Consider the following 57,671-nt stretch of genomic DNA (forward strand, 5'->3'; position numbering starts at 1 on the left):
TGGAACATGTCATGAGCTTGTTTAAAGATGAACAGAGGATTATCGAAGGATTTGAGTAATAATTCTATTTCGAATGATTAACTTCTGCTTTTGAATAAAAATTACTTTAGAAAATTTGAAGTTGAATTCTGAAGAGAGAGCATGTTTTCGAAAATCAACAAAGTTTTTGAAAAAGCCCTGTCAACTTTTTTTATTAATTATAAATACTATTAAAGATATAAATAATCCTTGATATTTCATTTTTATTTAAAATTATTACGGTGATTATATGACTGATAAAGTAGTTTTAGCATTCAGTGGTGGACTTGATACCTCTGTATGTGTTAAATTATTAGAAGAAAAATACGATGTCGAAGTTATTACTGCATGTGTAGATGTAGGCCAAGGCGAAGAAGAAATGGAAAAAGCAAAAACCATGGCTTCCAAAATCGGTGGTTTAAAACATTACAACATTGACGCTAAAGAAGAGTTCGCAAATGAATACATTGCACGTGGAATCAAAGCAAATGCAGAATATGAAGGATACCCATTAAGTACTGCTCTTGCAAGACCATTAATTGCTCAAAAAATTATTGAAGTTGCTGAAAAAGAAGGAGCAACAGCTATTGCACATGGTTGTACCGGAAAAGGAAATGACCAATTCAGATTCGAAGCAGTTATTCTTGCAATGTCTGATTTAGACATTATCGCACCGATCAGAGAAATGAATTTAACAAGAACAGAAGAAAAAGCTTATGCTGAATCTAAAGGAATTGAATTAAGCTATGATAAAATTTACAGTATTGATGAAAATCTCTGGGGAAGAGCAATAGAAGGAGATGTCTTAGAAGATCCTGCAAACGAACCTCCAGAAGATATTTATGAATGGACATCCTCATGGGAAGATGCTAAAGATGAACCTGAAAAAGTGTCCATAGAATTTGAAGAAGGTATTCCAGTAGCCATTAATGGTGAAATGATGCCATTAATAGACCTCATTAAAAAAGCTAATGAAATTGCAGGAGCACATGGAATTGGTAGAGTAGATACAATCGAAAACAGAATGATTGGTATTAAAAGTAGGGAAATCTACGAAACTCCTGGTGCAAAATTATTAATTCCAGCTCACCAAGCATTGGAAGAATTAGTTTTAACTACTGATGAACTAAGATTTGCTGAATATATGTCAACATTATACTCCGATTTAGTATACAGAGCACTCTGGCAAGAACCATTAAGAAACGATCTTGACCAAGCAATTGACAGCATGCAAGAAAGAGTAAGCGGAGAAGTCGTTATGAAAATATTCAAAGGTTCAATCCAACCTATTGTTAGAAAATCTCCATTCAGCTTACACAGCATCGAACAAATTACCTTTGAAGACAAAGAAACTGACCAAAGGGAAGTTGAAGGTATGATTAAATACCACGGTCTTCAAGCAGCAAATTATCAAAAATTAAACAGATAGCTTTAATGCTATCACAACTATTTTTTTATCGCTTCAATGAAATATTCATTGAAGAACCTTTTATTGAAATCGAATAGATTTATAAAGTCAGAATCGATTATATACATATCACAATAATCATCATTATCCCTAATTCCACGACCATATGCCTGCATTAATGCCATGACTGCCTGATAATAATACCAAGAGGTATCCAATTCTTTTCTGTATATGACCTGTTCATTAAGTTGAGGATATGGAACCTTAAAAACAATTTGGAAACGACACAAATCGCCTTTAAAATCAACACCATCTTTAATGGAAGCTCCGATGAGAATTACTTTATCCTCATTTTGACTGAAATCCTTCAATATATAATTCCTATCTTCGCCACCGACAAACACTAATGGATAATCTTTTAGATGTTCACAAATCCAAAATGCCTGTTCATTACTTGAAGTATGAATAACACCTTTTTCATTTTTATATCTATCCAAAATATCCCTTATTTTATCAATTGCTTTTTCATTTTTCCAGTTTGGAATTCCTCTTGTCTTACCACTCATACTTCCGACAAAGTCCATGAAAATTGGTCTTTTTTCGACATCAAAAGGGGACTTTTCATAGATATAAAAAGTTTCGTCGGGATTTATATTATTCCATTTGCAGAATTTATTTTTATCACCCAATGTCCCTGTTAAAAAAATACGAATATTGCCTAATTTCAATAAGTTTTCAGTATCTTCCGAAACAGAAAAAGGTTTGAATTCCGCTGAAATATCCATTTTATTACTCAAAATTAAATCAATTTCGGGAAGGTCAATAATTAATTCGTTGCTTTTTAAACCCATTTCTATTAAAACAAAATTTTTCATGTCTGTTTCCAATCTTTGCTTTTCAATATAATCACTGCTTGAAAATTTATTTGGGTCACTTTCAAATTCATCTAATGTAACCTGAACATCTCTTTTATGCACCGCTTCAATTTCCTTAATCTGATTTTTACAAAGATTTGCCAATTCATCACATAATTCTATCCAATAGTTGGAATTTCTTTTTAAATTATGATATGAATTAGTATTTTCCATAACAGGCTCAAAAATATCTACACCAAATTTTGTTGAAATATATTCCCTATTCAAATTATGAGAAGATAACATTAACATTTTACGTTCCAAATTATGTGCCTCATCCAAGATTAATAATTCACGCGGATCAAGCATTTTGTTTGCAACACCCATATAATATATAAAATCATAATTAGTGATTACATTGTCAGATTCTTTGGCTTTTTTAAAAGCAGTACTAAAATCACAATCATTACATTTCTGTAGATTATATTCCTCTTTGATACAAAAATCACAGTTTCCATTATAATTACAAAGATAATTTGCCCTTCCCTTGATTTCTACAAGCATGTCATCAAAATCATCCAAATACTGCTCTTGAAGTTGTTTAGTCATTGTTAAAATATATGAGTCCTCATACATGTTAGCAAGAGTTGTTGCAATGGCAGATTTTCCAGTTCCTGTTCCCGCCTCCAAAATAATATTTTTATATCCTTCACCTATAGCCCAATTAATTTTATTAATAAGTTTAATTTGACTATTTCTAGGAGTATGACCCTTAAATGACCAAAAAACCATCCAATCAAGATTAGACTTATTATTTTGCAAAAAACCCCACCATTTAATAACAAGTTGATAATAATAAATATGTCAAATAATTATATTTAAAAGTTTATAACATATAGTAAATCATGTCCAAAATTAATCAACTACAGGAAATAATCGACTCATCAGACAACATAGTATTTTTTGGAGGTGCAGGAGTTTCAACAGAAAGTGGAATTCCCGATTTTAGATCTGAAAGCGGAATCTTCAAAAGTTTAGAAAAATATGGAGATACACCAGAAAATTTAGTTTCCCACTCATATTATATGGACCATACCGAAGAATTTTACAGATACTATAAAGAAAATCTTGTTTTCACAGATGCTCACCCAAATCCAGCCCACCTAAAGCTGGCAGAATTAGAAAAGACTGGAAAACTCAAAGCCATCATTACACAAAATGTAGATGGACTTCATCAAAAGGCAGGAAGTAAAAATGTTTTAGAACTTCATGGAAGTATCCATAGAAACTATTGTCAGATTTGTGGAAAGAAATACGATTTAGATTATATTCTAAATAGCAAATCAATTCCTAAATGTGAATGTGGAGGAATTATAAAACCAGATGTGGTACTTTATCAAGAACCTTTAAATGATGGAATTTTAAGTTTTTCCATTGATTACATTCAAAATGCCGAAACATTACTTATTGGCGGAACATCACTTGTCGTGTATCCCGCTGCAGGTCTAATAAATTATTTCAATGGAAAAAATCTTGTCTTAATCAATAAAAGTGAAACTCCATACGACAATCTTGCAACATTAGTCATCAACAACGCCATCGGCGAAACATTGTCCCAAATCAAAGTCTAAAGATTCAGGAATTACCTCTATCCCATCCAACTGATTATCACATTTATAGACAAGTATTTCAACACCATTAGCATATGCTTCATTTAAAGTTTCACTGAAAACCGGGTCATTTTCCCAGTTTGGCCTGAAGAAATTGCCTGCAGGATGCTGGATCAGGAAAAATACAACGCATCGATTGCCTTCTTTTTTAAGCTTAATTAATTCTTTTAAGTGTTTGACACCTCTTTCAGTTGGTGCATCAGGAAATCTTGCTTCACCATCAATTATCAATGTCACCCCTTTTACCTCAACAAAGCAAGAGTCATCATTTGAGTTTTCCAAGTATATATCGATTCTGGAATTATCCACAGTTTTTTCCCTTTGATGACGAGAATAACCTGAAAGTTCTATTATTTTACCATCAACTATTGCATCATAAACAATACCGTTAGCTTGCTGAGAGTAAAGTGATACCAAAACACCATTATTTTCAACAAAGTGAAGTGAAAATTTAGTTTTACGATTTGGATTATCTGACGGTTTTAACCAGACAACAGCATCCTCAACCAAAAGTTCCCTGCATCTTCCGGTATTCGGCACATGTGCAATTTCAAGTTGACCCCCAACTTCCACTTCAGCAATGAATCTGTTGGGTCTTGCCTTAAAAATTCCCCTAACATAATCCATTTTTAATCACACTGCCAATATAGGAAACCAACTCTGTTGCTGAAAATCCATTTCCTTTATCATTATAAACTTCATCTCCCGCAAGACCATTAATAAATGCAGCAAGACTAGCTGAATCAAAACTTGACAGACCTTGTGAAAGTAAACTAGTAGCGATTCCGGCAAGTGCATCACCAGTACCTCCAACAGTCATCCCCGCATTACCAGATTTATTGATTTTGAATCTTGAACCAGATAAAATTAAATCGTATTGGCCTTTAATAATTACAGATCCCCTGATTTGACGAGTAATTTGTTGAAATTGAGTAATGTTTTCATCAACTTTAGCAAAATCATATGAATCAATATCCAGTTTCAAATCATCTGTGACTTTGAATACTGATTTGAACTCAAATATATGGGGAGTCAATATAATATCTTCACGATTTTTGATTAAAGATATTTCAACCTGTTTCAAACTATCTGCATCCAAAACAATTGGCTTTTTAATCTTAGTCACTAATACATTAAACAATTTAGATGTCTCCTCATCAATACCTGCACCCGGACCAATCAATACTGCATCAACCTTTTCCGACAAGGATAACAGTTCATCCAAATGATTTAAAGATAAATTATTTCCTTCAAGAGATTTGACAATCAAATCAGGAGAAGTAGCTTTAATGGCTTCAGCAGCCATTTTAGGAGCAGCAACATAAACCAAATCTGCACCAGCACCAATAGCCGCCATCCCTGCAATAGCTGGAGCGCCCGAATAATCCTTACTTCCACCAACTACAAGCAAACGTCCATTATTTCCCTTATGAGATGATGCATCACGAGTATTGAACCTTAAAAAGTCACCATAATTAACAAAATATTCTGCTTCAAATGGAATACCAATGTCTGCAGTCACAAGACCCCCAACATCTTCTTCTTCAGCATTTCTTACACCAGTTTTTATTTTATGAAAACTTATTGTATAATCCGGAACAACAGCCAAATCACTTACTTCCCCAGTTAGAGGGTCCATTCCTGATGGCACATCTACACTGATTTTAACACCACTGGATTCATTAATAACTTCAATAGCTCGTTTAATATTAATTTGTAATTTTCCTTTAATTCCAGTTCCCAAAAGTCCATCCACTATAACAAATTCTGAGTCCTTGCTTCTGGCAACTTCACATGAATTAATGTCTTCAAGTGTTTTTAAATTAAAAATGTTCAAACGTGACAAACGAGGTTTCATGTTTTTTAAGATTTCAAAATTAGTTTTTGCATCATTTGAGCGAATATTGTCTTTTAACATGTAAATATCCACATCATAACCTCTGTTTAATAAATATCTTGCAGCGACAAATCCATCTCCACCATTTCCACCAGAACCTGTAAAAATTACCACTTTTACAGGTTTAGCAAAAGTGTACACTGCAATTTTACCTACTTCCTCCGCTAGAGATTTCCCTGCGGATTCCATTAAACATAGCCTTGATAAACCTAAATATTCACAATTATAATCTGTAACCATCATATCTATCGGATGCAAATAATCACCTAAATTAAATATAAGTATCTAATATAAATATAATTATCTTAATACAAGGAAAAAAACTCATGAGAAAAATTACCCTAAAATTATTATCAAAACTATCAACTAAATACCTTACAAATGGATTAATACTAATTTTAATTTTATTTGCTTATGGAATAATCGGTTCACATTTCATAATGGGACTGAATTTTACAGATTCACTTTATTATGCAGTTATTACTATGGCAACTGTGGGTTATGGAGATTACATACCCGTTACAAACCTCCAAAAAATATTTGCAACAACATTAGCATTGGGAGGAGTTGCATTACTGGCATACGTATTTAATATAATGCTAACAAGTTTCCATGAAAAAATGAAAACATATTCCAAAGGGGCTAAAAAAATGAATGCAATTGAAAAAATGGATGAATATTACATTCTTTGCGGATACGGAAGAGTGGGAAAAGTGGTTTTGAATGAACTTATCCACAGAAATCAGAATGTAGTGATTATTGAAAAAAATGAAGAGAATAGTGAAGATATTGAAGAGAACGAATCGGTAGTAGTCATTAATAAAGATGCCACTGAAAATGATTTAATAGCAAAATTAGCTGGAGACAAATGTCAAAGTGTAATAATAAGTACCGGAAGTGACGTTACAAATTTATTTATCGTGTTAACAATCAGGGAAACCAATCCTAATGCATGGATTGTATCAAGATGCAGCAAACTAGAAAATGAACCTAGACTTATAAAAGCCGGTGCAAACAAAGTCGTATCCCCAGAAATAATTGGGGGCAAAGATCTTTATTATCAATCAGCAAAACCTCATCTCTTAAGATTAACAGTAAGACATACCTCCGATGAAATCTTTGATGAGTTCAAAATAATCAGCAAACACAAATGCAACCTTGAAAATATTGACTACCATATTCCTGGAATTGAAACACCCCTACGGCGTAAAATCAATACCATGGAATTATCTGACGGTAAGAAATTTAATGAATACTTGAAGTCAAATCCTGATGCTAAAAAATCCTTAGATAACTTATACCACAGTGTTAATAATATTCATTCACATGTAATTTCGGGACCGGACAATGCTACTTTCAATGCATTAATAAAAGATTTGGAAAAACAGGAAGAGATTATAGGTAAAAATTTAAACGATAAACAAATAGCTCAAATAACAAAAAAAGAATTAGAGATGTAGCATCTCTATTTAACTATCAAAATTCTACTAACCCTTGAAATATAAAAGGTATCATATCCTGAGAATATAACAACTTTATGGCTTCCAAGACCTAGTTTTGAAGTATTAAAACTTATGACCCCATTTACTGCTTTAATTGAGTAAATATAATATTTTGTACCTGTAAAAACTTTTAATTTAACAGTAACTCCATTGAGAGGGACATTATTAGCTTTATTTTTAACAGTTACTTTAAATATTTTTGAAGTACCCAAAGATGCATTAATTTGAGGTGCATCGACAATTGTTTGAATCTTGTATTTATTAATATATCCAAAGTTATAATAACCCAGATATTTGTTATTTGGAGCCATTGGAAGTATATTTTTACTGAAGAGTCTGTCTTTAAAATAGACATTATCTTTCAGATATCCAGTACTTAGACCAACAGTTTTACCATTATCATTAGCGGCATACGCCCTTACCAATGAGGTTGTAGAACCTTCTTTTGTTGTTGCTTTCCAATGAAATACTGTAATATCACGTCTATTAACTCCATAACTGTCACTAGCACCAATCTTAACGGCAGCAGTTACAGGATTGCTATTGAAACTAGTCCATTTACCATGACGGAAACAGGATATTGAATTTGGGACAGAAATGTATTCACCAGCTTTCAATGTTCCAAACTTCATTCCACCAGTCCATACTAAAGCATATCTCCCATTAGGTGCTTTAATAGCAAAATGTCCAATACTAAAACCTAAAGACCTAATATAACTTCTAATAGATTGCAGTTTAGATGTTTGGATAACACCAGATTTAACCATTTGTCCAGCAAGGTTTTCAATCGCCTTATTTACACTAGCACCATCTGCTCCACCAGTTCCAATCATCCAACCATCAGCAGTAGTAATTGAATGGAAAGAATACCCTCCATTAGTTTTATATTGCTTTAAAGCCAATCTTCCATTCCATACCACAGGTTTAATGTTAATGTTCACAGAATAAGTTGAATCCCTTCTAAATCCTGTTAAACTTTCAGAATAACTTATCTGAAGATAAAATGAACAGCACCCTACCTCCGCTGTTGGTTTGATATTCATTGTGGCTTTAGAATCTTTATAAATAAAATATTTCTTTTGTTCATTATCACTTAATGAAACATAAACCCGGTATGATCCAACATTCAAATTTTTATTTAAAGAGGCTATACCCGCATTATTTGTAGTTGAATAAAATTTAAATATTTTTTTTCCATAACAAACTTTAAATAAAACTTTAACCCCACTTACCGGTTTTTTAGTAACCTTATTAGTTATTTTTGTTTTAAAAAATAAATCTGATTTCCAATAAGTATTAAAATTATTAGTTTTTATTTCTAATGGAGCCTTAATAACTTTAATTATCGCATTATATTCACTTGCAGAATAATTTGCATCGCCATTGAATTTAATATTAACGTTGTAAGTATTTGGCTTAAGATTTAAACTTAAAATTATCTTTCCATTTTCATTTGTGACTTTTGTGTAAATTTTGCCATTTAAAAAAATTGATAAAGTTTTATTCTGAATCGGTTGATTATTATCATCCCTCAAATAACTTACAAGTTCACCTTTTTCCTTATAATATATAGTCGGATTATTAGACTTAATTGAAGTGTTTTTAACCTCAACCGTTTCATCGACATGAGTTTCATTAACAGTGCCAGTTAAATCAACACCAACATCACTTTGAGAAAAACCAACCGTATCCTGAACATCAATAATATCAGTAATATTATCAGAAGCGGAAACAATGCCGATACTTAAAAAAAGAACTAATAACATAGAGACAGTGATAAAGTTGAATTTTATTTTTAATTTCATTGCCCCCAATCCCTTAAAAATAAATAAAATAAAAAAAAGAAAAGAGAGTTATCCTCTCTAGAATAATTCGTGTAAGTGCATGATTGCAGAACCTAATTTACCGTCGAAGTTACCTGCACTAATTTCAAGTACACCATCTACAGCACAAGCAGCTTCAATACCTGCTTTCATAGCTGCTTTTACAGATTCTTCATCTACACCATCAATAACTATTTCAAATACACCATCAGCATCATCTCTAATATCAGAGTCAACTTTGTCTTTTAAAGTTACACACATTTTTTCATTAGTGGATGCATTTAAGAATTTGGAGTATTTGTTGGATCCTACTTTAGAACCAGATGCAACCATACCTCCAGGGAATGGAGTTATTACACCTTCAACTTCACTAATAGCAGCAACAGCTGCTTGAGCTGCTTCTACACCAGTCATTTGATCTTTTGCTAAAATGAAGAAGTTTCCACCAGCTACACCATCTTTGTAACCGAATGCAGATTCTACTAAGAAGTCACCAGACATAATTGGGATAGAGTGTATTTTTCTTCCATCAATTTCTAATTCAGTTTCGTAACCGTCACCGAAGAATTTTAATTTATTACCAGTTTTTAAAACATCTTCAGATTCGAGACAGTTAAATGCTGCTGCAGTTGGTGCAGTTAAAATACACATTCCAATTCTTTCCATTAATTCATGATCAAGTGCTTTTTTACCACCTTGACAAATCATGATAACATAACCAGGTCTTCCATCAGGAGTGTTTTCAGCTGGTACAAAACAATCAATACCTGCTTCTGCAGGACATCCAATAACAGAAGTTCCGTAACCGGTTGCTTCAGTTGCTGCAATTTTTGCTAATTCTTCGGTTGCTGCAGTAACTAAAATTCTAGTTACTTTGATTCCGAAACCTTCTGCATAAGTATCTTTAATTTCTACACCGTTAATTTCCATAGTTTCACCATAATTTTTACAAAAAATTAATTTTTTGTGATAATTAATTTTATGAATATGAATAAAAATAAAGTTTTCTATTTATCATTTAGGTCATCTTCCAAAGCCTCTTCAAGTTCCTCTGAAGATGATGAAAATGAAATTTTATCCAGAACGGATGAACCATAATACGGTAAAATTACCAAACCAATGATAGTTACCATCCAAAATGAAATTAATCTTTCAACAACAGTTGCTGCAGCACTTATTGAAGAAGAAATACCCGCAGCTGAGTAAAATATAATCATTACCCCGTCAATAGCACCTAAACCCCCCGGAAGAAGAGGAATCATACCAACTAAAGATGCTACAATGAATACTTCACCAATTGTAATTAAACCAACATTGGCTCCAAAAGATAGAAATACTAAATAAACCCTTATAATCTCAAAAATCCAAATAACAAAAGACAATGGAATTGTATAATACATGACTTTCTTATTTGAAATTAATATTTTCATAGTGTCCTGGAATCCGAAGATTACCTCATGTACTTTCTGCTCGAATTCATCAGTATTTTTCTTGTAGAATCTTCTAACAATACCAATAATCCAACCATCAACCCTTTGACCAAATCCAGGATTAATGCACATGTAAATCAAGACCATTAAAACAATTATTATAGCAATTACGGCCAAAACCATAACAATAAGCAACCATAAATCAAAATTAAAATATAAAGCCATCGCCGCAATAGTAATAGCTGCAAGAACTACAAATGGAAATGTATCCAATGCCCTATCGGCCACAACAGTTGCAAATGTTTCTTCCATCAGATAATTTTTCCTTTTTGCTAATATATACGCCCTGACAGGCTCTCCCCCTCCACGTCCGGAAGGAGTAATATTATTTACTGCAAGACCTACCAATACCATTGGAAGCAAATCTCTGATAGAAACTTCCTTATCTGTGAGTTTATTGAGGATTTGCCATCTTAAAGTATACAAAAAATAAGTAAAAACTTGAGTAAGAATAGCAAGAACTATTATAACCGGATTAGCTATTGTTAAAGCACTAATAACTTGATCAATACCTACAAACCACAGCATTATAATTAAAATACACACACTAAACAACAATAACAAAACAGTTTTCCGGTCCATAATACTACCAACTATTATTTTAATTTAACATTTTATTACTTATAAATTTATATAGAAATTTATTCAAATTATAACAATGTATGAGGTATATAACGAAAAGTGATTTATTGATTGTTGCAAGAGATTCCGGTTATTTAATGATAGGAATCGGATTAATGTGCATTGTTCCATTAATTTTCGATTTAATATATTTTGAGTTTGATGTGATTAGTTTTGTTATACCTGCAGCAATTTCAATCGCCTTAGGGATAGCATGCATGAAATATTTCGAAAACTCCACAACCAAAAAGATGCGGCTTAAACATGGGATGATGATATCATCATTCGCATGGTTATGGGCAAGTCTTATTGGAGGACTTGTTTTTATGCTAGCAACACATATACCCTTTATTGATGCAGTTTTTGAAAGTATGTCCGCTTTGACCGGAACCGGAATTACAATGTTTAAAAATGTTGAAATATTGCCTCATAGTATCTTATTTTTCAGATCCCTTGAGCAATGGATTGGCGGTTTGGGAGTTGTTGTTATGGTTATTGGAGTCTTAACAAAACCAGGATCCGTTTCATCAAAATTATACCAATCTGAAGCTCGAGAAGAAAGAATTAAACCAAGTATCAAAACCACATTAGAAAAAACCTTAGAAATTTATTTAATATATACAATTTTTGGATTAATTTTATACCTTTTAGCAGGAATGCCAGCATTTGATTCTTTATGCAATACATTCAGTATTATTTCAACCGGAGGAATGAGCATAAAGAATGCAAATATGGGATACTACCACAATGATGTAATTTACCTGATTTCAATAGTTTTAATGATATTGGGTGCTACAAGCTTTTTAGTTCACTATAAAGTAATTAAAACTAGAGGAAAATCCTTAATTGAGGATTTACAATTCCAAATTATTATTGGAGTAATAGCAATTGTGACTGTCATAATCTACTTTATTTCAAACATTGTTCCAATAGAAATATTATTTACAGTAGTATCAGCAATAACAACAACAGGAGCAAGTGTTGCGATGCCACAAGTTATGGCAGGCTGGCCTTCATTTGTAATCATATGTTTGATGTGTTTAATGTTAACTGGAGGTTCAAACGGATCTACAGTAGGTGCAATAAAACTTGTGAGAATGATTACATTCTTCAAAGGAATCTACAGACATATCAGAGAAATTTTATCCCCAGAAGGAAGAGTAGTACCAATAAAATTAAATGGACATAAAATTCCTGAAAAGTCAATTTCCCAAGCGGGAAACTATATTACCTTATACATGATGTTCATTATGTTTACTTGGGCATTATTCTGTTTATTCGGATATGACCCCTTCAAAAGTTTATTTGCAGCAATGTCTCTCCAAGGTAACAACGGTTTGGAACTTGGAATAATAAACCATACATTAAATCCAATATTAAAAGTTGTAAGTATGTTCGACATGTGGACTGGAAGACTGGAAATTTATCCAGTATTAATCACCGTAAGAGCATTTTTTGAGATTTTCAAAAGATAATATTTATAATGTCTTAAAATAAATATTGATTATCAAAAATATATTGAGGCGATTTTAATGTATGTAATCATTATGGGCGGAGGTCGTGTAGGACTTGCACTTGCAAACTTATTAATTGAAGATGGATATGACATTACATTAATTGAAAGTGATGAATCATTATGCACAGAAGTTGCAGCTGAACTCGATGCGTTAGTTATTTGTGGAAACGGTACTAGTTCTAAGCTACTTGAAGAAACTAACATTGAAGATGCGGATTTCTTTATCGCTACAACAGGAAATGACGAAGCTAATCTATTATCATGTATTTTAGTTAGAAAATATGATGTCCCAAATATTATTGCTCGTGTAAGTAACCCTGATCACGAAGAAGCATTTAAAGAAGTGGGAATTGATCAGGTAATCAGCCCTGAGATTACCGCAGCAGGTTACTTACAAAAAATTGTTACAAGACCAAATGTGGCGGAATTAATTACTCTTGGAGAAGGAGATGCCGAAATTTTGGATATGACCATAACCAATGATAAAGTTGTAGGGAAACGCTTTAAAGACGTATCTCCAACAAAAGAATACATCATTATTGCCACTTATCAAAATGGAAACTTAGTAATTCCACAACCTGACAATATTATTAGCCGTGGAGAAAAGGTTTCTGTCCTTGTAAAAAGAGGAAACTTTAAAAAAGTTTCTAAAAAATTAGAGAAGTAATGAATAGGACATTCTAATATGTTCTTTCCCATTATTTTCTACAGTTGGACCGTGTCCAGGATATATATTTTTAACGTCCAATTTTGTTAATTTCTCAACACTATTTTTCATGTCGTCAAAATTTCCACCGATATCCATTCTACCAACACCACCCCCAGCAAAGATAGTGTCCCCAGTAATTAAGTTTTCACCATCCCATAAACAGATTCCACCAGCAGTATGGCCAGGAGTATGAATTACTTTAAAATTAGCTATTTCATCACCATCTTCAAGCTGAATATCTACTTTTGAATTAGCATCATTTGAAAAAGCAGACATTGAAGTGCCTAAAGAATCTTTATTTTTCATAGAAAACGCATCATCCTTATGAACAGCAATTTTAGCATTAGGAAACAAGTAGTTACCACCAATATGGTCAAAATGACAGTGCGTATTAATAATCAATTCAATATCATCAGGTTCGACACCATTTTGACGAAGTTTAGAAAATAAATAATCTTTATTGTCCCCTGCACCAGTATCGACCAAAGTATTTCCATTGACCAAATAACAGTTTGAATCGTAATTATAACCTATAATAAAAATAATATCATTAGAACTCATGAAAGATAATATTGTCAATAAAGTAATTAAAATTTTTGAAAAATAGATTTGTATAAAAATGGGGTCACAGGGATTTGAACCCCGATCCTGGGATATCTCTTGCCTCAGTACTCCAATTGTTCATCACAACGGATACTGTTCAGTTACGCGTATATTTTCTTCAAAGACAACTGGAGTCCCAGATGATGCCAGGTTACACCATAACCCCACACATAACATACAATAATAAATATATTTTAATAATATATAAAGATTACCCTATATCTAAAATTTCATTTGTTTATCAATTCCAGCAATTTCATCTATTTCAAGGCCTTTTTCTAGAGCATAATCTTTTTCAACCTTATAATTTCCATTACGAGTACGTGGAGTATTTTTTGGCTCTAAAAATAACCATTTAGTATATTTAAATCTAACTCCAATATATGGTGTTGCCCCAAATATTTTTGAAAATTCACAAAGTGCATCAATTTGAGGAGCATCAATATAAACTTTGTCTTTAGTTGTTGTTTTAACTTCAATAGCCAAATATAACTTTCCATTTCCAGCCACAACATCAGGTAATGGATTTTTAGTTGCTCCACCAGAAGCCGGAGCCCTCATAGCTGCAAAATTCCTTTCCCAAAGTTTATGCACCAAATCTCTTTCTTCAGCCGAACCCTTTTTAGCCATGATTACACCTTATGTTAACTAATTTGTTAAAAGACATTATATAAAATAATCGTGAGAGCATTTGAAAAGTAATATGAAAATCTTAAAAAAAATAGTTTTATAAAATGGGGCCGGAGCCGAGATTCGAACCCGAGTCCCGGGATCCACAGTCCCGGAGGATGACCGCCTACCCTACCCCGGCATTTATAAAATATTAAATAAAAAAAATTGTTAAAGTGCGGGAGCAGGGATTCGAACCCTGGAAGACCTGCGTCAACAGGTCCTAAGCCTGTCCCCTTTGGCCTCTCGGGCACCCCCGCTTATAAAAAAGAAAGGATACATAGAAACCATTAAAAATCTTAACAAATTTTTTAAAATGCTCCGACCGGGATTCGAACCCGAGTCTTCGGCTCGAAAGGCCGAAATGATTGGCCGGACTACACCATCGGAGCATACTTATACATAAAAGTTTATTTAACATGGGCCCAATGGGGTTCGAACCCATGGCCTTCCGGTTATGAGCCGGACGCTCTACCTGGCTAAGCTATGGGCCCTCGAAGCGCCATCGACAGGGCTCGAACCTGTGACCAATCGGTTAACAGCCGAACGCTCTACCTACTGAGCTACGATGGCATATAACAACCCATTTACTCAACCAATAAACCCATGTTTAAAAATCAAAAGACTTTAAACAGTAATAATAACTATGCATTACATAGTATATAAATCTTTTGGTTTTTCTCAACTTTTTGAAAAAAAACAAAGTAATTTCACAATAATACATTATACGAACTAATATATAAACTTTAAGAATCAATATAAAAAATATGGATTCTAACATATTTGACTTAATAAAAAAAGCGAATGAAATTACATTAAAGCAACACGGAAACTTAATCACCCTTGAAAGAGCAGTATTCTTATCATGGTGGTGCGATAAAGGAGATTGTGCTTTTTGCTATATGTCAACACAAAAAGATAAAATCAAAGATCCAAAAAAAGCAAGACGAAATATCAGCAACATTTATGCGGAAGCAGAAATGTGCAGACGTCTTGATTGGAATATTGAATTTTTATCTGGAGGATATGAATCTTTTACAACCCAAGAAATTAAAGATATTGCAACAACAATAAAAAACATTACCGGCGATGGTGTCTGGTTAAATACAGGAATTACCGACGAATTAAATGAATATGGATCAGAAATTAAAGGAATCACAGGTGCTGTTGAAGTTGCCAATCCCCAAATTCATGAAAAAGTCTGCCCATCTAAAAAATTAGATGACATAAGTAATATGTTAGATACAGCTGGAGATTACGGATTTAAAAAAGCAATAACCATTATTTTAGGATTAGGTGAAACTTTAGAGGATGTTCAATATATTATTGACTACATCAAAGACCATAACATTGACAGAGTAATATTCTATTCATTGAATCCCCATAAAGAAACCATTTATGCAAATTCATCACAACCAGCATCCCTTTATTATGCACAAGTCGTGGCACAGGTAAGACTTGCATTTCCAGATATTGAAATCATTTGCGGAACTTGGATTGATAATTTGGCAAACATAGGAATATTAATCTTAAGTGGAGCAAATGGAATAACAAAATTCCCATTATTTAAAATGTTTGGAACAAAATATGGAAAAAGAGTTGAAGAAGAAGTGAAATGGGCAGGACGTGATTTAAAAGGAACATTTACAGATAAAACTAAGTTAGGACCTAAAAAAAGTGAAGTTTCACCGGATTTAGATAAATTTATAAAAAGATATGTAAAAGAATCCTTAAAAAATAAATATTAATTTTAATAATTTTTTTAAAAACCACTGCCAAAAATACTTTATTTTAATAATCTTTATAAATCTAATAGTTCAAATATAACTATAATATAAATTATTAAAAAATTATCCTTATGGAGGAATTATTATTAGTGACGATGTTGATATGATGTGTGGACTTGAAATCCACGTACAATTAGAAACCGAATCAAAATTATTCTGTGATTGTCCTACCAATTATCAGGATGCACCAATAAATTCAAACATCTGCCCAGTTTGTTTGAATCAACCAGGTGCTAAACCACATCCAACAAATGAAAAAGCATTAGAAAATGCATTAATGATTGCCCTAATGCTTAACTGTGAAATCGATCAAGATGTTATTTATTTCATGAGAAAACATTATGATTATCCTGACTTACCATCAGGTTATCAGAGAACTTCAGTTCCAATTGGAATTAACGGAGAATTGAACGGAATCAGAATTAGAGAGATTCACGCTGAAGAAGACCCTGGTCAATTTAAACCTGACAGAGGTACTGTTAACTTCAACCGTTCAGGAATTCCACTAGTTGAAATTGTTACTGAACCAGATATCAAATCACCTGAAGAAGCAAGAAACTTCTTAAAAGAATTAATTCGTGTTTTACAATACAGTGGAGGAGCTCGTGGAGAAGGTACCATGAGAGCAGACGTTAACATTTCCATCAATGGAGGAAACAGAGTGGAAATGAAAAACGTTAACTCCATCAAAGGTGCTTATAAAGCATTGAAATTTGAACTTGTAAGGCAAAAAAACCTCATGAAAAGAGGAGTTGAAGTTAAACAAGAAACTCGTGCATATCTAGAATCTCAAATGATTACAGTAGGTATGAGGATGAAAGAGGATGCTGATGATTACAGATTCATTACAGATCCAGATTTACCTCCAATGAAGATTTCTGATGAAACCATCCAAAGAATTTTAGATACCATGCCAGAAGCTCCTCACAACAAAGTGAAAAGATTTGTTGAGGAATATAATATCGACGAAGAATCTGCAAAAGTTTTAACATCAGAACTTGATTTAGCTATTGCCTATGAAGAAGTTGTAAAAGAAATTGACTCTAAATTTGCTGCAAAAATCATGAGAGATGAACTTAAAAGAGTATTATCATATAATAAACTAGACTTTGCAGACAGCGAAATTACATCTGAAGATTTAATAGAGTTCTTAAAAATGCTTCAAGACAAAGAGATTACCGCAAAAGCAGGACACAAAATCATAGAACAAATGCCAAACAATGATAAATCTCCAAAAGCTATTGCTGAAGAATTAGGTTTACTTGGTGTTGTAAAAGATGATGAAGTATTAGCAGCAGTAAAACAAGCTATTGAAGAAAATCCTAAGGCTGTTGATGACTACTTAGGCGGTCAAAAAGCTTCACTCAATTTCCTTGTTGGGCAAGTTATGAGGATAACCCGTGGAAAAGCGGATCCTGGCGAAACAGTGAAATTATTAAAAGAGAATATTGAATAAATGGAGGATGCAAAATGGCAGGAAAAAAATCATATGTTAAAGATTATATGACAAAGAATGTTATTAATGTTACTCCTGAAACAAAAACAGATGAAGTTATCAACCTTATGAAAGAAAGTCGTCACAATAGTTATCCCGTTGTTGAAAACGGTAAATTAGTAGGTATGATAACTGCATTTGACATCATATCAAAAGAATGGGCAGACACTGTTAGAGATTTAATGACTACCCAATTAGTAGTTGCAAATCAAGATTTAGCAATTAACGATGCTTCAAGAGTAATGTTTAGAAAAGGAATTTCAAGAATGCCTGTTGTAGATGAAACTGGAGCATTAGTCGGAATTATTACAAACACAGATATGGTCAGATCACACATCGAAAGGTCAACACCAACAAAAGTAGAATACTTCAAAAAAACCATGGAACAACTGTATGGAATAAAAACTACTTTAAGGCATATGCCTGTTGAAACTAATAAATTAAGACCTACACAAGATAAGGTTTTTGCTGATGAACTTGAAGGAAGAGCATATGAATTAGAAAAAGGGTTAGCAGAACCAGCTATCGTTGTGAAAACTGGAGACCGTTGGATTCTTGTTGATGGGCATCACAGAGCAGTAGCATCCAAACAAAAAGGATATGATACTGTTGATTCATATGTTGTTGACTTAGGTCAGGACATTAAATTAGGAATGGAAAAAACTGCAGATAGAGCAGGAATTAAAACATTTAATGATATTGAAATCATTGACGATGACAAACATCCATTAATTGCTCTTACAGAAAGTATCCAAGACCAGGCATCAAAGGATGATGATTAAATGGATAATGATAAAATTATTCGTGAAGTATATGAAGTTTTGGAATCAAGAAGAGACAATCCTATTGATTCTTATACATCAAATATAATGCAGGACAGTGAAAAAAAAGCTGAAGATAAAATACTTGAAAAAATAGCCGAAGAGGCTGGGGAAGTATTGCTCGCTGCAAAAAATGATGAAAACTTAGTATATGAATCTGTGGATTTGATTTTTCACACACTTTTAATTTTAGTTTATAAAGGTGTGGAAATTGATGAAATTTTTGAAGAATTTTCTCGCAGAAGAAAATAATTTAAATAAATATTTTTTCATAATTAGCTGAATATTGGTAAAAAAATGTTTGATACAGTCGCTGAAAAGAAGTTTTTATTAAAAGAATTAGTTAAAAAAGATTTAACTGCTAAATATAAAGATTCCGTATTAGGTATTCTTTGGAGTTTCTTTAATCCATTATTAATAATGTTAGTATTTACTGCAATTTTTTCAATGTTGTTCGGCAGATCAATTGAAAATTATCCGGTTTACTTTTTATCTGGAAGACTAATTTATGATTTTTATAACTCTGCAACAAAAGGTGCAATGGGATCTATCAAAAGACATGGAAATCTGTTAAAAAGGATTTATGTGCCAAAATATATGTTTTCAATTAGTGCAGTATGTTATGAATTTGTAAACTTTTTAATTTCCTTTGTAATTCTATTTGGAGTAATGATTATAACCGGAGCAAAGTTCTATTTAACAAGCGTATATGCAATTATACCAATACTATTATTAATAATATTAATATTTGGAGTAGGATTGATTCTAGCAGTATGTAATACATATTTTTCAGATATTGGATACTTGTACAATGTATTTACATTAATTTTAATGTACGCATCAGCATTATTTTATCCTATAGAAATTGTTCCAGTTACAATCCAAAAGATTTTTTCATTGAATCCTATCTATTCTGCAATTTCATGCTTTAGGGAAGCAGTGGTTTATGGAGTGGTGCCCGATGCAAGCACATTATCCTATTTAGCCGTTTTTGCATTCACAGTATTCTTCATAGGAATTTTATTATTCAGCATATATGATAAAAAATTAGCATTAGAAATATAAAGGGTAATAAATATGAGCATATTTGATAAATTTCGAAAAACTAATAAAAATTCCATACTAAAAGACGGAGATAAGGAAGTTGCTATTGAAGTGACAGACTTGGTAATGGAATTTAAAATTACAAAAGATAAAATTGATACCCTTAAAGAATACATAATCCGTACAATAAAAAGAAATAAAAAAGAAAAACAAAAAATCAGAATTCTTGATGGAATTTCATTTAAAGTTTATAGAGGAGAAAGAATGGGGGTTCTTGGATTTAATGGAGCCGGTAAAAGTACTCTTTTAAGAATAATTTCCGGAATTTATGAACCCACCGAAGGAACAGTTAAAATAAACGGAAAAGTCGCACCGTTACTGGCTATCAGTGCAGGTTTTGATAAAAACTATACTGGAAAAAATAATATTTTCTTAAACGGTGCCTATTTAAGTATGGACGAAAAATACCTTAAGGAAAAATATGATGAAATTGTTGAATTTTCAGAATTAGGGGAATTTATAAATTATCCTGTAAAAAATTATTCCAAAGGTATGCAGGCAAAATTAGGTTTTTCAGTAGCGACTGCAATAAAACCTGATATCCTAATACTCGATGAAGTATTGGGAGTAGGTGACATTAAATTTAAAAGAAAAAGTTCTGCAAAAATTAACGAAATGATGAAAGATGGAGTTACTGTTCTTCTTGTTTCTCATTCCATAGGACAAATAAAAAAGATCTGTGACAGATGTATCTGGATTGAAAATGGAAAAATTGTAATGGAAGGGGAAGCGAAAAAAGTTTGTGAAGCTTATGTAAAAAGCAGTAAAAAGAAATAAAAAGGTTTAAAAATGGATAAAAGATGGGTATTAATCATAATAATTGCAATAATAGGATTAGGGTCAATGTATTTGGTAATAGAAAATTCAACCACAGTTGGTAGTGCAATATCAACTTTCGGAAAAACTACCATAACACTACCTGAAGGATTTTCTGTTGAAAAAAGCGATGATGCATCTCTAGAATTATACAATAAACATAGCAACGAAACAATTGACATTTATGATCTTGGAAAAGAAAATTATCCAAGAGAAGAATTAATAAATTTAACATTACTATATCAAGATATAGAGGATTATGACAAAGTATCCAATATGACTCATAAAAAAATCAACAATATAACAGTGTATCAAGTACAAATGAGTAATGAAAATAAAACAGATATACATTCAAGTTTTTATTATCACAATCATGATTACATCGTTTCAATGAACAATTATAAAGATATGAAAAAACTTGAAAAGGATTTGGAATTCATAATATGTACAATGCATCCTGATTATAAACAATCACAAAACTAAAAGAGGAATTAAGTTGAGTGGATTTAAATTTACTATCATTACACGCACCAATAATTCAAAGCAAGATGCTGAAAAAACACTCAACTCAATAATTGGACAGACACTAGATTTTGAAGAGAATATTGAAATCATCATACTTGAAGATGATTTAGGTGATAGTGAGGACATATGCAAAAAATATGTTGACAAATATCCTCGCAACATAAAATACATTAAATCTGATTCCGACATCATCAATAATGTCGGACTTGAAAACGCATCTGGAAAATACATTCTTTTTTTAAAAGCTAATGATTATTTAAGTGAACAGACATTAGAACATTCATTAACAGTGTTAAATAAGCATGAAGACATTAATCTATTAATATTACCAATTTTCTACCATAAAAATGGAAGAACTGAAAAATATCTAAACCATGACATTAAAGATACAAAAATCATTGATTTATATGAACATCCTGAGGCAGTGCAGTTATTAGGTCCTTCCACAATCATTAAAAAAGAATCGATTAAAGATACCCATTATCTGAATGAATACAATAGCCATGCCACTTTTTTAAATGAGATAACATTGAAAAATTCTAAATTAGGAATCTGTAAAGCAGGACAATATTACATTGAAAATATTGAAGAAAAAATTTTGCCTACAGAAGAAATAAGTTTTGATAAAGAGGAATATTCCAAGTTTATAGAAAACAATTTTAATCAATTAATAGAAAAAAGCAAAAATAATTCTGAGGAAATTCCAAAATTTGTACAATATGAATTATTAAATCAATTCAAATGGATTTCATTTATTAAAACTTCAAAAGAAGAATTGAATTTATCCAAATTAAAACATTGCATTACCTACATCGATGATGAACTAATATTAAACAATATTTTAATTGATGAAGACACTAAGATATTTGCATTTCTATTGAAATATGGTGAAATTCCAGATGAATTTAAAGAAAAACTGAATCTGAGCACTGTATTCATCGATATTTATGATATTATTGACAATGAATTACACATATTAGTCAGTCTGATTAACACAGCCACAAGAAACTTAGATATTTTAATGAATGGGGAAAAAATTAAAACTGAACTGAAAGAATTTCCACAATATGATAAATACAGTTTAGGGCATAAATATGCTTCAGAGTATTCCGTTCAAGCAGTAATACCCTTGACAACTGATAAAAAATATGAACTCGAATTTGAATCAGAAAATAAAAGGTTGCATATAGATTTCTCAAGACCATGCAATTTCTCTAAAAATGTAGGATATAACAAAACCAAACATTACTTAAGTATTTTGAAAAATTATACCATTGTAATTCAGAAAAAAACTGGATTAAAATGGATTAAACAGGAAATTAAGTCATTATTCCATATAGGAATGAAATATAAAGTTGAATTTATAAAAACAGCCCCATTCAGAATAGCTTATATGTTAGGATATCCATTTTTAAAAAATAAACGAATATGGTTTTATATGGACAGACCAAATGAGTCTGATGACAACGGACTGCATCTTTTCAAATATTCCGTCAAACAGGATGAAAATATTGAAAAATACTTCATTTTAGATTCTAAAAATCCTGATTATGAAAATATTAAAAAAATTGGGAAGGTAATACCGTACAAATCTCTTAAACATAGATTTTTAGGATTATACGTCGAAAATATAATTTCATCACATCCTGACAATGAAATCATATACCCATTTTGGGGGAGTTATCCATTTTTTGCAGGGCTTTTAAAATCGAATAATATATTTTTACAGCATGGAATACTTAAAGACAATATTTCTGATTGGTTAAATAAAAAGAACATGAATTTATCTTTCTTTTTAGTTAGTTCAAAAAGAGAATATGAATCAACATTTGCATATCCTTACAACTATGAAAAAGATGTTGTTCAATTACAGGGCCTACCTAGATATGACAATCTAAAAAATATAGAAGATAAACATGAAATAATTATTATGCCCTCATGGAGAAGATATCTGACTGGGAAATCAAGTGACTACATAGAAAAAACTGAATATTTCAAAAAATTTAATAGTTTGATAAACAATGAAAGATTGATTGATAAAGCAAAAGAATACAATTATGAAATTATCTTCAGACCTCATCCGAATGTGTACAATTTTATAGAGTTATTCGATGAGAATGACTATGTAAAAATAGATTATGAAAAAACTAAATTCCAGACATTGTTTAACAACGGATCTTTATTAATTACTGATTATTCTTCAGTGGCTTTTGATTTTGCATATCTATACAAACCAGTGATTTACTATCAATATGGTGAAGATTACCACTTTAATGTTGAAGAAAGCTTTTTTGATTATGAAACAATGGGAATGGGAGACATATGTAAAAATGAAGAAGAACTTGTGGATCTGATTATAGAATATATTGAAAACCACTGTAGAATTAAAGAAAAATATTCCAAAAGAATTGATGAATTCTTCTTATTCAATGACAAAAACAACTGTAAAAGGGTTCACGAAGCAATTAAAAAAGTTCCTCTAAAGGATTAACTCCATATTATTCATACCCCTTTCAAAACTTCCGATTTTTACTCTTTTTTTATTGAAAACTTTAAAGCCAATTTTTTCGTAAAGTGCTTTAGCACCTTCATTTCTAAAATCCGCATCCAATATGACACGTTTATAATTTCTTGATTTTGCATAGTCAATAGCATCTAAAAGTACTTTTTGGCCCAAACCCTGACCTCTCATATTTTCATCAATTGCAATTTCAGCAATGTAAAAATCATCATCCTCAATATCACATAGCACAAAATAATCTAAAATATCAACGATTATCAACCTTAATGATTTTAAATAAAACTTATGAGAAGTTTTTGAAGTATAAATAATTAATATTCCTATGATATTTCTATTATCATCTAAGATAACCTTAAAAAAATCATCAGTCTTTTCTTTTTTCAAATCCCGAGCGATAGTCCTTACAGCTTTGGCAGGACTACTAAAAAGCATGTCAAATGTTCTGAAATCAACATCATACACCAATTTAGCAACTTTATCCACATCATGAATTTCAGAATCAAACGTCTCATAACCCATTTTAATCATTGTTTACAATAGTTAAGGCAAATACTCCAGCCCCAAATCCATTATCTATGTTTACAACTGCAATTCCCGGTGCGCAAGATTGAAGCATCGCATCAAGCGCAACCCTTCCTCCTTCACCGACACCATAACCAATAGAAGTCGGAACTCCAATTACAGGAACATCAACTAAACCTGCAACAACAGACGGAAGTGCACCTTCCATGCCTGCGCAAACAATGAATGCCTTAACCCCCTCTTTTACCATATGTGCAATTTGAGGAAACAGTCTATGAATCCCCGCAACACCAATATCATAAGAGGTGATTGCTTCACATCCCCCCTCTTCAACAATCACTCTTGCTTCTTCAGCAATCTTAATGTCCGAAGTTCCAGCAGTGATAATTCCTATTTTGGCTTGCGGTTCCTTTTCAATTATTTCCTTCCGGATTACCAAAATTTGAGCTCTTTTATTATAATCAAAAATAAAGGAATTTTCACCCAAGTCACTTAATATTCTTTCATATCTTTCATTGGATAATTTTGTTATAATTAAATCCTCATCACTTGTTTGAAGATATTTTTTAATTATTAAAATTAAATCATCATACTCTTTACTTGGAGCAAATACAGCTTCAGGAAAACCTGTACGATCATTCCGTTTAATATCAAACTTAGCAACATCATCAAATTCTAAAATAGCATCAGCTTTTAAGAGATTTTCAGCTTCTTCAATATTAATTTCCCCATTGACCAATCTTTCAAGAATCTCTTTCATAGTATTAATTAGGATAAAATTTTATATAAAATTTAACTTAAATAATATATTTATGAAAGCTCAAAAGGTTTTGACACAAGGAATAGTTCAAGGTGTAGGATTTAGACCATATGTATATAGACTAGCAGCTGAGTTAAATCTTAAAGGATATGTTAGAAACCTTGGAAATGTTGTTGAAATCATTATTGAAGGCGAAAATACCGAATTATTTATCAAAAGATTACCTGAAGAACTACCCCCAATAGCTAAAATAGATTCCATAATCGTGGAAGATATTGAAATTAATAACTATTCCGACTTTGAAATCATTGAAAGTGGGGATTCATACTCTGGAATTAGTGTTATTCCACCAGACATTGCAATTTGTGATAAATGCCTTGAGGAAATAAGAAATCCTAATGACAGACGTTACAAATATCCGTTCAATGCATGCACTGATTGTGGTCCCCGTTTTACAGTTATTGAAAGCGTACCTTATGATAGAATAAGGACATCCATGGATGAATTTCCTTTATGTGATGATTGTATTATAGAATACAGAGAGCCATTAAACAGAAGATATCACGGAGAGGCAATTTGCTGCAGTGAATGTGGACCCCAAATGGCATTTTATGATGGATTGAATAAAGTTAATTGTGAAAATCCGATTAAAATGGGTGCAGACATATTGGAAAAAGGAAAAATTTTAGCAATAAAAGGAATTGGAGGGACACACCTAGTTGTTGATGCATACAATGACAAAGCAATAAAAGAACTGAGAAATCGTTTGAACCGACCTAACCAGGCTTTCGCAGTTATGAGCAAAGACTTGGAATCTGTTCAAAGGTATGCCCAATTATCAACTAAAGAAATTGATACAATTACATCAAACAAACGTCCTATTGTTATTTTAAAGAAAAATGACAATTATCCGTTTCCCGAATCATTATCTCCCGGACTCCACAATATCGGGGTGATGCTTCCTTACTCACCTATGCACTATTTGCTTTTTGATGAAAGCAATATTGACACTTTTGTTATGACTTCCGCAAATACTCCTGGCGAGCCAATGATGATTAAAAATGAAGACATCATCAACGGAGTTAATGATTATTCACTGGTTCATAATCGGCAAATCTTAAACAGATGTGACGATTCAGTTATCAGATTTAGGAATAATGAATTATCATTCATTAGACGTTCCAGAGGATATACTCCAGAACCATATAAAATAAATTATGAAGTAAATGACTTGAATGTTTTAGCATTAGGTCCAGAACTTGATGTGACATTTTCCATTGCGAAGGACAATATTGTTTATCCATCACAGCATATAGGAAACACCAACAAGCCAAAGACATTAGAATTCCTAAAAGAAGCTATAAAGAACATGCAGAGAATTACTAAAATCAATGAATTTGATACAATTGCTTGTGATATGCATCCTCATTTTTTTACAACACGCCTAGCATATGATTTAGCTGAAAAATATGGTGCGGAAGTTATACCCATTCAACATCACCATGCACACTCCATTGCACTTGCAAATGATAGTGCAATAAATAAAATGATTGTCATTGCTGCTGATGGCGTAGGCTATGGAAGTGACGGCACCAGTTGGGGAGGAGAAATTCTCTACACTGATGTGAAAAGCTTTGAAAGATTAGGCCATCTTGAAAGCCAACTTATGCCCGGAGGAGATATGGCAACCAAATATCCGGCAAGAATGCTTGCAAGCATATTAAAAGATGAAGAATTGATTAAAAATTATTCCAATCATTTCAAATATGGTGAAATCGAAATTAAAAATATTTTCAAACAACTGAAAGCTGGAATTAATGTCGGCAAAACTACAAGTACAGGAAGAGTTCTTGATTCAATGGCAGTTGCACTTGAAGTTTGTGATGAAAGAACATATGAAGGAGAATGTTCCATGAAACTTGAATCTTGCGCTTATTACTCCACAAATGATATTGAAATTCCTTATACTATTGAAAATAACATCTTAAATACAACTGAAATTTTAAGGGAAGTTGTAAATTTATATCAAAATGGAGGGAAAAAAGCGGATGTTGCCCGTGCAGGTCAAATTGCAATAGCTAAGGGATTAAGTGAAATTGCAATTAATGCAGCAGATTCTAAAAAAGTTGAAAGTATTGGTGCAACTGGAGGAGTATTTTACAATGAGGCCATTACAGATACTGTTAAAAAATACATTGAAAATAATGGCTATAACTTTATACAACATAAAAACACTTGCGCCGGAGACGGATCAGTATCCCTTGGACAGGCAATAATTGCTAAAAAAAAGTAAAAGAAATTGTTTGAAGATAATTCAAACAATCATATTAATGACCACACAACACTTATCTATTTCTAATGGTTCTTTCAAGAATATATTCTGCTCTTTCCAGAAGATTGCCATATAGTCTTATTTGATTTTTTAACTCATCAATAGCTTCGAGTTGTCCAGCATCAATTCTTTTTTCAATATCTAAAAGTTTTGACCATTCGTCACCTGATGGAAGCTGTAATGTATTTAACATGTCATCAGTCAGATTTACATCAAAAGTATTCCTATTAATGGTAATATGAATATTTACTTCATTTTGTAAATCATAGTATTTACGTGGGCGTCCCCTTAAAATCTTTTTATAAGAAGAATTTAAGATACCAATATCTTCCATAGCACGTAAATGCTCAATAATTGCTTTTTGACCAATATCGAGCTCATTAGATATTTCACTAACAAACATAGGTTCTTCTCTTAAAAGGTTTATAATATCCCTTCTAGTTTTACAACCCATTACATCAAGTATATCTTCCTTATCAATCTCTCCTAATTGGTCGTTATAGTTTCCTCTAATTTCTATGTGGCCATTAGAAGAATTGACATTTCCATGATATTTATCATTTTTATTAATGTCATTACTATTACTCATGAATATACATTATATAATACACTATATTTAAAGTATTGTATTTTTATTACCCATTGTAAGAAAAAAGTCAAAAAAACGAAAACTTTATATAACCTTTGGTAACTATAATATAATAAGAGAAAGATAACTTTTTGTTACTTTAATATTTTGGTTCAGAAAAACTTAAAGTAATAACTCTGATTAGATGAACCATTTTCCTATATGTCCATAAATTCCCAAAACCAATGTTAAAGTACTTAAAGAATACTATTCTCGATAGAGAGTTATTACACAAGTTTTTCAAAAAACTTGAAAAGGGTGCACGTATGACTGATGAAAATAAAAGCGAAACTGAAGTTGAAACTCAAGATATTCAAGAAAAATATTACGAACTTCTTGAAGAGTTAGCTCTAAAAGATGAAGAGATAACCCAACTTAAAGAAGATCTTGAAAAACAAGAAAACGAAACTCAAGAATACATCGCACTATCTCAAAGACTTCAAGCAGATTTCGAAAATTTCAAAAAAATTACTGACAAACAGAATAAAGAAATTATCAAATTCGCTAATGAGAACATCATAAAAGAATTCCTTGATTGTTATGAAGATTTTGGTAGAGCTTTAGAAATTGAAAACGATAAAGACTTGCAAGAAGGAGTAGAACTCATCTACAATAAATTTAAAGACATTTTGACAAAAGAAGGAGTGGAAGAAATTCCTGCAAAAGGTGAAAAATTTGACTTGAACAAGCATGAAGCATTGATGGTTCAAAAGTCAGATGATGTCGAAAACGGATATGTAATAGATGAATTGATGAAAGGATACATGTACAAAGATAAAGTCCTTAAATACTCTAAAGTTATAGTCTGTAAAAAATAATATTCAAGTTTATTAAATTATTTATAAAAAAAATATAGGTGATAATTATGTCTGATGCTAAAAAAGAAAAAATTATTGGTATTGATTTAGGAACAAGTAACTCCGCAGCATCTGTACTTGTGGGAGGTAAACCAACTACAATCCCATCTGCAGAAGGTGCAAGTCAATATGGAAAATCTTTCCCAAGTTATGTTGCATTTACTGAAGATGGTCAAATGTTAGTAGGGGAACCTGCAAGAAGGCAAGCAGTAACCAACCCCGAAAATACTATAAGTGCAATCAAAAGAAGTATGGGTACCGACCACAAAGTAACTGTAAACGGAAAACAATACTCTCCACAAGAAATTTCCGCATTTATCTTACAAAAAATTAAAAAAGATGCAGAATCATTTTTAGGAGAACCTATCGAAAAAGCAGTTATTACCGTGCCTGCTTACTTTGACGACAACCAAAGGACTGCAACAAAAGATGCAGGAACTATTGCAGGATTAGATGTTGTAAGACTTGTTAATGAACCAACTGCAGCAAGCCTAGCATACGGTCTTGATAAAGCTGATGAAGATGACATGAACATTATGGTATACGATTTAGGAGGAGGTACCTTAGACGTAACCATCATGGAATTCGGTGGAGGAGTATTTGAAGTAAGAGCAACCAGTGGGGACACCCAACTCGGTGGTACTGATATGGATAATGTATTAATCAAATACTTAGCAGACCAATTCAAAGCTCAAGAAGGTATAGATTTAATGGATAATGATCAAGCAGTACAAAGATTAAGAGAAGCTGCTGAAAAAGCTAAAATTGAATTGTCCACCACCACAACTACTGAAGTTAACTTACCATTCATCGCAATGGGAACTGATGGAACTCCTAAAAACTTAATTGACACAATCAGTAGAGCAAAATTAGAAGAACTCGTTGACCACATTGTTGAAAAATCTGGTAAACCAATGCAACAAGCATTAGATGATGCAAAAATGAACAAATCAGATATCGATAAAATCATCCTTGTTGGTGGACCTACCAGAATGCCAATTGTACAAAAATATGTTGAAAAATTCATAGGAAAACCTGTTGAACGTGGTATCGACCCAATGGAATGTGTATCCATGGGTGCTGCTATTCAAGGAGGAGTATTAGCTGGAGAAATTAAAGACATCGTTCTTTTAGATGTAACTCCATTATCTTTAGGTATTGAAACCTTAGGTGGAGTATCCACTACATTAATTGAAAGGAACACTACTATTCCTACCAAGAAAAGCCAAGTCTTTTCCACAGCTGCAGATAACCAACCATCTGTAGACATCAATGTATTGCAAGGGGAAAGAAAAATGGCAGCAGACAATACTTCACTTGGACGTTTCCAACTTGTAGGAATCCCACCTGCACCAAGAGGTGTTCCACAAATTGAAGTTACTTTCGATATCGATGCAAATGGTATTATTAATGTAACTGCTAAAGATAAAGGAACAGGTAAAGAACAAGCTATTACAATTACCTCATCAACCAAATTATCCGATGAAGAAATCGAACAAAAAATCAAAGAAGCAGAAATGAATGCTGAAGCTGATGCAAAAAGACAAGAAGAAATTGAAATCAGAAACAATGCAGACTCATTAATTTACACTTCAGAAAAAACCTTAGATGAACTCAAAGATCAAGTATCTGAAGATGAAAAATCTAAAGTCGAAGGACTTATAGCTGAATTAAGAGAACTTATAGCCGGCGATGACGTTGATGCCATTAAAGCAAAGTCTGATGAATTATCCAATGTAATTCAAGAAATTGGTGCTAAAATTTATCAACAAGCACAAGCTGAAGCTCAAGCACAACAAGCTCAACAAGAAGCTGCTGGAGATTCACAAACTGGTGCTAAAGACAATGATGACACAATTGATGCAGACTATGAAGTAAAAGACTAGAATTAATAATAATGTTTTATTAGTTGTTAGGAAATACAATAAAAATCAGAATCAGAATCAAACAATAAACTAACAATAGATAAAACTATTATTTTTTCTATCTATTTTTTTAAAATTATTATACTAAGGTGAATAAATGGCAGACAAGCGAGATTATTATGAAGTTCTTGGAGTAGATAAATCTGCAGATGAAAAGACAATTAAAAAAGCTTATCGTAAATTAGCCCGAAAATACCACCCTGATGTTTGTGATGAGCCAGATGCTGAAGATAAATTCAAAGAAGTAAGTGAAGCATACGCTGTCTTGTCTGATGATGAAAAACGTCAAAGATACGATCAATTTGGTCATGCTGGAATGGACGGATTTACTGCAGAAGATTTCTATCAGAATGTTAACTTTGAAGACATATTCCAAGGATTCGATATTGGAAACATATTCGAAATGTTCGGTTTTGGTGGAGGAAGTCGTTCACGTGGCGGAAGAGCTGGTCCACAAAGAGGTTCAGATATATATACTGAAGTCCCAATTACTTTAGAAGAAGCATTTAACGGATGCGATAAAGAAATTAAGATTACAAGAAGTGAACTTTGTCCAACCTGTCATGGATCTAAATCCAAACCAGGTGTTGAACCCGAAACCTGTAAAACATGTGGCGGAACAGGACAAATCAAAGAAGTCAGTAACACAATATTAGGTCAAATGGTTAATGTTAGACCATGTAGGGAATGTGGCGGAACAGGTAAAATCATTACCGAACCCTGTGAAGACTGTCACGGTAAAGGTAGCAAAAGAAAAACCAAAACAATTAAAATTGAAATTCCAGAAGGAGTCAATGAAGGTAACCACCTAAGAGTTTCCGGTGAAGGAAACTGTGGTGAAGCAGCAGGCCTTGAAGGAGATTTGATTGTTACTGTACATATTAAAAATAATAAGCAATTTGCTCGTGAAGGAGACCATTTATACTTCGAACAGCAAATTAGTTTCCCACAGGCAACATTAGGAGATTTAATAAGCATTCCAACAATTGAGGGAAAAGAAGTTGAATTCAAAATCCCTGCAGGAACACAAAGTGGAACTGTGTTCAAATTAAGAGGACAAGGAATGACTTCATACAGACATTCAGGCAGAGGTAACATGTATGTTACTGTAACAGTAGTTGTCCCTAAAAAATTAAACTCCAAACAGAAAAAATTACTCCGTGAATTTGCTGAAGTTAGCGGAGATGAAATTAAACATGTTGAAAAAGGTCTCTTTGACAGAGTCAAAGATGCTATGAAATAAGTTAGCTATTTTTGCTAATTTATTTTCCCACCATTTACTTAATTCCAGATATTATTAAAACCACACCAACATGATTTATTGTAAAATAATTATATGTAATGTAATTTTTTTAATATGTAACTTAAAAAAATACTATTTTTAATCAACCAATATAGATAAACAATAATTGTTTTGCTAAAAATTAACATTACAAAAATAGGTAACAAAACATTTGAAATTTTATAGGTATTTAATTGGAAATTCGATTAATTAAAAATAAGGTATAGAAATTGAAATCATTTAAATTAATCAATGCAATTATTAAAATACATCAACTCAAAAAAACAACAAAACTAATCCACAATATCTACATGAAAAAATAAAAAAAAGTATAGAGATTAAAAATCTCTATTATATAGCTCTAATTTTGACAGCTCTTAAAGATGGATTATAGTAACCATTTCCTGCAAATTTGACCAAAGCAGTGAAAGTTCCTTTTTTAGCTAATTTGGTAATTTTGAAAATAGCTTTACCGTTTGCTTTTGTAACAGCAACATATGTTTTACCATTAACTCTTAAAGTAACTTTAGCTTTCTTAATAACTTTATTTTTATTGTCTTTTAAAGTCATTACATAATATTTGACTTTAGCTCTGACTTTGTAAACTTTATTTACAGCAATTACTTTGGTTGCTTGTTTAGTGATTTTAATAGTTGCAGTAGAAGTACTGCCTACGTAATTATTATCACCAGCGAATTTAATAGTTAATTTTTGTGTTCCGACTTTGGATACTGAAAGTTTATATTTAATTACACCCAATTCATCTGTAACATAAGTACTGGTTTTACCATTGAATGTAATTGAAACTGTTTTATTTGCCAACCAGTTATCATTAGTATCTAATAATACTATTTTATAATATGATCCTGTTTTAATTGCAGTTAATAAAACGGTAGAAGATGCAGCAGATTTAATGACTGTTCCGGAAGCTTCCACATTTATTGGAGTGGTGATTTGTTTAGGACCGTACTTGTCATCACCTTCAAATGAAGTTTCAGCAACATAATAACCTGCATCTAAATCCAGAACAAATGCAGCATATCCATTCGCATCAGTAGTTTCATTATAAACATTTCCGTTAACTTTAGTGAAAATAGTCATGTTAGCAAGAGGATCACCATTTTCATCCATTGCCATTACAACATATAAAACACCATTTACATACTCAGTATATACTTTTGGAGCTGCTAAGATTATTTTATAACTTGGAGTATTTCTAGAAACAGTTGCATTATCAGATCCTATAACGGAAGCACCAGCTACAGCTTTTTTAGCTGCTAAGTAATTATCTTTTACAGTAGCATTATTTCCACTTAAGTCCGCAGCATAATCACCAGTGGTTTGAACATTGTTGTTTGTAATAGTAGCATTTCCTTTAAGTACTTTAATACCAGTAGTGTCAGTGCCGAAATTATCCCAAATTGATTCATTACCCACATTAGAAGCCATTGAAGAAATTTTGTTGTTGTCAATAATTACATTGTCTAAATATGCACCAATACCAATAGTGTGATTACCTTTGATTTCAATGCCGTTATCTTGAACTAAAGCATCATTACCACCGAGTTCCACACCTACAACATAATATGCATCAGCAACCATATCATTTCCAGTAACATTAACTGAAACAGGTTGATTGTTCATTCCGGAATAAATTGGATAAGCAGAATTAACCGCATTGGTAATAATGCCGTTATTGGATATTACACCGGTAGCCGGACCTTCGATATCAACACCATTTGCATAATAATTTGAAACCATTGAAATGTTATTGGAGTCAATTATAAAGTTATCACCGGTTAATTTAATACCATAAATATATTTATTTCCAGATCCAGTAATACTGTTACCTTTAACAGCAGCATTTTTGGAGTTGAGAACATCTACAGCATAAATAGTATCATAGAAACCAATAATTTCACCATATTTTAAATCAATTTTGTTGTTTTCGAATTTTAAATTATCAGAAGAATCAATTACGATACCTTCACTGATAACTGTACTTGACCAATCAGCAGCATAAACAACATCTGCAGCAGGAATAGTTATATCTAAAGTATTGTCTGATATTACAACACCATTAGCATCTCCTGAATTTGTAATACGAATAGCATTTGTGATTACATTACCATTAGTTTTTCCGTTAAATGTTATATTGTTATTAGTAATGTACAAATCATCCATATCATCCGCTAAAATAGCATAATTGCTATAATTACCGACAACATCAACATCGATTACATTGTCAGTTACATTAATGTTTCCGCCTTGAAGTAAGTTAATACCAGTGGAAGTAGAAGATATATCATTATTTTTGATTAAAGCATTACCTTTGACACTAATACCAATACTGTCAGGATGAACAAGTGAATCCCCAGTAGATGCATTACCAACATTAGAACCAGCACTTACAACTACATTATTATCAATAACTGCTTCATCAACAGCATTTAATGCCATACCAGTAGTATGATTACCAGTCAAACTAATTAAATTGCCAGAAATAACTGGATTATTTGCAACAACTTCCATACCACATGCAGCATAAGCGTTAAGATAAATAAAATTATCATAATAGCTTACATCATCAATAGCGCCAGAATATTGGTAAGAATAAACACCATAAGCACTATTTTGTGAAGCAACATCAATTACATTATTACTTACGTTACCTTCAGATGAAGGTCCTTCAACATCTATTCCAGCAGCATAATTATTATCAGATGAAAGAATGACTTTGTTATCATTGATTTTGAAATTGTTTGCAGCTAAAAAGATTCCATAGATATAAGAATGACCGTTTGCTTCAATCATATTATCTGAAATTTCAACATTATCACAGACATTAGGATAAATAATATCATAATCATCTGTAAATTGGAAGTTAGCATTACCAACGCTTAACACATGAATTGTATCATATGCTCCAACAGCACTTGTGTATTCGAGAGTTAAATTATTTCCTTTGAAAGTTAAATTTTCACAACCATTGAATACAGCACCCTGAGTGTAAGCTAATGAATTGTAATTTGAATCATAACCCACAGCTGAAGAAGGCATTTTAATATCGAATACATTTCCTTCAACTAAAATATTTGAAGATTTTTTAGATCCATCATTTTCAACGCGAATAGCATTGTTAAAGCTAGAACCAGTAGTATTTCCAACATAATAAACAACATTGTTTAAAAATTTAAAGTTGTCAACATTATTTGCATAAATTGCCATCGCATTTTTATTTTCTAAGTATTTATAATCAATTACACTGTTGGAAATCACTGCATTAGACACATCGTCTAATGAAATTGCATAAATATCTTTAGTTTGTATTAATTTAAAACCATCGACTGTCACATTATCTGCATAAACATTAATAGCTAAATCAGTTAATGTAACATCATTACCAGTCAATTTAATAGGTTTTCCAATAGTTAATTGAGTGAAATTTAAACCTGAAAACTCGCCTTCAAAAATTAATTCATCAGAAGTGACATTTTCCATTAATCTACCGTCACTATCAAAATAGTTATTAATTGTAGAATTTGTTACAACACTGCTTTGTGAAACAACAGTGCTATTTTCTTCAACTACACTATCTTCTCCGACAGTTAAAACATCCTTATTAATAGTTATTTCATCATTCACTTCAGAAATAGTTGCATTATCATCACTTGCAGCAAAAGCAACACTTGCTGATAATAAAACTATTGAAAGTAATATTAATGAAATAAATATACTCTTCCCTTTAATAGTTCCACCTCATTTAATTAATATAAAATAAAGAATAGTCCAATAAAATTTAATAAAATACTGACTACAATAAAAAATAGTAATTAATAATATTTAAAATTTAATAAATAAAACTTGAAAAAAAAGTAAAATAAAGGTTAAACCTTTATTTTTTAACAGTAATTGTATTATATACTTTACATCCGCCATAAGTTGAGAGTACGGCAGATTTACCAACTTTCAAATTTTTAATGGATATTATCGCAACTCCATATTTATTGGTTTTTGCAATATAAGCCTTACCATTAACTTTAAAAATGATTCTTTGATTTTTTAATATTTTACCATACTTATTAACCAATTTAGCTGAAAATTTAATAATTTTCGCTTTTTTCACAATCATATTCTTAGTAATGACAGTTGGTTTAAATAGTATTTTACTTGAAACCTTATCCCCATTATATTGGGCTGTTAATGTGTAAATACCCGGATTCAATTTAAAAGATTTTAAAACATAACCGTATTTATTTGTTTTAACGGAATAGGTTTTACCATTGACTTTAATGGACACAACTTTGCCGGCACCTACATATTTTCCATCAGCCCCTATAATACGAAGTTTATATGTTATTGCATTGCCATAATAAACAACATAATTTTTATTGCCAATTATTGCAGGCATTACATTAACTTTAACAGTATTTTTAGATGAATAAAAGTCTTCATCCCCTGCAAATGATGCATAAACAGTGTATGAACCTCTTGATAAAGTTGGTAAAATAACTTGACCCAATTTATTAGTGGTTAAATTATAATCTGCATTACCAATCATCAATCGAAGTTTTTTATTTGCTAAAACAGACCCGTTTTGATCTTTTAATATAGCTAAAACTCCTTTAGGATATACTTTTGAATTAATTAAAATGCTTGTAGAAATAAGGTTATAAGCATTTAACTTGGAAGTAGCATTTGCTGATTCAAATTCATAATTACCATTTACATCAGCACTGATAGTAGGATTTTCACCATATATCTGAGGAATTTCCGCATTTAATACGGCCAAACCATTTTCATCACTTGTTGCTTTTCCCAAATATGCAGGATATCCGTCATCAATTACAGTAAACTCAACTACCATACCGCTTACAGGATTTCCTAAAATATCCTTAATAATTGCGCTGAATTGAGCACTTCTTGCAATAGGACCGGTTACATCATCAATGACAATTATCAAATTACCTTTCAAAATAGATAGGCTGGATTCAAATTCTGTGACCTTATAATTATCCTTAGTGACTTTTGCAGAAATTAGATAATCTGCAGGACTGTCTTTAAATTCATAATCGAATTTAGCAATTCCATTATTAATAACAGAAGATCCAACTTTTTCTCCCATTAAACTGAATTCCACAATTGCACCTTCCATATTCTTATCAGAAGTTGTGAAAGTGAAAGTTCCATTTTCAAGATATTTTATCACAATTGCATCGAATTTTCCAGTAACCAAGTTTGCATAATTATCAGATACCACATTATTTGCTGTACTGTTGACAGCATCATTTCCAGTACCGTTTGCGGAATATAAATAATTATTGGAAATATTATTATCTTTTGCGTCGTTATCAATGATAATTGCGTATCCTTTTAAAGTAGTTATGTTATTGTCTACAATAGAGTTGTTAGTTGAATATGACCTGAGGTATATTCCCGCATCCCCACCTTCAATGGTGTCAAAATTCTTAAAACCAACATTATCCCCAGCGATATTTAGGAATATGCAGTTTAAGTTAATTTCGTTATTGTCAGAATTGGAAATTACAAAACCGTAAGCCTGTTTTGTTATAACATCAAAACTATTATTTTTTATGATATTGTTATCTGAATCAAATGCCTCAAGCCCATATACAAGATCTGAATTTAATGTGAATGAATTATATTTAATATCTGATTTTTGAGACATTTCCAGGTTAATACCATAGGATATTTCGCTTGATTTTGCATCAATAACATTTCCAGTGATTATAGTATTCTCTGAAGAAGAACCAATAATCAATCCTTCGACACAATAACTTCCTTCTACAGCAATATTATTATTGATAAATTGATTATTTTCAGCACCCTGACCTTCAGGAGCATACATTGTTGTGTAATAACCTAATACACCCATTCCATAAATATAATTATCATTACCCCAAACATAAACTTCATTGTCTGAAAATACATTATTATGACTGTTGTAATATAAATCGATACCTACAATGGAATTTGTTGAATTGAACGTGGAATAAGTCTGATTTAATTTTGAGGTTACACGAACTTTATTTTGTGAAACAACATTTTCTGAAGAATAAACAATCAAAATACCATAAGTTCTGTATACTTCTTTTAAAACATGACTTCCTAAGTTTGAACTGCCGTCCGGACATACACTGTTTCCATCAGCACAAACAGAACTTCCATCGGTGCAGACAGTGCTTCCGTCAGTACACACAGAATTACCATCAGTACAAACAGTACTTCCGTCAGTACACACAGAATTACCATCAGTACAAACAGTACTTCCGTCAGTACACACAGAATTACCATCAGTACAAACAGTACTTCCGTCAGTGCAGACAGTATTTCCTTCTAAGCAATGTTGATTTTCAAATGTATAAACTTGTCCGGTACCATTTGTGAAAATAACATTATTAATAAATCTGCAGTCGGTTACAGTGTGCGCAAGAATTGTATATGTTAAATAATTACCTTCAGAAGATAAAGTGTTATTTATTACATCAACTTCATTGGATTCAACTACATAAATCGCATAAGCAGCATTAGGGTCATAAACATCAATTGTACAATTTAAAATTGTAACACCAGTAACCTGATAAACTAAAACACCCCACGCATTAATTCTTTCAGCACGATTATTCTTAATATTTAAGTTTTCAATCCAAACACCATCTGAAGATACTCTGAATGTGGTGTTATAAAATGTAGGATTATCACCTGTGATTTTTATAGCTTTATTTACATAGATAAATTTATTTGAAAATTCTCCTGAAAAACTTAATATATCCCCATCATCAACTGCTGAAGTTAAACCACCATTTTCATCAATATAATCCCCATAATTAGATGGAGTAATCATGTAGGTTTTTCCTTTAAAGTTATAAGCATGTTTAGAAGGATCAAATTCTCCTTCAGGAGTTAGAATTCTTGAATTTTTATTTGAAATTTTATTTTTTTCAATAGTCCATGCAGTGGATGCATTTACATCTTTTGCATTTATAGAATATTGATTATTTGTAGAAATTACGTTGTTGATTATTGTTATATTTCCTGACATTCTTTTAGAACTAATCTTTTGAATCAAAACACCAATCCCTGATTGACTAGTTATATCATTATCTATTATGGATAAGTTAAATAACTGAGAATTAGAAGTTGAAATAGCATGGCCAGTAGTTGTGATAACAGTATTATTTTTAATCATGACATGTGAACCCTGAGGTTTTATTCCAACACCGCTAAGTAAGACCTGCACATAGTTATCTTCAACAACACATCTGTCAGAAACAGATATTCCAGCACCAGTAGAAATGATTTTTGCTCCAGTTATAATATTATTTTTAACTAGGGAATTAAGTGATGCAGCAATAGCACCTTCACCACCAGATTCAACTCCAACATGATTAAAATCAGCACCAGTAACATTAATAATCTGATTATTGGTAACAATTGCATTGACACCAGCAGAAATACCTAAATATGCACCTATAATCTTATTGGAATCAATAGTGTTATTCCTACCCATTACTTGAATACCATATGCCCATGAGGTAGGCAACACATTGTATTTTATAGTGTTATTATAAATTACATTAAATTTGGAGTCACCTCCTTTTAAAGGACCTCCGGCAAAACTGGATAAATAAATAGCATCCGCATCATCACAGTCAATATCATTGCTAGCTATATAATTATAATGAGCACCACTAATAATTAACGGCGGGGTAGACCTAGTTCCATGACCATAAGTCTGTCCGTAAGTTGTTAACTTATTATATGTAATGTTGTTATAATTAGCATCATTTGCAATACAAATTGGATAAGAAGATGCTCCAGTATTTTTAATTGTACATCCTGTAATCAGACAGTTGCTTGCACCGTTTAAAAATATACCATAATTATAAATTACAGTATTTGCAATATTCAAATTGGATAAATTACTACCAGATGCACCTGAATTTAAAGTAAATACACAGTTTTTAAGATTTGAATTACTTCCCACCACATTTATGGGCTTTTCAAAAGTAAAATTCTTTTTATTGAATGTACCTTCAATTGTAATGGTATCCCCATCCTTTACGGAAGAAGATATTAACTTACCTGCACTATTAAAGTAAGTGTTATAATTTTCTTCATTTACAGTATGTGAAGTTTCGGTTAAAACTTCATCATTTATCGTATCAGCAGATGCAATATTATCTGAGATACTTAACTCATCAGTAGCTTCATTGCTAATACCAACTGTTTCATTAAAATCATCGGTTGCATTAACTGCACCGATGGTGATTAATAATAGCAATAAAACTAATAAAAAATTAATTTTTTTAACCATAATATACCTCAATCACATTAAATTCAATTGTATTTATAAAAATTATTAAACAAAAATTGAAAAATAATCTAATATATTGTTATATATGAAATTAAAGTATATTTAAAAATTACTAAAAAATAAAAAAAAGTTGATGATTAATTAATAATCATCATAATCGTCTTTTTGATCTCTTGCATAACCAACTAAGAAAATTGCAATCAAAATAATAACTGCAATAATTACAAATATCGGCATGCTAGATTCTGTTGCACTTGCAGATTTAGCAGCTGACTGTTGAGACAACTCATAAGCTTTACTGCCGGCATCCCCAGCACCACTTGCTGAAGCGGATGAAGCATCACTAGCAAATTCGGTTGCAGATTTTGCATCACCACTTGGAGAAGCATCAGCACCAAATCCTGTATTTCCACCATCACTACTACTTGATTTGTCTTGAGATGTGCCGTTAGCTAATTGCTGTGCATTAGAACTGTCCTGACCTTTGTTATCAGATGATCCGCTGTTGGAACCAGTATTGTCACCTGAAGTTCCTTCTTCTTCAGGCATTTGATATAATGGGTCAGTGTTTGTTGCTTGAGCCAGGATTTCTGCAAATTTAGCCTTTTGAGCAGGAGTTAGAGAACTCATTTGAATAATTTTGGCATTGAAAGCCAAGTTCTTACATGTGTGGTGACAACATGCAACACTATATTCAATCACCTGTTTGATATACTCATCAATCAGTTTTTGAACAGTGCTTGCATCACCGTCCCAAACTCCCTGATCGGCAAGGTAAACCATCCAAAGTAAGGAAGTCTGATAACCGAATGAAGCAGTTGCCCCATCAATGTATCCACTCATGCCCAACAATTCATTAGACATTTGCTGACCTAATTCCTTACCTAAATGTTCATTAGATACAGTCAAGCCCCCAAACATGTTCTGGTATCTTGCAGCATATGCATTCATACCAGTTCCGCCACCGGTAATGAGTGGCATGTAATATTTAGGGTTTAGAAGCATTGTTCTGCTTTCATACTCGATTTCTTCCTGATAGGTTCTTGCAACATATTTATTTTTGTTCCTGATATCTACAAATGCAGTGTCAGGGCGAGGCAATCCGTTTCTTTCTCTCAATATGTTTGCAGCATTATATAAACCGCCGAACCAGTCATAGTAATCGTCTGAATCGAACAATCTCCATGTACTATCGAAGTTTTGAGTAATCAAATCGGTTTTACCAAGAAGATACTTGAAGTTTTCTTTTTGACTTTTAATATCAATATTCCCCTTGTCATCAATAGTCCATGAGAATGAAACTCTTGAAAGATATATGTCCATCAATACCTCATTAACTGTGGATTTTTCCCAATCTGCAGTGTTAGGTATGAGGGTTGACATACCTGTTCCTTCAAGCACATTACCTGGAAGACCAAATAAACGGTCAAGCATTGGATTTTCATTGTAATGTTTAATAACATAGTTATTTGTTTCATTTTCGCCTTCTGCGAAGGCCGCAAGTTTAACGGCAGTTAGCATCCAGTTAATCCAATCCTTGTTGTTTGTAACGATACTTGCAAACACATCAATCCTAGGTCTGTTTAGAACAGTGCCGTTTGACAGTTTGACTGTTAAATTTTCCAATGGAAGTTTTTCAACACCTATAACTTTTCCATTATCAGCCCATACCGGTTTGCAACCAAGGAAGTATAAAAATTCCGCAACACCTATTCCTTCAGTTCTTGAGATTTCAGTACCCCATAAGATTAATGAAGTTAATTCAGGCCATTTACCATGTTTTTCATAGTAATTAGCAAGCAGTAAATCTACAATTTTTATTGCAGACTCATAAGCTGACTCAGAAGGCATCCTTGTAGGGTCAGATGCATAACCATCATAACCTGTTGGTATTGAGTCCCCATAGGAAGGGTCTGCAAACAATCCTGCAGGAACATATCCTCCCTGCAATGCAGTGAAAATCGCATTCCATTCATTGTTGTTTTGAATGTTAACAATGACCTGTGCAGCATATGCGGTTGCATTGTACAATGATGATCCTTTAGGTATATTATATTTACCTGTTAGCTCATCTACAGATGAACCGTTGACCAATTGAGAAATATAATTCAACAAGAATTTCTTAATAGCATTAGTCTGATTTAAATATTTAATATTACCTTGAACATCATCATTGAAATTCTTACCTTTCAATTCAGGGTATAAATACTCCATTAGATAATTGTAGATTTTTGTTTGAGAAGATGTAATTGTCATCACTTCTTCTGTTAACTCATTTCCAGTCAATATTTTACCTAAAGTATGTAAACCATATGTGATGAAATCATCTTCCATATCTTCCAGATAAAGATGCAAGTCATCTAACCATTCCTGGAAAGTTTCAACTGATCCTGTGAAATTTCTAAAACCTAAAGTTGGAGCCAATTTAAGAATCTTTTGCTTATATTCTTCTGCATTTGAGGTTACATTAAGTTTAACTTGGTCTTTATAATAATTAATATAATTATTCAATACAGTATAGTTACCATATAAACCAGAAGAAACCATTGCAGGAGTCATGTGAGTAATCAGTAATGCTGAAATTCTATCACGTGCAACCATTGCTTCACCAGGGTTAGAAACAATATACGGATAAATTGTTGGATTTAAAGTTAATTCAAAAGTCCAATCTCCCTCAGTAGCACCTAAATTAGTTCCAGGTAACCATTCCAAAGTACCGTGAGTTCCCATATTAATAATTGCATTTACTTTAGCGGTTTTATCCAACCATTTGTAATATGATACATAATACTGAGTAGGCGGCAAAGTTAAATCGTGGTAATTTTCCACAGTTTTCAGTTCTTCCCATCCTCTACTTGGCTGGAAGGTAACAAATACTTTTCCAAACCACATACCAGGAACAACCATATACTGTTGATCAGTTCCATTATACACCATGGACGGACCTAAACCAGATCCCCAGTAATCAGTCATATTCTTGATTAATCTTTGAGGAATATCTTTAATTAATTGACGGAAATCTTTTGTTGAAATCAGCTGATGATGTTTTACCAACTCATCATAATTATCTTCAACATATTGTTTGAGTAAACCGTAAGCCCATGAACCTTTGTTACCCATTTTAAATATGAGTTCTTCCAATTCACGAGCGGTCATTTTTTTCCTAATATCCCCACCGGTATCATATCCCTGTTCGTATAAGTTAACAATTAAATCATATGTGGATTGAGTTACATTCAAATAAGAAGCACCAATTTCCGCTTTACCCGGCGGATAATTATACAATACAATTGCGATTGTTTTATCAGAATTTTTCAAATCCTTCAAATCAGCCCAACCACAACTTAATTTGACCATTTTATCTACACCAGATTGAATTACATGAGTCTTACCTTCACCATCGAGGTATGATAAGATTACAGGACCATATACCCCTTCAAAACTTGGGAATGTAACCGCATATGTCCATTCAATTTGAGGACCTAATTCACTATTATAACTGTATTCTGAAATTTCGTCAACACCCTTCAAAATTGTCATGTCCATTTCAGATAAATCAGGCTCTGCTGAACCATTAGAATAACTTAAAGACCAACTATATAAGGAAGTAACGGATGAAATTCCCAATTTTGTAGTATTGGTAATTCTTTTTAATATAGAAGACATAGAAGGAGTAGTACTTGTTTTAAATATATTAAAAGCATGCCTACCATTCGCTTCATAACTTCTAATTAAAGCATCCACCACATCGCCCCCACAATAGTAAGTTGCAATAGCTATGAGATTTTTATCCGGATTTAATTTAGATTTTAAATCATTTTCAAATCTGGCAAACAAATCTGTAGGATTTAAAGTGTGTTCAACCCAATATTCATATTCTTCCTTCATCCAATTTAGACTACCATCATTTGTTTTTGTATAACCCGGATTTTGAATAATCCATTTATGAATCAATTCAGCTTCAGGTATAAGGGTATACATGCCCAAATCAGGATGGTAAAAACCACATTCAGGACTCATCAACGGAATTCCCTCATCTTTTAATGTAGGATTGGAATATTTACTTGGATTGATTAAATATCGAATATAATTAAAATAATTTTTCATATTAGATACCAAAACATCAGAATCCTTTATGTCATCAGCTTGGAAATAAGATCCTATATAGGTATTCTCAACAGTATCATAAGTATTGTTTTTTGGATTTGCTCCCACAATATGCATGCCTGTTGCATTTAAAATTTCCTGAGTATATGTACCAAATGTATATGCTACCTTATAATTTTTGTTAGCTGGAGAATTGGCCAACATTTCTTTTAGATAAGAAGAAGTAAACCTTTTATAAGCTGAATTTTCAGCAAACATATCTATATGAATAAAATTAGCAAATTCAGCCAACCACACCCTTGACTCATCGAAATTTGTAGTACTGATATATGCAATCCTTCTTGACATGTTCATTAGCAAATCTACTTTTTCATTGTGTGAGTTATAATCAACCAATAACAATATGTCAGGAACAAACATGAGTCCTTTAATATCAACGGATCCACTTTTTTTGGTAAAATCTATATTATTTAATTTAATAGGTTGATAAGTTGAATAACTAATTTCTAAAGAATATTTAGAAGAACCTAAGTTTTTAATAACCGCATTACCTTTGGAATCTGTAGTATGAGTTGATACCAATTTATTTGAAGAGTCATAGACTTTAATGATTGCCCCTTTTAGATTAAATCCATCTTCATCCCATGTTTTGCCAGTTTCGTTATAAGAATCCTTTACATTAACAACATTAATTATATTATTACCTGCTGTTAGTATTTGGTCATCTGATTGCGAAGACTGAGCATGTTGAATTTCTGGAGTTTGGACTACATCATCCAAGTTATCACTAGCACTTATAATATCAGATACTGTTTCATTATCTCCTGCAAATACACTACTTATAGAAAACAAAAGCATAATTGTAATAATTAATGCGAATAACAGTCTATTATCTATTTTCGTATTTTCACCTCCTTTTCATTTATTATAACTAACATAGCAATATCGATTAAGATTTACTATAAGTTTAAATTTGACTTGAAAACATATAAACATTACTAAACTAAATCAAAATTATAATATGCTAAAATACAATTATTTGGGATAAATTTAAATACTTAATCAAATAAATAAAGTGTGCTATTATATAGAGGTGATAATATGCGAAAGATTACTATTGGTATAGTTATTTTATCTATAATCATAATAGGCATGGTTATACCAGCAGGGTTTTCCGGTCAAGCAAATTCAGTTGTTATAACTTATGGTGAAACTACTCATGCGAATACAAACTACAAATCTGACGTTGATTCCTTTTTCAAAAGTCAAAGTAATTTGGATTTAGGTAGTGCAGTCGAAAAAATTATTACAGCTAATGACGTTAACAAAATTGCAAGCTCAATAACTGGAAGAACATACGATTCAAGTCAAGTCTTTTCCTCAGCACTTGTTAACTTAAACGATAACGACAATCTAGAAGTTAGTGTGGATAAAGCAAAAATCACCACTATAACTGGAGATATGTACTTATCTGCATTAAAATCAGCAGGAATTACAAATGGACATATTTACGTAACAAGTCCAGTAAAAGCTACTGGTGAATCTGCTCTTGCAGGAATTATGAACTGTTACGAAGAAGCAACCAACGTTGAAATTCCAGAAACTGTAAAAGAAGCAGCAAACAAAGAAATTTACACTCAGGCAGAGGTTGTTCAAGAGTCAAATGTCAGTTCAGATAAGGTATCCAAATTAGTAGACGATGTAAAAGAAACTGTAAAACAGGAAAATATTACAGATCATCAAACTATTGTAAATATCATTTACAACTATACTGTAAACAATAACATCAATATTACAAACAGTAGTATTGAAAACCTTGCAAACTCCATTGAACAAACACAAAACGTTCAGGGAGATGTTAGCAACTATGAAAATCAAGTAACTGAGGTTCTAAATGGTACCAAAGATACTGCAAATGATTTTTTAGGTGGAATATTTGGATAATATTCCACAAAATTCTTTTTTTGTAAAATTACTTTAACTATTTTATTATAATATATTATTAGAAAAACTTTTGTGATTTTATGGAATGGAAAATTGGCAATGTCAGAATAGATAATCAAGTCGTTTTAGCTCCCATGGCAGGAATATGTGAGTTAACTTTCAGAAGCATTATCAAATCAATGGGATGTGGACTTATAGAAACTGAAATGGTTTCTGATAGAGGCATCAGTTACGATAATACGCGAACTCAGGACATGTTACAGATGAATGACTGTGAACGGCCAATTTCCCAACAGATTTTTGGATCTGAAGTAAAAACCATGAAGGAAGCTTCTACGTACATATATGAACATATGAAACCTGACATCATCGATATCAATATGGGCTGTCCCGTAAGGAAAGTTGCGGTTAAAGCCAATGCCGGAAGTGCACTTTTAAAAACACCTGATAAGGCATATAAAATAATATGTGAAGTTGTTGATAGTGTCCCAGTTCCAGTAACAGTTAAAATTAGAAGTGGATGGGATAAAGAACATATTAACGCTCTTGAAATAGCAAAACTTGTTGAAGATGCAGGCGCATCAGCCATTACAGTTCACCCCCGCACCAAGTTTGACACATATGGCGTTGATGCAGACTGGTCCATAATTAAAGCAGTTAAAGCGGAACTTTCAATACCCGTTATTGGAAATGGAGATATCAGAAGTTGTTTTGATGCTGAAAAAATGATAAATGAAACTCAATGTGATGCCGTGATGATTGGAAGAGCAACACTAGGAAATCCATGGATTATAAAGCAATGCATCGAATATTTAGAAGACGGAACACTTCCCCAAAAAGTAACTATTGAAGAAAAAATGGAAATGTTAAAAAAACATACTGAATTACTTTTTAAATATAAACCTGAAAAGGTAGCTATTTCTAAAATGAGGGTTCATGCAGCATATTACTTGAAAAATCTGCCAAAAAGTGTTGAAATTAAACCAAAACTATTTAAAACAACCACTCCAGAAGAACTGTTTGAAATAATCGACGAATATTTAAAAACACTTGAAGAATTTTTTAATAGAAAAAAATCAAATAATTAATAAATCATTGCCAGTGAGAGTAAACTCTATCAAATCAAAATAAACTACCAAAAAACAACCATAAAATAATATAAATATAATCTGTTTAAAATTAGTGAAAAAAATAAAAAGTTAGTGAGATTGATTAATCTCACTAGTTAGTCACTATCATTACTCTTCTAGACGCTGCATTATAACAACTATTACCCTTATAGCTTATAAGTGCAATAAATTTAGCTTTTTTGGTTAATTTAGTAATCTTAAAGATTGCTTTACCATTAGCATCGGTTTTTGCACTATAAACAACACCATTAATCTTTAAATTAACACGAACATTCTTAATAGGATGTTTATTATAATCTTTAAATACAGCCACATATTGTTTAACTTTCAATGCTGCTTTGTAAACCCTATTCTGTGCATATATATAAGAGTTTACTTTAACAACTTTAACTGTAGCGGATGTTGAAGATTTAGTGTATTTGTTAGTGCCAAGGAATGTTACTTTAGCAGTGTATACTTTTGGAGTCAAACCAACTGTAGTTAATTTAGCTTGACCGTTCTCATCAGCAGTTACAACAGTGGTCTTACCATTGATTTCAATTGAAACTTTCTGACCCGCCAACAAATTACCGTATTCATCTTTCATGATAACAAGGATGTTCCTATGTTCATCATTATATAAAACTCTGAAATTCGGAGAGAAAAGAACTGTTTTCAATTTAACGGAGACATTGAATGCAGCTTGAGTAGAATTACGGTTATACTTGTCATCACCAAGATAATTAGCAGTGATGTTATACATACCTTCAGGCAATACTCCCATGAATTTTGCAGTACCATTTTCCAATTTAAGGTAAATGCTAGTTTCATTGATGATTAATTCAACGAAACCAGTAGCATCTGCTTCAACATTGAAGGTAATATTTACATTATTGCCATCAGTAATTGGAAGTACTGAAATGGAAGTATCTTTTTTAGGTGGAATTGCTATTTCAAATGTGTTTGATGTAGAATTAGTATTGAACCTATCATCACCCATGTAAGTTGCAATTACTGTGTATTTTCCATTAGGTAAAATATCTTCACGAACTGCTTTACCATTTATTACATCAGCATACAAAGTAGAATCTCCAACACCAGACACAACAAATTTAACAAGACCAGTAGCATCAGAATTGATGTTTACAGTTAATGTCACATTATTGCCTGCAGTGCCAACATCCAAACTAATTTCAGTGTTTTCTTTAACCGGATCAACAACTGTGAAAACGACTTTAGTACTGTTCTGGTTGAAATTATCATCACCAAGATAAGTTACATTACCATAATAACTACCAGCCCTCAAATTAGTAACTAAAACTCCAACACCATCAGTTAATTCAATATTAACAACAGTACCACCAACAGCTAATTTAACAAATCCAGTAGCATTTTCATCAACATTCACAGTCAAGGTTACCCTGTTACCATTCACATCAGCACGAGCAGCAATAGGAGTATCCTTCTTAATATGACCCACAACAGTGAAATCTTCAGAAGTAATATTAGTATTAAACCAACTATCTCCCATATAAGTTGCAACTACAGTGTAATCACCACTTAAAAGAACATATTCAAGAACCGCTTTACCTTTAATTACATCTGCATAGAGAGTATAATCTTCTGGACCAGTTATCTGGAATTTAACAAGACCAGATGCAATTTCATCAACAGTAACTGTCATTTTCACATTGTTTTCATCAGTAACGATATCCAAAGAGATTGGAGTATCATCCTTAGCAGGTTCTACAAGTGTAAATTCACATTTAGTGGAGTTCTTATTGAAGTTTGCATCACCAAGGTAAGTAACATCCAAAGTGTAGCTTCCATAAGGCAAAGTAATTGTCAAAGTACCTTCACCATTTTCCAATGCAATATTAGATACGCTAACACCAGATTTCACTTCAACAAATCCAGTAGCATTTTCATCAACCTTAACAGTCAATAAAACTCTGTTTGCATTAGTTTCAACAGTTACCTCAATAGGAGTATCCTTCATCACATGACCAAGGATTTCAACATCCTTAGAAGTAGTGTTAGTGTTGAATACTGAATCACCCATATATGTAGCAACAACAGTGTAATTTCCAGGTTCAATGCTGTTAGTAAATGTTTCAACATGACCATCAATAACATCCATATACATAGTATACTCTTCACCGGTTTCCTTACCTACCATATAGAATTTAACCAAACCAGTTGCAGATTTATCCACATCAACAATAACCAAAGCAGTATCCTCACCAACAACAATATTAAGATCAATAGTGGTATTTTTCTTGGAAGCTTCTGTTACGGTAAATGTCAATTTAGTACTGTTCATATTGTAGTTATCATCACCAAGATAAGTTACATCAACAAGGTAACTGTTTGGAACCAAGGAAGTTGTTAATGTTGCAACACCATCTACCACTTCCATATTAGCAACAGAACCACTAAAGGTCAGTTTTACAAATCCAGTAGCATTTTCATCAACATTCACAGTTATTGTAACCCTATTACCATTCACATCAGCACGAGCAGCAATAGGAGTATCCTTCTTAATATGGCCCACAACAGTGAAATCAGCATAAGTAATATTAGTGTTGAACCTATTATCACCCATATATGTTGCAACTACAGTGTAATCGCCAGTTTCAAGAATATCTTCAAGAACCGCTTTACCATCAATTACATCGACATAGAGAGTGTATTCCTCTTCACCTGTTACCTGGAATTTGACAAGACCAGATGCAGCTTCATTAACAATAGCAGTTATTGCCACATTGTTTTCTTCAGTAACGATATCTAAAGAGATTGGAGTGTTTTCCTTAGCAGGTTCTACAAGTGTGAATTCACATTTAGTGGAGTTCTTATTGTAGTTCGCATCACCAAGATAAGTAACATCCAAAGTGTAACTTCCATAAGGCAAAGTAATCGCTAATGTACCTTCACCATTTTCCAATGCAATATTAGATACACTGACACCAGATTTGACTTCAACAAATCCAGTAGCATTTTCATCAACCTTAACAGTTAATGTAACTCTGTTTGCATTAGTTTCAACAGTTACATCAATTGGAGTATCCTTCATCACATGACCAAGGATTTCAACATCCTTGGATGTGGTGTTGGTGTTGAATACTGAATCACCCATATATGTAGCAACAACAGTGTAATTTCCAGGTTCAATGCTGTTAGTAAATGTTTCAACATGACCATCAATAACATCCATATACATAGTATACTCTTCACCGGTTTCCTTACCTACCATATAGAATTTAACCAAACCAGTTGCAGATTTATTCAAATCAACTTTAACCAATGCAGCATCTTCATAAACATCAATGTTAAGATCAATAGGAGTGTTTTTCTTGGAAACCTCAACTATAGTGAATGTCACCTTGGTCTTGTTCATATTATAGTTATCATCACCAAGATAATTAACATCAACAAAGTAACTGCCCGGAACCAATGTAGTTGTTAATGTTGCAACACCATCAACTACTTCAATATTAGTAACAGTACTGCCAACAATCAGTTTTACAAATCCAGTAGCATTTTCATCAACATTCACAGTTAATTTAACCCTGTTACCATTCACATCAGCACTAGCAGAAATAGGAGTATCCTTCTTAATATGACCCGCAATAGTGAACTCAGCATAAGTAATATTAGTATTAAACCTGCTATCTCCCATATATGTTGCAATTACCATGTAATCGCCAGTTTCAAGAATATCTTCAAGAACTGCATTACCGTTAATTACATCAGCATAGAGAGTGTATTCTTCCGGACCGGATACTTGGAATTTGACAAGTCCTGTTGCAGTATCATTAACAGTAACAGTCATTGCCACATCGTTTTCACCAGTCACGACATCTAAAGAGATTGGAGTGTTTTCTTTAACAGGTTCTACAAGTGTGAATTCACATTTAGTGGAGTTCTTATTGAAGTTTGCATCACCAAGGTAAGTTACATCCAAAGTGTAGCTTCCGTAAGGCAGTGTAATTGCTAATGTACCTTCACCATTTTCCAATGCGATATTAGATACACTATCACCAGATTTGACTTCAACAAATCCAGTAGCATTTTCATCAACCTTAACAGTCAATAAAACTCTGTTTGCATTAGTTTCAACAGTTACCTCAATAGGAGTATCCTTCATCACATGACCAAGGATTTCAACATCCTTAGAAGTAGTGTTAGTGTTGAATACTGAATCACCCATATATGTAGCAACAACAGTGTAATTTCCAGGTTCAATGCTGTTAGTAAATGTTTCAACATGACCCTCGATAACATCCATATACATAGTATATTCTTCACCAGTTTCTTTACCTACCATATAGAATTTTACCAAACCAGTTGCAGATTTATTCAAATCAACTATAATTAAAGCAGTGTCTTCACCAGCAATAATGTTAAGATCAATAGTGGTATTTTCCTTGGAAATTTCTGTTACAGTAAATGCCACATTAGTACTGTTCATATTGAAGTTATCATCACCTAGATAAGTAACATCAACAAAGTAACTATTTGGAAGTAAATTAGTAGTTAATTTTGCAACACCATCAACTACTTCAATATTTGCAACAGTACCACCAACAGCTAACCTTACAAATCCAGTAGCATTTTCATCAACATTCACAGTCACTGTAACCCTGTATCCAACCACATCAGCACTAGCAGAAATAGGAGTATCCTTCTTAATGTGACCTCTGATAGTGAAATCTTCATAAGTGATGTTAGTATTGAATCTGTTATCACCCATATAGGTTGCGATTACTGTATAATCACCAGTTTCAAGAACATCCTCAAGAACCGCTTTACCATCAATTACATCGACATAGAGAGTGTATTCCTCTTCACCGGTTACTTGGAACTTGACAAGACCGGTTGCTGCATCATTAACAGTGACAGTCATTGTCACATTGTTTTCTCCAGTTGCGACATCCAATTCAATTGGAGTGTCCTGTTTATTTACATTGAATGTTGTGGTATTATATGCGCTGTAGTTACCGTCAACAACAGTTACAGAAACAAAAATATCCTTACCAACATTTAAATCAGGAATATATTTAACTCCTTCTCCATCATTAACAGATACAGTATAGTTTTCACCTCTAATACTTACAATGTATTCACCGTCAACATCAGACTGAACAACAACAGTAGCATTATCACCATAAGTAATATCCTCAACAGAAACAACAACGGAAATCTGTTTACTTGTTACTTCAAATATTGCTTCTTCAAATGCGGAATAATTTCCGTCAATTGCAGTTGCATTAACAGTATAACTTCCAACAGTCAAGCCAGGAACTGAAACATTTCCGGTACCGTTTACAACAGTAACTTTATGAGTTTCATTACCTATGTAAACGAGATATTCGCCGTCAACTTCTGCACCAACAGTAACTACTGCATTTTCGCCGTAGGTTATATTGGATACAGTAATGTTTAATTCTACAGTTTTTGGAATGACTAATACTACGCCAGAATAGACTATAGATTTATTGGTGTAGTAGGAATCACCTTCATAAGTACCTGTGACCAGATATTTTCCAACATTGTCTACAACATACAAATTAGGAACAACAAGTTCTTCGAGACAGGATTGTGTGATAGTGTAAACAGGATTCATATTGGAATCATATACAGTGTAGGTAATGTTTCCATATGCATTTTCTGGAACTTTCACATGAACAGTTGCATTTTCACCATAATAAATAGTATCGTTAGATAGGTTGAAAATTCCGATATTTTCATTAACTGTTAAATTAGCATAGCCGTATGCTTCATTATAGTCGTCAGTTTCAATTTTATAAACTTTGATTTCATATTTACCAGGTTTGAAGTTTTTACTTGGAACTGTAAATGTTCCGCTGCCGTCAATATACAATGAAACTGCATCATCGTAGCTGTCGTTTATAAATACGGTATAATAATCAGCAACGTCGACTTTTACATTAATTTCAATATCTTCACCATAGTTAGCTTCAGCATCGCTTACAGTTATGTTTGGAGTGGTTTTGTAAACTTCCACATAAACTGGTATACCGACTGGATAGTAGTTTTTATTTCCACCATATGATGCTGCAACTAAATAGTTACCATGGGTCAATGTGAGATTTTCAAGCTGAGTCTTGTTATACCATTTTCCATCCAATTGATAGAGAATCTTATCGGTAGCATTATTGACGAGTTCAGCATTAACTTCTAATTTTTCACCCTGAGTAATATTTGATATTGTAACTTTTAATCCAGGATCTATACGATTGACAGTGAATGTTTTGGTTATTTGATTAAATACGAATGTGTTTGAATCATCGTCTTGTGTATTTAATACCACATCATAGTCTCCACCTGTTAGATTGCTTAAAGTGTAGGTGAAGTTATTGTTAGTTACTTTGACCGGATAGACTTTGTTGTTAATGTTTAAATTGACAGTGAAGCCGAAGTTTGTACCTATGTCAATAGTACCATTAATTATTTCAGTTTGTCCATAGTCAATATCACTAACAGCATAATCAACGTTTGCAGTATCAAAGGTTGTATTGGTAATGTTCACATTAGGGTTCTCACTATAGATGTTTCTGCAATCGCCTCCCTTATTGTCTGCAAACATACATTCGTTGACACTAGCATTCACATTTGATCCAATGAATAATGCACTTTCGCCTGAACGTGGGTTGCCTGAAAGGGTATTGGATAAAAATGTGGATTCTGAAACGGACAGATTTTTGTCTTCACTTAAAACAATATAATAACCAGTATTGTTTGTGAATGTACATCCTGAAATACTATTTTGAACATTGTTCCATGATTCAATTATACGGCTAAATGCATTTCCTGTAAATATTGAATTTTCAATATTCAATTTTGAATTATCCCTTGCAAAAATACCTTCTCCTTTAGTATTATCGTAAAATTCAGCATTGATGAGAACATCATTACATCTCTCAACAGAAATGACTTCACCTGATCCTAATGTGTTTTCAACAAATTCAGTTGATATGACTTTTGCTGAATTCGCATTAGTTATATTAATGAGGCGGCCCCAACTGTCGATTGTATTGTTTTCAAATGTTGATTCATTAATGATAATGTCAGATTTACTATTGACGAGGTAAGTGTGGTATATTTTATTGTCATAAAATTCAGAGTTAACAATATTTAAATTTCCTTCACTGTATATTAATCCTTTAAATGTATTTGCAAAAACATCGTTAACTAAATTATTATTAACAAAGGTACATCCTTCAAAAGTCAAATTACCTCTATTCCAAAAGACTCCATTGTTTAATCTAGCATGAAATCCAGTGAATGCCACATCAGATATGGTAACATTAGAGCCTTCATTAACTAATAAAAACATAAATAGAGTTGAATTCGCATCAAAAATAACCTCTCCAAGTGCATTTATGCTTAATTTTTTGCCTGAAATACTCACTCCAATATTGCTTTCACCAGTGTAAGTTCCTTCCATAACATAAATAATGTCTTCAGTTGCAGAATTTTCGACAGCTTCAGCCAATGTATCGAATTTTCCACCAGTACTGTTGACAATGAAATTGCCTAAATATTCACTTACAGTGAATGTGGTTCCGTTTGCTGCATCGTTATAGTTTTCATCACCTTCACGGACAACCATTATGCTGTAGTTTCCTTCTCCAACACTGTCCAATGTTATTTCAGCTGTAGTGTCAGCAATAGTGAAAGTTGAAAGCCTATTATTGAACAGAAGCTGGAATGTTCCGTTTTTACTTGCGTTGATTTTTAAAACAGGGGTACCAATATCTGAATTTTTAAGGATAAGGTCTTCTACAGTCAGATTTATGTAGACATTCGCCTTATTTACGATAAGCCTGTCTCTTATTGCTTCACCATAATAAACGTTGCCGTTTTTATCATAAATGACTTCATTTAATATAACGTCATAAGCGCCTTTTGGTAAAATACCGGTATTATATTCAAATATACCATCTGTAATTGCGACTTCAGCATCTTTATAGTTAACAAATCCAGGTAATATTAATTGAAGGTCCATGTTGAATTGAGGATCAAGTGTGCCTGTAATTGTTGTAGGAATGCCGTATTCTCCATCCGGTACGTACAATATCACATCATAGAAATCGAATGTGTTATCTCTAAAGTCTTGAACATCACCTGCATTGTAAATGTTTGCATACTCGTAAGCGAAGTTAATTCCAAAGAATGATTCTGTAAGTTTCAGGGTTTTGTTGTTGTAGATCGCCCCACCATTGCCTGTTGCGGTATTTGCAACTAATGTGGAATTATTCACAATCAGTATATTATTATTGTAAATGGCACCTCCGTCCTTTTCACTGAATCCTCCGCTAAATGATGAATTAGCTATGTTTGCTTCACCGTCATTGAAAATTGCACCACCATATCCGTTTGCAGTGTTATCTTCAAAAGTAGAGTTTAAGACTTCTAATGTACCTTCATTATAAACAGCTCCGCCATTTATACCTTCATTTTCATTGAAAACTGTGTCTTTAATGGTTAATGAATTTTTGTTATATATTGCACCACCATTTCCGTTATTGATGTTTTCTGTGAAATTGGAAGCAACAATTTCTGCATTTCCATTGTTGTAGACAACAGAATTTGTATTTATGACATTGCTTGAGAATTCAGCTCCGTCGATGAATAATTTTCCATTATTTAAAACAATAGCATTATTAATGGAATTAAGTGAAAATACACCGTCTGTTATATTTAAGGAACCGGAATTGTATATGATTTCCTCGGTTTCAAAACCGGTGAAAGAACAGTTTTTAAGTGTTAATCTGCCGTAATTTTCAATTGATGCATGATCTTTTATGCCTCCATCAACAAACTCAATGTTTTCAATTACAACATTGCATCCTTCAGCCACTGTAAAGAACCAGTTTGTGCTGTTTCCATCGAAAACAACCATGCGGTCTCTGAAATTGGTAAGTGTGAAAGATTTGGTAATGTCAATTTCCATATTCTCATCAATATGATAATTTGCATTTGCATAAATAATACCATTATCTGTAACATTGCCAATAGCGTCAGTTAAGTTTTCATATACCTCATCTGCGGATATGATGAAGTTTGGCACTCTCATTTCAAATGAAGCATCTTTAAAGATATATGTATTGAGGTCATGGTCATTCATTACACCTATGGTGTAGTTTCCGCCCATTACGTCCTCGAAAGTGACATTAAATGTTTGGGAACCGTTATTGTAAATTGAGTATAATGGTATATGATCGAAGTACAATAAAACGATTGAATCGAAGATATCAGTAGATGTACCGATAACAGTTACTGTCTGGTTGATTTTATCCATTGACCATTTTACTGTATCCTTAGCGTTAAATATACAAGCTTTCTTAACTATTTCATCAGCAGCATCACCAGCAAAGTAATTCATAGTTCTCTCATCATCTTCACCTTGGTAGTTGTCTAAAAATGTACATGCGTAAAATGAAGCTGATACGAACTGTTCAAGACCTTCTGAAATATAGATTGCTCCACCTTCAGATCTTGCAATATTGTTTATAAATGTAGTGTTATATGCAATGACATCTGCATCCTGATCTGAAGTAAGTGAACCAATATATATTACTCCACCATATTCAGCTTCGTTATTGTAGAAATTACAGTTCAGCAATGTTAAACTACCTGCATCCATTTCGATAACTCCACCATCACTGTTGGCATATCCGTTGATTACGGTAATGTTTTCAAGTGTAATGGTAGGCCCTTCTGTGGTATATATAATAGGAATAGGTGGAGCTGTCTCAATTATCTCAACTTCAGTATCATATGATAAATACAGGAAGTCACTTTCATGTTGACAGTCAAAAATAACCTCTTCGCCTGCAAAAGCTCTGATTGTTATTTCTAATTCTCCTTCAATATCAATACCGGCGTTTCCATCTTCGTAATAATAGGTTCCTCCTCTAACTGTAATGATTCCTCCCATTAATGAAGCCGCATCTATTGCTTCTTCCAAGGTTTCATAATATTCATAATC

34 protein-coding genes and 6 tRNA genes (1 of these 40 running past the window's edge) are annotated in these 57,671 nt (G+C 32.4%); 19 read left to right on the plus strand and 21 right to left on the minus strand.

All coding sequences use genetic code 11. From position 1 onward, the window contains the following. The first annotated feature begins 268 nt into the window (after positions 1 to 268). Positions 269 to 1,447: an argininosuccinate synthase gene (locus tag Q0P94_RS01900; protein WP_295113192.1), complete on the plus strand. Its 1,179-nt coding sequence runs from the start codon at positions 269 to 271 to the stop codon at positions 1,445 to 1,447. A gap of 17 nt (positions 1,448 to 1,464) precedes the next feature. On the opposite strand, the gene Q0P94_RS01905 is transcribed toward Q0P94_RS01900, so the two are convergent. Next, positions 1,465 to 3,102, minus strand: coding sequence for a helicase C-terminal domain-containing protein (locus Q0P94_RS01905; protein ID WP_295113195.1), 1,638 nt, complete (start codon positions 3,100 to 3,102; stop codon positions 1,465 to 1,467). Between the two features lie 83 nt (positions 3,103 to 3,185). Between Q0P94_RS01905 and Q0P94_RS01910 the strand changes: the two genes are divergently transcribed. After that, the gene (locus Q0P94_RS01910; RefSeq protein WP_295113198.1) at positions 3,186 to 3,911 is read left to right on the plus strand and encodes an NAD-dependent protein deacylase; all 726 of its coding nucleotides are present in this window, start codon (positions 3,186 to 3,188) and stop codon (positions 3,909 to 3,911) included. Here the strand turns inward: Q0P94_RS01910 and sfsA are convergent. Both sfsA and Q0P94_RS01920 read right to left on the minus strand, forming a co-directional pair. After that, a complete protein-coding gene (gene sfsA / locus Q0P94_RS01915; protein WP_295113201.1) occupies positions 3,861 to 4,577 on the minus strand; it encodes a DNA/RNA nuclease SfsA in 717 nt (238 codons plus the stop codon). The two genes, Q0P94_RS01910 and sfsA, sit on opposite strands and share 51 nt — an antisense overlap. Next, positions 4,564 to 6,105, minus strand: a complete 1,542-nt coding sequence (locus tag Q0P94_RS01920) for an NAD(P)H-hydrate dehydratase (RefSeq protein WP_295113204.1) — start codon at positions 6,103 to 6,105, stop codon at positions 4,564 to 4,566. The genes sfsA and Q0P94_RS01920 overlap by 14 nt, the downstream gene beginning before the upstream one ends. Before the next feature lie 68 nt (positions 6,106 to 6,173). Here Q0P94_RS01920 and Q0P94_RS01925 point away from each other — a divergent pair, with 68 nt between their 5' ends. Beyond that, complete coding sequence (locus tag Q0P94_RS01925; RefSeq protein ID WP_295113207.1) at positions 6,174 to 7,307, plus strand: NAD-binding protein; 1,134 nt, start codon at positions 6,174 to 6,176, stop codon at positions 7,305 to 7,307. A 5-nt stretch (positions 7,308 to 7,312) separates the two neighbouring features. Here Q0P94_RS01925 and Q0P94_RS01930 read toward each other — a convergent pair whose 3' ends face one another. The 3 genes from Q0P94_RS01930 to Q0P94_RS01940 form a co-directional block, all read right to left on the minus strand. Then, the gene (locus tag Q0P94_RS01930) at positions 7,313 to 9,154 is read right to left on the minus strand and encodes a hypothetical protein (RefSeq protein WP_295113211.1); all 1,842 of its coding nucleotides are present in this window, start codon (positions 9,152 to 9,154) and stop codon (positions 7,313 to 7,315) included. A gap of 57 nt (positions 9,155 to 9,211) precedes the next feature. After that, positions 9,212 to 10,102 carry a formylmethanofuran--tetrahydromethanopterin N-formyltransferase gene (fhcD, locus tag Q0P94_RS01935; RefSeq protein ID WP_295113214.1) on the minus strand — a complete coding sequence of 297 codons (891 nt, stop codon included), beginning with the start codon at positions 10,100 to 10,102 and terminating at the stop codon, positions 9,212 to 9,214. 77 nt (positions 10,103 to 10,179) lie between these two features. Further along, positions 10,180 to 11,244 carry a UPF0104 family protein gene (locus Q0P94_RS01940; RefSeq protein ID WP_295113217.1) on the minus strand — a complete coding sequence of 355 codons (1,065 nt, stop codon included), beginning with the start codon at positions 11,242 to 11,244 and terminating at the stop codon, positions 10,180 to 10,182. An 80-nt stretch (positions 11,245 to 11,324) separates the two neighbouring features. On the opposite strand from Q0P94_RS01940, the gene Q0P94_RS01945 reads away from it, so the two are divergent. Both Q0P94_RS01945 and Q0P94_RS01950 read left to right on the plus strand, forming a co-directional pair. Beyond that, the gene (locus Q0P94_RS01945) at positions 11,325 to 12,758 is read left to right on the plus strand and encodes a TrkH family potassium uptake protein (protein ID WP_367270193.1); all 1,434 of its coding nucleotides are present in this window, start codon (positions 11,325 to 11,327) and stop codon (positions 12,756 to 12,758) included. A gap of 57 nt (positions 12,759 to 12,815) precedes the next feature. Next, a complete protein-coding gene (locus Q0P94_RS01950) occupies positions 12,816 to 13,466 on the plus strand; it encodes a TrkA family potassium uptake protein (protein ID WP_295113223.1) in 651 nt (216 codons plus the stop codon). On the opposite strand, the gene Q0P94_RS01955 is transcribed toward Q0P94_RS01950, so the two are convergent. From Q0P94_RS01955 to Q0P94_RS01990, 8 genes are all read right to left on the minus strand, one after another. Further along, positions 13,455 to 14,069: an MBL fold metallo-hydrolase gene (locus Q0P94_RS01955; protein ID WP_295113225.1), complete on the minus strand. Its 615-nt coding sequence runs from the start codon at positions 14,067 to 14,069 to the stop codon at positions 13,455 to 13,457. The genes Q0P94_RS01950 and Q0P94_RS01955 overlap by 12 nt on opposite strands. Positions 14,070 to 14,128: 59 nt before the next feature. Then, a tRNA-Trp gene (locus tag Q0P94_RS01960) sits at positions 14,129 to 14,277 on the minus strand. A 56-nt stretch (positions 14,278 to 14,333) separates the two neighbouring features. Then, positions 14,334 to 14,741, minus strand: a complete 408-nt coding sequence (gene hjc / locus Q0P94_RS01965) for a Holliday junction resolvase Hjc (RefSeq protein ID WP_295113229.1) — start codon at positions 14,739 to 14,741, stop codon at positions 14,334 to 14,336. Positions 14,742 to 14,846: 105 nt separating this feature from the next. Next, positions 14,847 to 14,922: transfer RNA gene (locus Q0P94_RS01970), tRNA-His, on the minus strand. Between the two features lie 35 nt (positions 14,923 to 14,957). Further along, positions 14,958 to 15,040: transfer RNA gene (locus tag Q0P94_RS01975), tRNA-Leu, on the minus strand. 57 nt (positions 15,041 to 15,097) lie between these two features. Continuing rightward, positions 15,098 to 15,172: transfer RNA gene (locus Q0P94_RS01980), tRNA-Glu, on the minus strand. 28 nt (positions 15,173 to 15,200) lie between these two features. Further along, positions 15,201 to 15,274, minus strand: a tRNA-Ile gene (locus Q0P94_RS01985). 6 nt (positions 15,275 to 15,280) lie between these two features. Beyond that, a tRNA-Asn gene (locus tag Q0P94_RS01990) sits at positions 15,281 to 15,353 on the minus strand. Positions 15,354 to 15,538: 185 nt separating this feature from the next. On the opposite strand from Q0P94_RS01990, the gene Q0P94_RS01995 reads away from it, so the two are divergent. The 8 genes from Q0P94_RS01995 (at position 15,539) to Q0P94_RS02030 (ending at position 23,819) form a co-directional block, all read left to right on the plus strand. After that, complete coding sequence (locus tag Q0P94_RS01995; protein ID WP_295113330.1) at positions 15,539 to 16,528, plus strand: radical SAM protein; 990 nt, start codon at positions 15,539 to 15,541, stop codon at positions 16,526 to 16,528. Positions 16,529 to 16,670: 142 nt separating this feature from the next. Next, positions 16,671 to 18,023 (plus strand): Asp-tRNA(Asn)/Glu-tRNA(Gln) amidotransferase subunit GatB, encoded by a 1,353-nt coding sequence (gatB, locus tag Q0P94_RS02000; protein WP_295113232.1) that lies wholly within the window; start codon positions 16,671 to 16,673, stop codon positions 18,021 to 18,023. A 14-nt stretch (positions 18,024 to 18,037) separates the two neighbouring features. Further along, positions 18,038 to 18,844, plus strand: a complete 807-nt coding sequence (locus tag Q0P94_RS02005) for a CBS domain-containing protein (protein ID WP_295113235.1) — start codon at positions 18,038 to 18,040, stop codon at positions 18,842 to 18,844. Continuing rightward, positions 18,845 to 19,135: a phosphoribosyl-ATP diphosphatase gene (gene hisE / locus Q0P94_RS02010; protein WP_295113238.1), complete on the plus strand. Its 291-nt coding sequence runs from the start codon at positions 18,845 to 18,847 to the stop codon at positions 19,133 to 19,135. It begins immediately after the preceding gene. 45 nt (positions 19,136 to 19,180) lie between these two features. Beyond that, the gene (locus Q0P94_RS02015) at positions 19,181 to 19,948 is read left to right on the plus strand and encodes an ABC transporter permease (protein WP_295113242.1); all 768 of its coding nucleotides are present in this window, start codon (positions 19,181 to 19,183) and stop codon (positions 19,946 to 19,948) included. 12 nt (positions 19,949 to 19,960) lie between these two features. Beyond that, the gene (locus Q0P94_RS02020; RefSeq protein WP_295113245.1) at positions 19,961 to 20,764 is read left to right on the plus strand and encodes an ABC transporter ATP-binding protein; all 804 of its coding nucleotides are present in this window, start codon (positions 19,961 to 19,963) and stop codon (positions 20,762 to 20,764) included. Between the two features lie 12 nt (positions 20,765 to 20,776). Next, on the plus strand, positions 20,777 to 21,286 hold the full coding sequence (locus Q0P94_RS02025; RefSeq protein WP_295113248.1) for a hypothetical protein: 510 nt from the start codon (positions 20,777 to 20,779) through the stop codon (positions 21,284 to 21,286). Between the two features lie 13 nt (positions 21,287 to 21,299). Then, positions 21,300 to 23,819: a CDP-glycerol glycerophosphotransferase family protein gene (locus Q0P94_RS02030; RefSeq protein ID WP_295113250.1), complete on the plus strand. Its 2,520-nt coding sequence runs from the start codon at positions 21,300 to 21,302 to the stop codon at positions 23,817 to 23,819. Here the strand turns inward: Q0P94_RS02030 and Q0P94_RS02035 are convergent. Both Q0P94_RS02035 and larB read right to left on the minus strand, forming a co-directional pair. Then, a complete protein-coding gene (locus Q0P94_RS02035) occupies positions 23,808 to 24,368 on the minus strand; it encodes a GNAT family N-acetyltransferase (RefSeq protein ID WP_295113253.1) in 561 nt (186 codons plus the stop codon). The genes Q0P94_RS02030 and Q0P94_RS02035 overlap by 12 nt on opposite strands. Before the next feature lies 1 nt (position 24,369). Next, a complete protein-coding gene (larB, locus tag Q0P94_RS02040) occupies positions 24,370 to 25,131 on the minus strand; it encodes a nickel pincer cofactor biosynthesis protein LarB (RefSeq protein ID WP_295113256.1) in 762 nt (253 codons plus the stop codon). 52 nt (positions 25,132 to 25,183) lie between these two features. On the opposite strand from larB, the gene hypF reads away from it, so the two are divergent. Continuing rightward, entirely contained in the window at positions 25,184 to 27,424 is a 2,241-nt protein-coding gene (gene hypF, locus Q0P94_RS02045) for a carbamoyltransferase HypF (RefSeq protein WP_295113259.1), read from the plus strand. A 52-nt stretch (positions 27,425 to 27,476) separates the two neighbouring features. Here the strand turns inward: hypF and Q0P94_RS02050 are convergent, their stop codons facing one another. After that, positions 27,477 to 28,052 (minus strand): ArsR family transcriptional regulator, encoded by a 576-nt coding sequence (locus Q0P94_RS02050; protein WP_295113262.1) that lies wholly within the window; start codon positions 28,050 to 28,052, stop codon positions 27,477 to 27,479. 305 nt (positions 28,053 to 28,357) lie between these two features. On the opposite strand from Q0P94_RS02050, the gene grpE reads away from it, so the two are divergent. The 3 genes from grpE (at position 28,358) to dnaJ (ending at position 32,116) form a co-directional block, all read left to right on the plus strand. After that, positions 28,358 to 28,909: a nucleotide exchange factor GrpE gene (gene grpE / locus Q0P94_RS02055; protein WP_295113265.1), complete on the plus strand. Its 552-nt coding sequence runs from the start codon at positions 28,358 to 28,360 to the stop codon at positions 28,907 to 28,909. Positions 28,910 to 28,956: 47 nt separating this feature from the next. Beyond that, on the plus strand, positions 28,957 to 30,834 hold the full coding sequence (gene dnaK, locus Q0P94_RS02060; RefSeq protein WP_295113267.1) for a molecular chaperone DnaK: 1,878 nt from the start codon (positions 28,957 to 28,959) through the stop codon (positions 30,832 to 30,834). A gap of 136 nt (positions 30,835 to 30,970) precedes the next feature. After that, positions 30,971 to 32,116 (plus strand): molecular chaperone DnaJ, encoded by a 1,146-nt coding sequence (gene dnaJ, locus Q0P94_RS02065; RefSeq protein ID WP_295113270.1) that lies wholly within the window; start codon positions 30,971 to 30,973, stop codon positions 32,114 to 32,116. 390 nt (positions 32,117 to 32,506) lie between these two features. Here the strand turns inward: dnaJ and Q0P94_RS02070 are convergent, their stop codons facing one another. From Q0P94_RS02070 to Q0P94_RS02080, 3 genes are all read right to left on the minus strand, one after another. Next, positions 32,507 to 35,800 carry an Ig-like domain-containing protein gene (locus Q0P94_RS02070; protein ID WP_295113273.1) on the minus strand — a complete coding sequence of 1,098 codons (3,294 nt, stop codon included), beginning with the start codon at positions 35,798 to 35,800 and terminating at the stop codon, positions 32,507 to 32,509. 250 nt (positions 35,801 to 36,050) lie between these two features. Then, positions 36,051 to 40,493: a right-handed parallel beta-helix repeat-containing protein gene (locus Q0P94_RS02075; RefSeq protein ID WP_295113276.1), complete on the minus strand. Its 4,443-nt coding sequence runs from the start codon at positions 40,491 to 40,493 to the stop codon at positions 36,051 to 36,053. A 141-nt stretch (positions 40,494 to 40,634) separates the two neighbouring features. Further along, positions 40,635 to 45,458, minus strand: a complete 4,824-nt coding sequence (locus Q0P94_RS02080) for a cobaltochelatase subunit CobN (RefSeq protein ID WP_295113279.1) — start codon at positions 45,456 to 45,458, stop codon at positions 40,635 to 40,637. A gap of 243 nt (positions 45,459 to 45,701) precedes the next feature. Here Q0P94_RS02080 and Q0P94_RS02085 point away from each other — a divergent pair, with 243 nt between their 5' ends. Together Q0P94_RS02085 and dusB are read left to right on the plus strand one after the other, a co-directional pair. Beyond that, positions 45,702 to 46,544 carry a DUF1002 domain-containing protein gene (locus tag Q0P94_RS02085; protein ID WP_295113282.1) on the plus strand — a complete coding sequence of 281 codons (843 nt, stop codon included), beginning with the start codon at positions 45,702 to 45,704 and terminating at the stop codon, positions 46,542 to 46,544. 80 nt (positions 46,545 to 46,624) lie between these two features. Then, on the plus strand, positions 46,625 to 47,632 hold the full coding sequence (gene dusB / locus Q0P94_RS02090) for a tRNA dihydrouridine synthase DusB (RefSeq protein WP_295113285.1): 1,008 nt from the start codon (positions 46,625 to 46,627) through the stop codon (positions 47,630 to 47,632). Between the two features lie 133 nt (positions 47,633 to 47,765). On the opposite strand, the gene Q0P94_RS02095 is transcribed toward dusB, so the two are convergent. Continuing rightward, a protein-coding gene (locus tag Q0P94_RS02095; protein ID WP_295113288.1) for an Ig-like domain repeat protein crosses the window boundary here: on the minus strand, positions 47,766 to 57,671 show its 3' portion. The gene runs 4,839 nt beyond the window's last position; the window shows 9,906 of its 14,745 coding nt (coding positions 4,840–14,745); its start codon lies beyond the right edge, outside the window — the gene reads right to left on this strand; the stop codon is at positions 47,766 to 47,768.

The organism is uncultured Methanobrevibacter sp., assembly GCF_946184425.1.
GTDB lineage: Archaea > Methanobacteriota > Methanobacteria > Methanobacteriales > Methanobacteriaceae > Methanocatella.

What these genes read in the sequence shown, in the direction of transcription:
- Q0P94_RS01900 (WP_295113192.1), top strand. Translation starts at nt 269, where the DNA reads ATGACTGATAAAGTAGTTTTAGCATTCAGTGGTGGACTTGATACCTCT.
- Q0P94_RS01910 (WP_295113198.1), top strand. Translation starts at nt 3,186, where the DNA reads ATGTCCAAAATTAATCAACTACAGGAAATAATCGACTCATCAGACAAC.
- sfsA (WP_295113201.1), bottom strand. Translation starts at nt 4,577, where the DNA reads ATGGATTATGTTAGGGGAATTTTTAAGGCAAGACCCAACAGATTCATT.
- Q0P94_RS01925 (WP_295113207.1), top strand. Translation starts at nt 6,174, where the DNA reads ATGAGAAAAATTACCCTAAAATTATTATCAAAACTATCAACTAAATAC.
- Q0P94_RS01930 (WP_295113211.1), bottom strand. Translation starts at nt 9,154, where the DNA reads ATGAAATTAAAAATAAAATTCAACTTTATCACTGTCTCTATGTTATTA.
- fhcD (WP_295113214.1), bottom strand. Translation starts at nt 10,102, where the DNA reads ATGGAAATTAACGGTGTAGAAATTAAAGATACTTATGCAGAAGGTTTC.
- Q0P94_RS01940 (WP_295113217.1), bottom strand. Translation starts at nt 11,244, where the DNA reads ATGGACCGGAAAACTGTTTTGTTATTGTTGTTTAGTGTGTGTATTTTA.
- Q0P94_RS01945 (WP_367270193.1), top strand. Translation starts at nt 11,325, where the DNA reads ATGAGGTATATAACGAAAAGTGATTTATTGATTGTTGCAAGAGATTCC.
- Q0P94_RS01950 (WP_295113223.1), top strand. Translation starts at nt 12,816, where the DNA reads ATGTATGTAATCATTATGGGCGGAGGTCGTGTAGGACTTGCACTTGCA.
- Q0P94_RS01955 (WP_295113225.1), bottom strand. Translation starts at nt 14,069, where the DNA reads ATGAGTTCTAATGATATTATTTTTATTATAGGTTATAATTACGATTCA.
- hjc (WP_295113229.1), bottom strand. Translation starts at nt 14,741, where the DNA reads ATGGCTAAAAAGGGTTCGGCTGAAGAAAGAGATTTGGTGCATAAACTT.
- gatB (WP_295113232.1), top strand. Translation starts at nt 16,671, where the DNA reads ATGATGTGTGGACTTGAAATCCACGTACAATTAGAAACCGAATCAAAA.
- Q0P94_RS02005 (WP_295113235.1), top strand. Translation starts at nt 18,038, where the DNA reads ATGGCAGGAAAAAAATCATATGTTAAAGATTATATGACAAAGAATGTT.
- hisE (WP_295113238.1), top strand. Translation starts at nt 18,845, where the DNA reads ATGGATAATGATAAAATTATTCGTGAAGTATATGAAGTTTTGGAATCA.
- Q0P94_RS02015 (WP_295113242.1), top strand. Translation starts at nt 19,181, where the DNA reads ATGTTTGATACAGTCGCTGAAAAGAAGTTTTTATTAAAAGAATTAGTT.
- Q0P94_RS02020 (WP_295113245.1), top strand. Translation starts at nt 19,961, where the DNA reads ATGAGCATATTTGATAAATTTCGAAAAACTAATAAAAATTCCATACTA.
- Q0P94_RS02025 (WP_295113248.1), top strand. Translation starts at nt 20,777, where the DNA reads ATGGATAAAAGATGGGTATTAATCATAATAATTGCAATAATAGGATTA.
- Q0P94_RS02035 (WP_295113253.1), bottom strand. Translation starts at nt 24,368, where the DNA reads ATGGGTTATGAGACGTTTGATTCTGAAATTCATGATGTGGATAAAGTT.
- larB (WP_295113256.1), bottom strand. Translation starts at nt 25,131, where the DNA reads ATGAAAGAGATTCTTGAAAGATTGGTCAATGGGGAAATTAATATTGAA.
- hypF (WP_295113259.1), top strand. Translation starts at nt 25,184, where the DNA reads ATGAAAGCTCAAAAGGTTTTGACACAAGGAATAGTTCAAGGTGTAGGA.
- Q0P94_RS02050 (WP_295113262.1), bottom strand. Translation starts at nt 28,052, where the DNA reads ATGAGTAATAGTAATGACATTAATAAAAATGATAAATATCATGGAAAT.
- grpE (WP_295113265.1), top strand. Translation starts at nt 28,358, where the DNA reads ATGACTGATGAAAATAAAAGCGAAACTGAAGTTGAAACTCAAGATATT.
- dnaK (WP_295113267.1), top strand. Translation starts at nt 28,957, where the DNA reads ATGTCTGATGCTAAAAAAGAAAAAATTATTGGTATTGATTTAGGAACA.
- dnaJ (WP_295113270.1), top strand. Translation starts at nt 30,971, where the DNA reads ATGGCAGACAAGCGAGATTATTATGAAGTTCTTGGAGTAGATAAATCT.
- Q0P94_RS02075 (WP_295113276.1), bottom strand. Translation starts at nt 40,493, where the DNA reads ATGGTTAAAAAAATTAATTTTTTATTAGTTTTATTGCTATTATTAATC.
- Q0P94_RS02080 (WP_295113279.1), bottom strand. Translation starts at nt 45,458, where the DNA reads ATGCTTTTGTTTTCTATAAGTAGTGTATTTGCAGGAGATAATGAAACA.
- Q0P94_RS02085 (WP_295113282.1), top strand. Translation starts at nt 45,702, where the DNA reads ATGCGAAAGATTACTATTGGTATAGTTATTTTATCTATAATCATAATA.
- dusB (WP_295113285.1), top strand. Translation starts at nt 46,625, where the DNA reads ATGGAATGGAAAATTGGCAATGTCAGAATAGATAATCAAGTCGTTTTA.